This is a genomic window from Primorskyibacter flagellatus (assembly GCF_014638275.1).
Classification (GTDB): domain Bacteria; phylum Pseudomonadota; class Alphaproteobacteria; order Rhodobacterales; family Rhodobacteraceae; genus Pseudooceanicola; species Pseudooceanicola flagellatus_A.
The window spans coordinates 721734-776978 of record NZ_BMFJ01000001.1; the positions used below are offsets into that span (position 1 = coordinate 721734).

Consider the following 55245-nt stretch of genomic DNA (forward strand, 5'->3'; position numbering starts at 1 on the left):
GGCGGGGGTCGCGAGCAGGGCGATGAAGGCGAGGAGGGGCAGGCGGGGCATGGCGAGACCTCTGTTCCGGGGCGACAGGATAGCAGGTTCGGCGGAGGGCGTCAGGGGGCAGAGGCCGGGCGGCCCCCCCTCCCGGACCCTCCCGCGGCCCCCTCCTTAACCCTCCCGCGTCCTCCTCCCTAACCCTCCCCCCTGACAGGGGAAGGGGATTACGGTGCCTGGGGCGGAGGTGATGTGGGACGATCCCCTCGCCCCGGCCTTCTCCTCCGGGGGGGAAGGGAGCGATGCCTTACTCAGCCGGCGCGGCGGGCGCTGAGGCGTCGCGCAGTTCGCGGGCCAGCCGCTGCTCTTCCTCCACCTTGGGTTTGGAGAAGCGTGCAAGCAGCAGGTAGGCGACCGGTGTCAGGTAGAGCGTGGAGACAGTCGCCAGCCCGAGCCCGCCGACGATGATCCAGCCAAGCGCTTCACGCGCCTCTGCCCCCGCCCCGGCGGAGAAGATGAGGGGCACGCCGCCGAGCACCGTGGAGACCATGGTCATCATCACCGGGCGTAGGCGGATCGTCGACGCATCGAGGATGGCATCGTACAGCGGCAGGCCGCGGTCGCGCAGCTGGTTGGCGAATTCGACGATGAGAATCCCGTTCTTGGCCATGATCCCGACCAGCATGACCAGCCCGATCTGGGAATAGACGTTCAGGGTCAGCCCGGTGACGACCAGTGCTATCGCCGCGCAGGCCAGACCGATCGGCACGGTGGCCATGACGACGACGGCGGAGACGAAGCTTTCGAACTGCGCCGACAGGACAAGGAAGACAATCACGATGGCGAAGCCGAAGGTGGTCAGCATCCCGGTGGAGGTCTGGTCCAGTGTAGCGGCCTCGGCCAGCGGGACGATGCGGTTTTCCTCGGAGAGGATTTCCGCGCCGAGCCGTTCGACTTCTTCCATCGCGGAGCCGAGCGACATCTGCGGGGTCAGCCCGGCGGAGATTTCGACGGAGCGGTTCTGGCCCTCCCGGTTCAGTTCGGGCGAGACGGCGCGTTCGGTGAGCGTGACGAAGGTGGACATGGGGATCATCTGGCCGTCGCGGGCGCGCACGAAGACGTTTTCCAAATCCGAAGGATCGTTCACCGGCACGGCGGTCGATACCATCTGGATGTCGTAGCTCTTGTCGTCGATGAACAGTTCCCCGACAGACCGCCCGTCGAGCACGGCGCGCAGGGCATCGCCAAGGCCGGTGATGTCGACGCCAAGGTCGGAAGCGCGGCGGCGGTCGATCTCGATGAAAAGCTGGGGCAGGGTGGTTTCGAATTCCAGCCTCACCTGGCCGAAATCGGGGTTCTCCTGCATCCGGGCGACGAGCGTTTCGGCGACGCCGGTGAGCTGGCCGTAGTTGTTGCCGGTGATCGCGAAGGCGAGACCCCGCCCCGCCCCCCGGATGCCAAGCGAATTGGGCTGGATGGCGAAGGCGCGGATGCCGATGACATTGCGCAGGGCGGCGTTGATGTCGGTGACGATCTCGTCCTGGCTGCGGGTGCGGGCGTCCCATGGGGCAAGCGACATGACCATGAACCCGCGCGAGGTGTTGCCGCCGAAGCCGGTGATGGAGAAGACGCTGCGGATCTCTCCGGACTCGCGCAGGGGGGCGACGGCGTCCTCGATCTCGGCCATCTTGCCGGTGGTGTAGGACAGCGCGACGCCCTGCGGCGCGGTGACGGACAGCAGGGCGACGGCGCGGTCCTCCCTCGGCGTCAGTTCCTGCTTGATGTCCTGGGACATGAGGATCGCGGTAAAGGCGAAGAGCGCGGCGATCAGGACGATGACGAAGGGGGCGGCAAGCGCACCCTTCAGGGTCAGCCGGTAGAAGGCGGCAAGCCGGTTGCCAAGCCAGACGAGGGGGCCGCGCGGATCGCTGTCGGCGGGCTTCGTCAGCAGGCGGGAGGCAAGGACAGGGCAGAGCGTCAGCGCCACGACCGAGGACAGCAGCACCGCCATGGCCAGCGTGAACCCGAATTCGCGGAACAGTCCGCCGACCTGACCGGGCAGGAAGGACAGGGGCACGAAGACGGCGGCCAGCGTCGCGGTGGTGGTGACGACGGCGAAGAAGACCTCCTGCGTGCCAAGCACGGCGGCGGCGCGCGGACCGGCGCCCAGAGTGCGGCGGCGGACAATGTTTTCCAGCACCACGATGGCGTCGTCGACGACCATTCCGGTGGCAAGGACAAGGGCCAGCAGGGTCAGGATGTTGACCGAGAAGCCGACGATGTAGATTGCCGCGATGGAGCCGATCAGGGCCACTGGCATGGTCAGCGCGGGGATCAGCGTGGCGCGGACGTCGCGCAGGAACAGGTAGATGACGGCGATCACGATGGCGACGGCAAGGCCAAGCGTCACCATGACCTCGCGGATCGACCCGTTGATGAACAGCGCGTCGTCGGAGGTGATGAAGATGTCGACGTCCTCCGGCAGCGTCTCGGACAGTTCCGCCACCACGCGGTGCACGTCGCGAGAGATGTCGAGCGTGTTTGACGTCGCCTGCCGGATCACCCCGATGCCGACACCGGTCGCCCCGTTTGCGCGCAGGATGGTTTCGTTGTTCGCCGGGCCGAGCGAGACCTGCGCCACGTCGCCGAGGATCACGTTGTCGGCGATCTGCAGCGCCTCGAACGCCTCTGTCGTCGCGATGGTGGCAGTGGTGCGCACGTTGATCGACTGACGCTCACCCGAGAGGTCGCCGGCGGGCACGTCATAGGCCACGTTGTCGAGCGCGGTGCGCAGGTTGCCGAGGGTCAGGCCGCGCGCGGCGAGTTTCCTCTGGTCGATGTCGACGCGGAAGATGGGCTGGCGGTTGCCATAGACCTGCAGGTCGGCGACGCCGTCGACGGAGATCAGGCGATCCTCGATCCGGTCCTCGACAATCTGGGTCAGGTCCTGAGGGGAGCGGCTGGCGGACGTCACCGCGACCCGGATCACCGGCTGCGCGTTTGCATCGGCCTTGATGATCTGCGGCGTGTCGGCGTCCTCGGGCAACTGGTTGGCGATGCGGGCCATGGCGTCGCGGGCGTCGGTGGCGGCGACGTCGAGATCCACGTCGTCGTTGAACTCCAGCGTCACGCGGGACCGGCCATAGCGCGACTGGGAGGAGATGGAGCGGATGCCGGACACACGGCCGACAGCGCCTTCGACCCGGGCGGTGATCTCCTGGTCGATGGTTTCGGGGGACGCCCCGGCGTAGTTCGTGGTGACGGTGACGACGGGGCGGTCGACATCGGGCAGTTCGCGGATCTCCACCCCCGCGAGCCCGGCGAGCCCGGCGATGACGATGAGGGACGAGATGACGAAAGCCAGGATCGGACGGCGCACGAACAGCCCCGTGCCGCCGCCGGTCGCGCCCGCGGGCAGCGGTTCGGGACCGGCGGGCGCGTCGGGGTCGGGGAGGAGGCGGTTGTCGGCAGGGGCGTCGGCACGGTCGGGGGCCGGCGCGGCGCGCGCGCTGTCGCGGGGACCGAAGACCCGCCCGATCAGACCGCGGCTCATGATTTCTCGGGCCATGTGGCGGCGGCTTCCAGCGCTGCGGTGTCGCCGGCGATCTTGACCTCCGCACCGGGGCGCAGGGTCTGGACCCCTTCGATGATGACCGGCTCACCGGGTTCCACCGCGCCCTCGACCAGCACCGAATCCGCGTTGCGCTGGCGGATCCTGACCGGCACGCGCTGCGCCTTGTCCTCGCGCACCACCCAGACGAACGCCCCGTCCGAGGACCACTGCACCGCCAGCGGATCGACCGCGGGGAAGGGGTCGCCTTCGAAGTTCAGCAGGACGGACATGGCCATGCCGTCGCGCAGCCGGTCGCCCTCGTTCGACAGCCGCCCGAGGATACGCACGGTGCGGGAGTTCCGGTCGACGCGGTTGTCGATGGCGACGACCTCGCCCTCGATCTGTTCGCCGGCGAGGGCGAGCGGTTCGGCGATCAGGGTCATGCCGGGCTTCAGCTTGGCCAGCACCCGTTCGGGCACGCGGAAGTCGATCTGGATTTCGGACCGGTCGGAGATCAGCGCCAGGTCTTCCTGGGCGGAGACCCGGTCGCCGGGTTCGACCTCGAGCAGGCCCATCCAGCCGGAGATCGGGGCGAAGACCTCGCGCTGTTCCAGGTCGAATTCGGCCTGGCGGACGGCCAGTTCCGCGGTGCGCAGCTGCAGTTCCGCGTCGCGCAGCGCGACTGCGGAGGCGGTGCCGGACTGGCGCAGGCGGTCCAGCCGGTCCACGCCGTCCTGCGCGTCGGTCAGCATCAGGCGGGCGCGGTCCAGCGCGATGCGTTCGGCCTGATCGTCGAGCCGGAAGATGACCGTGCCTTCCTCGACATAGTCGCCGGAGCGGAAGCCGACTTCGGTGATGCGCCCGCTCGCCTCGGCCCGGACGGTGACGGAGCTGGCGGCGCGGCCGTCGCCGATGGCGGTGACCCGGTCATTCAGCGTGCCGGTGCCCGCGGCGGCCACGACAACCGTGGTCGCCCCGCCGCCGCGGCGCTGTTCGGCGGGTGCTTCGGCGGCCTCGGCGGGGGCGATGCCCAGCTTTTCGTAGACACCCGCGCGTTCCAGCCAGGGCTGTGCCGCGGGCACGTATTCGATCCAGAGCGCCACGGCCCCGCCCAGCACGATCGCGGCCAGAATGATCTGGCTGGCGAAGGATTTCAGAAATCTCAGCCACATGGGCAGGCGGACCCCGCAGGTTGCCACAAGTGAAAACGACGACCGGTAACGACAAGACACCCCGGCCCGCAGGGGACGGAGGTTTGCGACACGCTACCAGCACTCGGCCAAAACGCGCCAGAGACTTTGATGACCTCCGGTCACAAATGCGTAAGCGGTGGCGCACTGCCCATCCGGGTGGCAGGGGGGCAGCGCTGTCGGGGGCGGGCGGGCGCAGGTCGGGATCAGACTGTCGCGGGCGCGGCGTGCGGGGTTAGGGTGGTTCCCAGCCCCCTTCGCCAAGGAATGCCCATGACCACCGACCCGCTTCTCCAGCCTTACACGATCAAGCACCTGACGCTGAAGAACCGGCTTATGATCACCAGCCACGAACCGGCCTATCCCGAGGACGGCATGCCCAAGGACCGCTACCGCGCCTATCACGTCGAACGGGCGCGGGCGGGGGTCGGGCTGACGATGACGGCGGGATCGGCGTCGGTGTCCCGCGACAGCCCGCCGGTGTTCAACAACATCCTTGCCTGGAAGGACGAGGTTGTCGGCTGGATGAAGGCGCTGTCCGACGAATGCCACGATCACGGCTGCGCGGTGATGATCCAGCTGACGCACCTCGGGCGGCGGACGAGGTGGGACAAGGGCGACTGGCTTCCCGTCGTGTCCCCGGGCCATGACCGCGAACCGGCGCACAAGGCCTTTCCCAAGAAGGCGGAGGACTGGGACATCGCCCGCATCATCCGCGACTATGCGGACGCGGCAGAGCGGATGCAGGCGGCGGGGCTGGACGGGATCGAACTGGAATCCTACGGGCACCTGATGGACAGCTTCTGGTCGCCGATGCTGAACGACCTTGACGCGCCCTATGGCGGGGATCTGGACAACCGCATGCGGTTCTCCTTCGACGTGCTCCGCGCGATCCGCGACAGGGTCGGGGACAGCTTCATCGTCGGCATCCGCTACGCGGGGGACGAGATGATGGCAGGCGGGCTGACCAGGGCGGACGGGATGGAGATTTCCCGTCGGCTGCGCGACAGCGGGCTGGTCGATTTCCTGAATGTCGTGCGCGGGCATATCGACACGGACGCGGCGCTGACGGACCTGATCCCCGTGCAGGGCATGGCCTCTGCCCCGCATCTGGATTTCGCGGGGGAGGTGCGGGCGGAGACGCAGTTCCCGACTTTCCATGCCGCGAAGATTCAGGATGTGGCGACGGCGCGTCACGCGATTGCCTCGGGCAAGCTTGACATGGTCGGGATGACCCGCGCCCATATGGCCGACCCGCATATCGTCGCGAAAATCATGCGCGGGGAGGAGGATCGGATCCGGCCCTGTGTCGGGGCGAACTACTGTCTCGACCGGATTTATCAGGGGGGCATGGCGCTTTGCCTGCACAACCCCTCCACCGGGCGGGAGATCGAGCAGCCGCATGACCTGGGCCGGACGGACTGGCCTCAGCGCGTGGTGATCGTCGGTGCCGGTCCGGCGGGGCTGGAGGCCGCGCGCGTGGCGGCCATGCGCGGGCATTCGGTCACGGTGCACGAGGCGGCGGACCGGCCCGGGGGGCAGGTCAGGCTGACCGCGCTGACGCCCCGGCGGGCGGAGATGATGCAGCTGATCCAGTGGCGTGTGGCGGAATGCGAACGGCTTGGCGTGACCTTCCGCTACAACAGCTTCGCCGAGGCCGACACGGTGACGGCAGAGGCACCGGACGTGGTCATCGTCGCCACCGGCGGGCTGCCGCATACCGGGATCGTCACGGAGGGCGCGGACCTGGTCGTGTCGGCCTGGGACATCCTGTCGGGCGACGTGTCGCCGGGGCGGACGGTTCTGATCTACGACGACGCCGGGGACTATGCGGCGCTGCAGGCGGCAGAGAAGATCGCGGCCACCGGCGCGGCGGTCGAGATCGTGACACGGGACCGGGGCTTCGCGTCGGAGGTCATGGCAATGTCGCTGACCCCGTCGCTCCGCGTGCTGCAGAAACATGACGTGACCTTCACGATCACCTGGAAGCTGGGCAGTGTGCGGCGCGACGGCAACGGGCTGACAGCGGTTCTGGACAGCGACTATGGCGCGGAGACGCGGGAGAGGGCGGTCGATCAGGTCGTGGTAAATGCCGGGACGCGGCCCCTGGACGATCTCTATTTCGACCTGCGCCCCGGATCGTCGAACCTGGGTGAGGTCGATTACGAAGCGTTCATCGAAGGGCAGGGGCAGGCGGTGGCCCGCAACCCCGGCGGCACCTACCGGCTTTACCGGATCGGCGACGCGGTGGCGGCGCGCAACACACATGCGGCGATCTATGACGCGCTGCGGCTGGCGCGCACGATCTGAGGGCGACGTGACCCGCTTTGACAGGGTGTGACTTCTGAGGTCCCGGCGACCTTCGGCGGGACCGGGTGCTTGCGTCGCAGCCTCAGCCCATGAAAGTGTTTGGCACGAGCGCGGCGGCCAGCATGTTGAGGTTTTCGCGCAGCGCCTGCCTGGACGACGGCCCGCCCAGGCCGACGCGCAGATATTCGCCGGGCGTCCCGCGCACGGTAAAGGCGTCCGAGGGCATCAGCCCGATCGACCGCCGCGCCATTCGTGCCAGCACATCCGCGCGGGTGCGCCCCTCGGGCAGCCGGAGCCAGAGGTTGAAGGCGTTTTCGGCCGAGCGGTAGCTGTGCCCCGCCAGCACCTCTGCGGCAATGGCCTGCCGGGCCGCGGTCTCGGACCGGATGAACCTGCGGATCCCGTCGGCGGTGCCGTCCTCGATCCACTGCGTCGTCAGCGCCATGGACAGGGGGGACGGCATGACCGACAGCGCGCGGATCGCCTGCGACAGGTGATGGGCGCAGCGCGGCGTCGGGGCGATGGTGTAGGCCAGCCGAAGGCCGGCGCCGATGCATTTGGCCAGCCCGCCGATATGCCATGTCAGGTCCGGCGCGGAGAGCGCGATCGGGGCCGGACCGCGCGCGGGAATGAAGCCGTAGGCATCGTCTTCGATCAGGGTGAGGTCATGGTGGCGGAGCCGTTCCGCGATGGCGAGGCGGCGGTGTTCGGGGATCGTCAGCGTGGTCGGGTTCTGCAGCGTCGGGTTGAGGTAGAGCGCCTTCGGGGCGTGGTCCCTCACGGCTTCGTCCAGCGCGTCGGGCAGGATGCCGCTGTCGTCGCCGGCCAGGCCGACCAGCTTCAGCTGGAGCCGCCCGGCTATGTTGCGGATGCCGGGGTAGGTGATGTCCTCGCACAGGATGGTGTCACCCGGTCGCGCGATGATCGACAGGATCGCCGCCATCGTGGCATGGGCCCCCGGCGTGACCGCGATCCGGTCGAGCGAAGGCACCATCCCCCGCATGCTGAGCCAGATCGACGCCGCCACGCGGTCACGTTCGGAGCCGGTCGAGGTCTGGTAGCGCAGCAGGTCGATCAGGTTGTTGGAGACGTAGCCGAGCCCCTCCTGCATCCGGCGGCGAAGTTCGGGGTCCACGGGTTCGGGCGGCATGTTCATCGCCAGATCCTCCTCGCGCGCGCGGGCGGGATCGGGCGCGGCGCTGACCGAGGTGCTGCGAACAAAGGTGCCGCGGCCGACATGGCTTTCGACGTGGCCGCGGGCCTGGGCTTCCGCATAGCCGCGCGACACGGTGGTGAAGTCTATCTTCAGCCGCTCCGCAAGGCGGCGCTGCGGCGGAAGGCGGTCCCCCGGTTTCAGGCGTCCCGCGCGGATGTCCTCGGCAAGGGCTTCGGCGATGGCGATGTAGCGGGGTTTGCCGCTTTCGATGTCCGTGGGGGTCCAGTCGATCATTGATTGCTCCGTTCTGGCCCGTCCCTACAGAAAACCGCCGAAAGATTGAACCGCATTGTATGGATATTTTGCGAGAATTGATTCGTGTGCTATCCTGGCGACACCGGCAACTCATGCGCCATACCGAATGTGATGCTGTGGAAGGCATGTTTTCTTGCCATCTGCCCAGGCATGAGGCGAAGTTGAATCCGGATTGCACGATTTATTGTATGCATATTGAACTGCTGATTGATTCATACAATTTGCGCTTGGCACAAGATGATCATCCCTCAGCAAGGAGAACATCATGCCCGCAGTCACCCAGGAAGCCCACAAGGACGGCGACTTCTTCGTCAACTACGAGGAAAAGGTCTTTGAAGACGTCAAGGCGGAGGCGGGCGAGAAGGCGCTTGTCACCTTCCACACCGTCGCCTTCGAAGGCTCCATCGGCCTCGTCAACATCCTCAACGCGATCCGTCTGAACCGGAAGGGCTATGAGACCTCGATCCTGCTTTACGGTCCCGGCGTCACGCTCGGCATCCAGCGCGGTTTCCCGACGCTCGGCGACGAGGCTTTCCCGGGGCATCAGAACTTTGCCGTCAACCTGAAGAAATTCATGGGCGAGGGGGGCAAGGTCTTTGCCTGCCGCTTCGCGCTTCAGGCGCTTTACGGACATGGTGAGCCTTCGCTTCTGCCGGGCATCACGCCGATCGCGCCGCAGGACGTGCTGGACTGCATCCTTCTGCACAAGAAGGCCAATGCGGTCATCCTGGATACCTGGACCGTCTGACCCCCGCTGGGGCGCCTTTTGCGCCCTGATGCCGGGCCGGCCTTCCCCTCGGCCGGCCCGGCCCCTTCCGACCGGAGGTTTCCCATGCGAACCGACACGATCCGCGCCGCCGCCGTCCAGATCGCCCCGGACCTGTCCGGCAGGGCGGGAACCATCGAACGGGTGCTGAACGCGATAGCCGAGGCCGCCGGAAAAGGCGCGCAGTTCATCGTCTTCCCCGAGACCTTCGTGCCCTATTACCCTTATTTCTCATTCGTGCTGCCGCCGGTGCAGCAGGGCGCCCCGCATATGGAACTCATGGCGGAGGCCGTCGTCGTGCCGTCGCCCGAAACGCAGGCGGTCGCGGATGCGGCTGCCAAGCGGGGGGTCGTCGTGGTTCTCGGTGTGAACGAACGCGATCACGGGTCGCTTTACAATACGCAGCTGATCTTCGACGCGGACGGTACGCTGGCGCTCAAGCGGCGAAAGATCACGCCTACCTACCACGAGCGCATGGTCTGGGGGATGGGCGACGGCGCGGGGCTGAAGGTCGTGAACACGAAGGTCGGCCGCGTCGGCGCGCTGGCCTGCTGGGAACATTACAACCCGCTTGCCCGCTACGCCCTGATGACCCAGCACGAGGAGATCCATGCCGGCCATTTTCCCGGCTCCCTCGTCGGGCCGATCTTCGGCGAACAGATCGAGGTCACGATGCGGCATCACGCGCTCGAGGCCGGGTGCTTCGTGGTCAACGCCACCGGCTGGCTGACCGAAGAGCAGATCACCCAGATCCATCCCGACCCGGCATTGCAGAAAGGTCTGCACGACGGCTGCATGACCTGCATCATCTCGCCCGAGGGGCGGCATCTGGCGCCTCCACTGACCGAGGGCGAAGGTATCCTGATCGCCGATCTCGACATGCGGCTGATCGCCAAGCGCAAGCGGATGATGGACAGCGTCGGCCATTACGCGCGGCCCGAACTGCTGAGCCTGCTGCACGACACGCGCCCCGCCGTGACCCGCCATGCACGGGACGACGCGCCCTTTCCCGCCGAACAGGAGGACCAGGATGTCTGAACTTGCCCAATCCGATCTGATCAACGAACTGCAGACCCACGGGATGCGCCTTATCGATCCCCGCGCCGGTCAGGAAAGCCGCCGGGGCGGGGCCGGGCCCTCGGACCACAAGGCGATCACCATCGGCGAGACGACGGTGATGATCCCGGTCCACACCGCCCCCAGTTTCGAGAGCCCCTATCTGGTCGAAGCCCCCGACGACACCGGCGCCGCCCGGGTGACCCGTGACGGGGAGGAGGTCGCGCAGGTCCGCTTCCCGACCAAGGCGAAGTTCTATGCGCTGAAGACAGCCGACGGGATCCCCTACAGCCAGATCGCCGCGCTGCATTCGCGCGACGTGCTGGCGACGACGGTGCTGCAGACCTGCATCCGCTACGAGAGCCGCAAGAAGACCTGCCAGTTCTGCGCCATCGGCCAGAGCCTCGCCGCCGGGCGCACCATCGCCCACAAGACACCGGAGATGCTGGCCGAGGTCGCGAAGGCGGCGGTCGAACTGGACGGCGTGAAGCACATGGTCCTGACGACCGGCACGCCCAGGGGGCGCGACCGGGGGGCGCAGGTGATGGTGGACAGTGCGCTTGCGATCAAGGCCGCCGTCGACCTGCCGCTGCAGGGCCAAATCGAACCGCCGGAGGAGGACATCTGGCACCAGCGCATGTTCGACGCCGGGATCGATACCCTGGGGATGCATCTTGAGGCGGTGACGCCGGAAGTGCGCCGGCGGATCATGCCCGGCAAGGCGACGGTTCCGGTCGAGAAGTACCTGTCGAGCTTCGAGGCGGCGGTGAAGGTCTTCGGGCGGGGGCAGGTATCGACCTACATCCTCGCCGGGCTGGGCGACACGCGCGAGGCGATCCTGTCAATGGCCGATACGCTGACCGCCATGGGGGTCTATCCCTTCGTCGTGCCGTTCGTCCCGATCTCGGGCACGCCGCTGGAAAGCCACCCCTCGCCGTCGTCGGAGTTCATGGCCTCCATCCTCCGCCCCCTCGGCCAGATGATCGCGCGCAACGGCATCCTGTCCAAGGACATGAAGGCGGGCTGCGGGAAATGCGGCGCCTGTTCGGCCCTGTCCACCTACGAGAAACTTGCCCCCCTGCCGCAGCGGAGGATCGCATGATCGAGCTTGAGCCACGCGCGTTTCACTGTCCCGGCTACTATATCCGCGCGGCCTCCAAGCGGTTCGAGGCGGACGGCGCGCAGGCGTTGCGGCACCGGACCTTCGTCGAGGAACAGGGGATCTTTCCCGACCACGACCGGGATGGGATCGACCTGATCGCCACCCATCTCGTCGCGTTGTCGACCTATGCGCACGAGGCCGATCAGGTGGTCGGCACGGTGCGTATCCATGAGGATTCCCCGCGCCTGTGGTGGGGATCCCGCCTGGCGGTGGATCGCGACTTCCGGGCTGTCAGCCGGCTTGGGACGGAACTGATCCGGCTGGCCGTCTGTACGGCGAACGCGCGCGGCTGCGACACCTTCCTTGCGCATGTCCAGATGCAGAACGTGCGGCTGTTCGAAAAGCTGCACTGGACCGCGCTGCAGGAGGTCACGATCCACGGCACGCCGCATATGAAAATGCAGGTGGACCTGGCGAAATACCCGCCCTGCGCCGATCCGGTCGCGGGCTGGTATCACCGCACGCAGGGCAGGGCGGGAACATGATGGTGCATCCGGCTCCGTCCACGGTCGCGGCGCTTGCGGATGCGCTGCGCGCGCATCCTTCGATCCGGTCCAAGCTGGGGATCGCGCGGGCCACAGGGGCGCTCGGGCTGACGGCCCGGAGCCCGGGGCGGATCGGCGACGACGCCGCCGCGCTGCCGAACGGTGCGGGCTGGGATCTTGTCGCGGGCGAGGGGTTCATCCCCGCCTTCGTGGCGGACGATCCGTGGTTCGCCGGATGGTGTGCGGTGATGGTGAACCTGTCGGATATCGCAGCCATGGGCGGTCGCGCGACCGCGCTGGTCGATCAGGTCTGGGCGCCGGATGTAGAAACCGCGGCGCCGGTGCTGCAGGGGCTGAAGGATGCCTCTGCGGCCTACGGGGTGCCGCTGGTCGGCGGGCACACCAACCTGGCCGCGCCCGCCATCGGGCTGGCGACTTCGGTCTTCGGCAAGGCGGACGCGCTGATCTCGAGCTTCGACGCGCGCCCCGGCGACGTGCTCATCGTCGCAATGGATCACCGGGGCGCCTATCGCAACTTCGACAATTTCTGCACCGCGCTGGATGCGCCGCATGACCGGCTGCGCGCCGACCTCGACCTGCTGCCCGCGCTGGCAGGCGAGGGACTGGTCGCGGCGGGAAAGGACATCAGCCAGGGCGGCATCGTCGGGACGGCGCTGATGCTGGCGGAGTGTTCCGGCGTGGGGATCGCGATTGACGTCGATGCCGTGTCGCCTCCGCCCGGTGTGGCGGTGGAGCGGTGGCTGCGCAGTTTCCCGAGCTTCGGTTTCCTGCTGGCCGTCGCGCCCGACAAGGCCAACGCCGTCTGCGCCCGCTTCGCCGCGCGCGACATCGACGCCGCCGCCATCGGCCGGATCACTGCGGGCAGCGCCGTGACGCTTACATCGGGTGCGGAAACCGCCCTGTTCTGGGATCACGCGCAGACCCCCTACCTCGGGCTGACCGGAGGCGGCGATGCCTGAAACCTTCTGGACGGTCCGCTGGCCCGACGGGAGCGAGGAACGGCTTTATTCCCCGTCCTCCGTCGTGAGCGAGCTTTTCGAACCGGGCGAAAGCTATGCGCTGCCGGATTTCCTGACGCGGGCCCGTATCGCGATGGAGCGCGCCTCCAACCGGGTCAGGGCCCGCTACGGGCATCCCTGTTCGCTTGCCATGGGCCAGCTTGACCGGATCGAGGCGCGCGTGGCCGGGTTCGACCCGGCGGGCGGCCCCGTCACCTGCCTGAAGATCACCCAATGAGGAGCGCGACGATGAAAGACACCCAGACCCCACATATCCCCGTCGTCATCGTCGGTGGCGGTCAGGCGGGCCTCTCGACCGCCTGGTGCCTGAAGCAGCAGGGCATCGAAAGCATCGTCTTCGAGCGCAACCGCGCCTTCCATTCCTGGCGGGTGAACAGGTGGGACAGCTTTTGCCTGGTCACACCGAACTGGCAGTGCCGCCTGCCGGATTTCCACTACGACCGGGAATACGGCGGGACGGATCCGCATGGCTTCATGCTGCGGGACGAGATCACCGACTACCTCGACGCCTTTCTCGACCGGACCGCGCCGCAGCTGCACGAAGGCGTTGTGGTGACGCGGGTCGCGCCGGTCACGGGCGGCGGCTTCACGGTTGAGACGAGCGTGGGCTCCTGGACCTGCGACCAGGTCGTGATCGCCACCGGCGGCTATGACACGCCGATCGAACCGGACTATGCGCGCCGCCTGTCGCCAGACATTTTCCAGATGCACTCCGTCGACTATCGCAACGTCGACCAGTTCCCCGAGGGAGGCGTGCTGATCGTCGGCACCGGGCAGTCCGGCGTGCAGCTGATGGAGGATTTCATCCGCGCCGGACGCGACGTGCATCTGGCTGTCGGTCCTGCTCCGCGCAGCCCCCGCAATTACCGGGGGCGGGACGCGACGGACTGGCTGTACGATGCGGGTCACTATGCGATCACCATCGACCGGCACCCCGATCCGGTCAAGGCGATGACCCAGACCAACCACTACATGTCGGGCCGCGACGGCGGGAAGGAGATCGACCTCCGCCGGTTCCATGTCGAGGACGGCGTGTCGCTTTACGGGTCGCTCGCGGACATGGACGGAACGACCGTCCGCTTCCTGCCCGACCTCGCGAAGAACCTCGACGATGCGGACCGGTCCTATGTCGGCATCCGCGACCAGATCGACGCCTATATCGCCCGCGAGGGGATCGACGCCCCGACAGAACCGCCGTTCCGGAAGGTCTGGGAGCCGGAGCGGGAGATCACGGAGATCGATCTTGCCGGGGCGGGGATCACATCCGTCCTCTGGGCCATCGGATTCCGGCCCGACTATTCGTGGATCGAGGCGGAGGTTTTCGATACGCGCGGCAAGCCTGTTTTCAGGCGCGGTGTCACGGACCATCCGGGCCTCTACTTCATCGGGCTGGGGTGGCTGAACACCTGGGGGTCGGGACGGTTCCTCGGGATCGAGGAGGACAGCAGGTACCTGGCCGGGTGCATCGCGCAGGCCTGCGCGGACCAGGCGGCGGGGGCCGGGAACATCTGATGTCTCGCGCCGGTCGGGCCGATGGTCCGCGATAGCGGGGTACAGTCAGGTCTTGTGGCACGGGCGCTGCCTTGGTAATCGGTGCCCGGTTTTCCGACGGACCGCCGATCCCCTGGCGACCCCGGTCCGATCCGGAGTCCCGAGGCGCCGCCCCGCGGGCGGAACCGGCGACCTCCGGCCCTGGCAAGCCGTCCGCGCCCCGCGCACAGGCGATATCACAAAGGCACCGCGCTGAGATGACCCGCGTCACGGACCCGAAACACAACGCGAAGCTGGCCGCGCGTCTGTCCGTCGCCCCGATGATGGACTGGACGGACCGGCATTGCCGCTATCTCCACCGGCTGCTCTCCGCCCGCACCCTGCTCTACACGGAGATGGTGACGGCCCCGGCGCTGGTGCGGGGCGGGGCGCTGCATCTGCTCGATTTCTCGGCGGCGGAGCATCCGGTGGCGCTGCAGCTTGGCGGATCGGACCCGGAAGAACTCGCCGCCGCCGCGCGGCTCGGGCAACAGGCGGGTTATGACGAGATCAACCTGAACTGCGGCTGTCCCTCGGACCGCGTGCAGTCCGGGACCTTCGGCGCGGTGCTGATGAAGGACCCGGCCCGGGTGGCGGAGTGCGTGGCCGCCATGCGCGAGGCCGTCGATGTCGAGGTCACCGTCAAGTGCCGGATCGGCGTGGACGACCAGCAGCCGGAGGAGGTCCTGCCCGAATTCCTGTCCCGAGTCGGGGCGGCGGGCTGTTCGCGCTTCATCATCCATGCCCGCAAGGCTTGGCTGCAGGGGCTGAGCCCGAAGGAGAACCGGGACATCCCGCCTCTCGACTACGATCTCGTCATGCGGATGCGGGGGTACTTCGGCGGGCTGCACCTGTCGGTCAACGGCGGGATCGTGTCGCTGGAGCAGGCGGAGCGGTTCCTCGACGCCGGGCTCGACGGCGTGATGGTGGGACGCGCGGCCTATCACGACCCGGCAGGGCTGCTGGCGCAGGCGGACCGTCGGATCTTCGGCGCGGGCGAGGACAGCGATGCGGTGGCGGTGGCGCGGGCGATGCTGCCCTATATCGAGACGCATCTCGCGTCGGGCGGGAAACTGGCGCAGGTCACGCGGCACATGCTGGGGCTGTTCGCGGGCCGCCCCGGCGCGCGGCACTGGCGGCGCATCCTGTCGGAGGGGGCGCATCGCCCCGGTGCGGGCCCCGAGCTGGTGGAACAGGCGCTTGGCGCGGTAACGGAACAGGCGGCCTGAGACGCGGGGGCGAAGTGCCCCGCCGGCGCGCGCCCGCCCCCGATGTCGCATCCTGTGGGTCGGGGAGTCGCTTCCGGTGCGTGCGTGGCGGCAAAATCATGTCATTCCGGGCCTGACCGCCGCATCGCGGAGGCGCAGAACAACATCGGGCCGGCTCCCCGCCGCGCCCGCCAGCAGACCGGAGAGCCCTGTCCATGTCGTCCCATGTCCTGACCGTTTCCTGCCCGACCGGGCGCGGCATCGTCGCCGGTGTCGCCGGCTATCTCGCCGCGCATGGCTGCAACATCACCGCCTCGTCGCAGTTCGACGACCAGGAGACGGGGCAGTTCTTCATGCGGGTCCGCTTCCTGTCGGAGGAAGGCGCGACGCTGGAGGCGCTGGAGCAGGGCTTCGCGGAGGTCGCCGCACCGCTCGACATGACCTTCGCCTTCCACGACGAGGCGGTGAAGATGAAGGTCATCATCATGGTCTCGCGCTTCGGGCACTGCCTGAACGACCTGCTCTACCGCTGGCGCATCGGGGCGCTGCCGATCGAGATCGTGGGCGTGGTATCCAACCATCTCGATTACCAGAAGGTCGTGGTGAACCACGACCTGCCGTTCCACCACGTCAAGGTCACCCCCCAGAACAAGGCGGAGGCCGAAGCGCATCTGCTGGAGATCGTCGAGGAGTCGGGCGCGGATCTGGTGGTGCTCGCGCGGTACATGCAGGTGCTGTCGGACGCGCTGTGCCAGAAGATGTCGGGGCGGATCATCAACATCCACCACTCTTTCCTGCCGTCCTTCAAGGGCGCGAACCCCTACAAGCAGGCCTACCAGCGCGGGGTCAAGCTGATCGGTGCGACGGCGCATTACGTGACCGCCGACCTCGACGAGGGGCCGATCATCGAACAGGACACCGTGCGCGTCACCCATGCGCAGAGCCCCGCGGATTACGTGTCGCTCGGCCGCGACGTGGAAGCCTCCGTGCTGGCCCGGGCGATCCATGCCCATGCCCATCACCGCGTCTTCCTGAACGGCAACAAGACGGTGGTGTTCGAGGCCTCGCCCAACTCCTACGTCAGCGACCGGATGGGGTGAGGGCAGAGGGGGCGCTGCCCCGGTCCTTCGGACTCCCCCCGGGATACTTTTGGCAAGATGAAGCCGGGCGTGTTTCATCTTGCCAAAAGTATCCCGGGGGGAGTCACGCAGGTGACGGGGGGCAGCGCCCCCCTTCGTCGTTTCAGGCCTCGGAGACGGCGGGGCGGGGGCGCAGGACGGCCCAGCAGAGGCTGGCCGCGATCACGCCGCAGAGCGCGATGGCCAGCAGCATCGGGGTGGCCGTGCCGTCGAAGAACGGGCCCGTGAGGGTGATCATCAGCCCGCCCGCCAGCATCTGCAGCGTACCGCCGAGGGAGGAAGCGAGGCCGGCGATGTCTCCGTGGTCGTCCAGCGCCAGCACCATCGTCGTCGGGATCACCACGCCGAGGAAGGCATTGGCGATCAGCAGGCCCGCGACGATCACCGGGAAGGTGGCCGCCCCCGACAGGGCGATGGCGGCAAGCAGGATTGTGGTGATGGCAAAGCCGCTGACCCCGACGCGGACCACCCGGCCGATGCCGAAACGCTGGCCAAGCGGTGCCGCGACCTGCGAGGAGGAGAAGAAGCCGATCGCGTTCACCGCGAAGGCGATGGAGAAGCCGGTCGGGGTCAGGCCGAACTGCTGCGTATAGACGAAACTGGCCGAGGCGATGAAGACGAAGAAGCTGGCCATGCCGAAGCCGCCGACGAAGGTGAGCGCCATGAACACCGGGTCGGACAGCAGCCGCCGCGCCGCAGAGAGCATCTGCGACAGGCTCGGCTTGCGGCGGTTCTCCGGGGCCAGGGTTTCCTCCAGCCCGAAGCTCAGCAGTGCGACGGAGAGGACCGCGGCGAGCAGCAGGGCAAAGAAGATGGCGCGCCAGCCGGTGACGGCGATCACGCCGGACCCGGCCAGCGGGGCGAGCATCGGCGAGACCGAGATTACCAGCATGATCATCGCCATGAGTTTCGTCGCCTCGGTTCCCGTGTGGCGGTCACGGATCACCGCGCGCGGCACCACCATAAGCGCCGCGCCGCCCAGGCCCTGCAGAAAGCGCCAGGCGGCGAGCGATCCGATGGTCCCGGCGAAGGCCGCACCAAGCGAGCCGACAGCAAAGATCGCAAGACCCAGGAACAGCGGCGGGCGGCGGCCCATGGCGTCGGCCATGGGGCCATAGAACAGCTGCGCCACGCCGAAGGCGAGGAAATAGGCGGTCAGGGTGGTCTGCACCGCGGCCTCCGCCACGCCGAAGTCGGCGGCGATGGCCGGCAGGGCGGGCAGGTACATGTCGATGGCGAACGGGCCGACGGCCGAGAGCAGGCCCAGAATGAGGGCAAGGCGCAGCATGAAACTCTCCTGAACAGATTGGTTCAGTTCCGTACCGGCTGCGCGACGCAGGGTCAATTCGGCGGAACTGCAAAGGCGGGGGCGCGGATTGTGCGGCGTTGCAGCATTGCTTGCGGGCGGCGGGGAAACCTGCCACCACCGCAGCGGAACATGGGCGGAGGCGCGGATGGCGACGATGGATCTGGGGGCGGTGCTGTGGATGATGGCTCTGGTGGCCGTCATCGGGGCGTTCGGGGGCATTCTGGCCGGGCTGCTCGGCGTCGGGGGTGGCATCGTGCTGGTGCCGGCGTTTTTCTATGCGTTCCAGCACCTTGGCTTTGACGGGGACAAGCTGATGCAGCTGTGCCTCGCGACCTCGCTGGCGACGATCATCGTCACCTCTCTCCGGTCGTTGCAGTCGCACAGCCGCAAGGGGGCGGTGGACTGGGACATCCTGAGGACCTGGGGGCCGGGCATCGCCATCGGGGCGGTGATCGGGGTGCTGGCGGCCTCGTCGCTAAGGACGGTGGCGCTTCAGGCGCTGTTCGGCGGGCTGGCAATGGTGATCGGCCTGTACCTGGCGCTCGGCCGGGCACAGTGGCGCATCGCGGAGGAGATGCCGAAGGGCGTGACGCGGGCCATCCTGTCGCCGCTGGTCGGGTTCCTTTCCGTGCTCATGGGGATCGGCGGGGGCAGCTTCGGAGTGCCGCTGATGACACTTTACGGGCGGCCGATCCACCGTGCGGTGGCGACGGCGGCGGGCTTCGGGGTCATCATCGCCGTGCCCTCGGTCATCGGCTTTCTCTTCGTGCAATTGCCGGAGGGGACACGGCCTCCGTTCACCGTCGGGGCGGTGAACCTGCCGACATTCGCCATCGTGATCGCGATGACGCTGATCACTGCGCCGTACGGGGCGCGGCTGGCGCATGCGACGGATCCGGGGCCGTTGAAGCGGATCTTCGGGGTATTCCTGCTTCTGGTGGCGGCGAACATGATCCGCAAGGCGGTGATCGGGTAACGCAGGCCTGGTCTCTTCGGTCTGCGCGCTGTTTCCGTGCGGGCGCGTCTGGTGTCGGGAAACAGGCGGATTATTGTGCCCCGTCACTTTACAATTCTGCCCGACCGACCGGCACTGTCCCCAAATTCGCAGCAATAATGCGGCGATAACATCCTATGCGTGCATGGAAATACCCCGATACCGCCTAGCTGGTGCCCCGGACCTGCCGCATTCGGGGGCGACTCTGTCTTTGAACACAAAAGCCAGAGGCCGCGTCATGATCGAACTTCTTGTCATCATCGCCATCGCGACGATCGGGGTCGTCTATACCTCTTCCACCGGCGAGGCGGAGAGCAGCGCCATGGCGGAGAAGACCGCCAAGGACGCATTGAACGAGGCTGAAGGGCAGAGCGGGATCGGGATCCTCGGGATCGACGTGGTCGCGCGCAAGATGCGCCGGATGGTCGGACTGCAGGACGGCGCCGTCGGTGCCGACACGCTGGCGGAGTATCGCGGTTCGGACGAGGACGAGGATCAGGGCGGCGAGCCGGTCGCCCTGGCGGGCGAGGACCAGTTCGTCTTTGCCGGGGATCGGGACGCCCGGGCCGGAGACGCGGACGACGACTGGGACGGCGAAGCCTACGCGGAGGATGACGCCGCAGAGGAGGACTGGGACGACGCGGATGCCATCGCGGCAGAGGCGGAGGCCGGAGTTTCCGATGAGGAATGGGCCGAGGATGACCTCGCCGCTGAAGAGTGGGACGAGGACGATCTCGACGACATGGACGACCCGGACATGGGCGAGTGGGCCGAGGCCGACATGGACGACGCCGACGCGACCGACCGCGACGATGACTGGGCCGCTGCAGAGTTCGACGAGGGCGAATGGGCCGAGGGCGATGACGACCTCATGGCCGGGGACCTCGACGAGGACGTGGCACCCGAAGTGGCGGCGCGTCCGGCCATGGACACGGAATTCGCGCCGCTGGTGGACGAATTCGACCCCGAGCAGGATCAGCTTGTGATCGGCTACCGCCCCGGAGAGGCAGGCAACGGCCGGATCGGGATCATCGAGGATCCGCTGCGCCCCGGCTCCGCTGCCGTGACGCTCGGCGGGCGCTGCGTGGCGGTCGTGCTTGACGGGTTCGGCCGGGTCCGCGCGCATCACATCGAACTGGTCTGCGAAGAGGACGACGCGGACCTCGCGGCCTGAGCCTGTCCCGGGCCCGGGTCCGGCGACTACTCCGACGACCCGTCAGACTTGCGGCGGCCGAGCCTTGCAGCCCGGCCGCCGCGTCTTTGCGTCAGCAGGGGCTTGCGGTCGGGCAGTTGCGCCATGATCTCGCGCCGTTCTTCCGGCGACATGCGGCCCCAGGCGGCGATTTCCCCGATGGAGCGGAGACAGCCTGTGCAGAGCCTGGCCTCGGGGTGAATCAGGCAGATCTTCACACAGGGGCTTTCGGGTTCGCTGCGCGACCAGAGGGTGCCGTCGTCTTCCATCATTCCCCCCTTATGTGGCGCAGCCGGTCCAGCGCGCCCTGCAGGATATAGGCGGCGGCAACATGGTCGATGACCTCCGCCCGGCGGCGGCGGGAGGTGTCGGCCTCCAGCAGCGCGCGTTCCGCCGCCACGGTTGACAGGCGTTCGTCCCAGAAGGTGATCGCAAGGCCTTCGAAGGCGGGCAGGCGGGCGAGGTTGCGGGCGAAGGCGCGGGTGGACTGGCAGCGCGGCCCCTCCGTGCCGTCCATGTTGCGCGGCAGGCCCAGCACCAGCCCCGCGATGGTGCGGGCCGAGACGATGGCGGCCAGCGACTCCGCGTCCTGGGTGAACTTCTTGCGGCGGATGGTTTCCAGCGGCGTGGCGACCGACAGTAAGGTATCCGACACCGCAACGCCCACGGTCTTGTCGCCGAAGTCGAGCCCCGCGACGGCGCGCATCGGCGGCAGGGCGGCGGCAAAGTCCTCGATGGTCTCGTGGATCATTCGGTGGTGCTTTCGCTCGTCGGGGCCTCGGGCAGGCTGTCGGCCGCCGCGGCGATCTCGGCCAGCGCTTCGGGGGATGCGGCAAAGACCTGCCGCGCCTCTGTCGCGATGGCGCGGGCGCGGGCGGTGTCGCCGAGCACGCCGTAGGCGCGGATCAGGCGGGCCCATTCGGCGGGGCTGCCGCCCTGCTGCGCCAGCCGGTCCGACAGGCGCGAGACCATGCCGCGGATCATTTCCTGCCGGTCCGCCTCGCTCAGCTCCCCGGCGTTGGCGATGTCCTCCGCCGTGGGACCGGAGAGCGTGTCGGCGGGTGCCGGCTGGTCATAGGCGACGCCGGCCAGCGCCGCGGCCTCGTCGATCTGCGCGCGGATCGGCGGGATCCACGGCGCATCCTCCGGCCCGGCGCGCAGCAGCTGGTCCCAGAGCCGGAAGGCCACGTCGGGGCGATCGTTCTGGCGCATCATCAGCCCCATGTAATACCGCGCGGGGGCATTTTCAGGGTCGCGGGCGAGGGCGGCACGCAGGGCGTTTTCCGCCCCCGGGGACACGTAGCCCCCGGCGGCGAGGATCAGCATGTCGGCGTAGGTCAGGTAATCCTCTGCATCGGCCTCGGCTCCGCGCAGTTCCAGCACGCGTTCCTGCGCGGCATAGGCGGCGCGGTAATTGCCAAGCGCGGCCTCGTTGCGGGCCAGCAGGCGCTGCCCCTGCAGGTCGTCCGGGCGTTCCGCCACAGCATCCCGCAGGCGCTGGATCAGGACCTCGAAATCGGCGGGCGGAATTTCCTGCGGTTTCAGCAGGTCGGGGGGCACGGCGGCCTCTGCGGTCGGCTGGTCGGGGCGGGTGTCGCGGCGTTCCTTGGCGGCGGCAAGGCGGTCGTTCAGGGACAGGTCGCCGTAGCCGGGCGCGCCGAGATTGGCGTAAAGCGCGAGGGGCAGGGCGGTCAGCACCGCAACCAGCACAACGACAAGGGCGGGACGGAAGCGCGCGGGCTCCTCGGATGCGGCGGCGGCAGCGGCACGGTCATCGGCGGCGATCAGCCGGCGGGCGATTTCGGCGCGAAGCCGCCCGGCCTCATCCTCGGGGATGGCGCCCCTTGCCAGGTCGCGGTCGACCTCGTCAAGCTGGCGGCGGTAGATGCCGGCGTCCTGCGCGGCGTCCTCGACCTCCCCGGAGCCGCGGCGGGCGCGCACCACTGCCAGGCCGATCGTCAGGGCAACGGCCAGCGACATCAGGGCGGGGATGATCCAGTCGATCACGGTTCGGGGATCCTTCGGGCCAGTGTCCTTCGGGCAGCGCGACAGGCGCGGTCCGCCCCGGTCTAGCGGGGTGCGCCGCCCTGAAAAAGGGCAAAAGCCCGTGAGCGGCGCTTTGTCCGGGCCCCTGCCGGGGGGGCGATTGCGGCGCTTGTCGGGATCGGGCGAGAAAACGACGCATTGCGGCGTTGGCGCGGGCCGTGAATTGATATGGCTCAGCCTCAGCAGCCGCCCAACCGACAGGGAGTCGCCCTCATGAAACGCTATTCCGCCTTTGCCCTGGCCCGCGAAGCCCTGCGTGACCACACGGGATGGAAACGCGCTTGGGAAAAGGCGACGCCCAAGCCGCATTACGACGTCATCATCGTCGGCGCGGGCGGGCACGGGCTGGCGACGGCCTACTACCTGGGCAAGAACCACGGCATCACCAATGTCGCGGTGATCGAGAAGGGCTGGCTTGGCGGCGGCAACACGGGGCGGAACACGACGATCATCCGGTCGAACTACCTGCAGGACCCGTCTGCCGCGATCTACGAGAAGGCGCGCAGCCTTTACGAGACGCTGAGCCAGGACCTGAACTACAACGTCATGTTCTCGCCCCGTGGCGTAATGATGCTGGCGCAGACCGAACATGAGGTCCGCGGCTACCGGCGCACGGCGCAGGCCAATGCCCTGCAGGGCGTGGCGACCGAATTCATTTCTCCGCAGCGCGTTCAGGAACTGGTGCCGATCATCGACATCTCCGGCCCCCGCTATCCGGTGCTCGGCGCGCTGTGGCAGCCGCGGGGCGGTACGGCGCGGCACGACGCGGTGGCCTGGGGCTATGCGCGGGCCTGTTCCGCCATGGGCATGGACATCATCCAGCAGTGCGAAGTCACGGCGGTAAGGTCGGAAAATGGTAAGGTCACGGGGGTAGAGACCACCAAGGGCGCGATAACCTGTTCGAAGTTGGGCATCGTCGTTGCCGGCCATTCCGGCGTGATGGCGGAAAAGGCGGGCTTCCGGCTGCCGATTGAATCGGTGGCGTTGCAGGCGCTGGTGTCGGAGCCGATCAAGCCCTGCATGGATGTGGTCGTGATGGCGAACACCGTGCACGGCTACATGTCGCAGTCCGACAAGGGCGAGATGGTGATCGGTGGTGGCGCGGACGGGTACAACAACTACACGCAGCGCGGCTCCTTCCACCACATCGAGGAAACGGTGCGGGCGCTGGTCGAAACCTTTCCGATGATCTCCCGGCTCAAGATGCTGCGGCAGTGGGGCGGGATCGTGGACATGACCGGGGACCGGTCGCCGATCATCTCGAAGACGCCGGTCGAGGGCTGTTTCATCAACTGTGGTTGGGGAACGGGCGGGTTCAAGGCGATCCCTGGCTCGGGCTGGGCGATGGCGGACATGATGGCGAAGGGCACGCCGGGGCCGCTGTGTGCGGAGTTCGGGCTGGACCGGTTCCGTCAGGGCCGGTTCGTCGACGAAAGCGTCGCCGCAGGCGTCGCGCACTGAGGCACGGCGATGGCGGCGCTTTCCCTTCGGTCCTTATTGGGCGGCGATCTTCCGGGCCATGGCCTGAGCGTGGATCGTGCTCTGCGCGGCTTCGATGTCGGCCAGCGCTGCGGCGGCGGCGTTGACCGGGGCGTCGTAGGCCTCTGCCAGGGCGGCGACCAGCGCGGCGGGATCGTCCCCGCTTGGCAGATAGGCCGATGCGAAACCGACCGGACCCTGGCGGATGGCCTGGGCGAACCCACGGTCATAGGGCAGCTGGTCAAGGATGGAACTGTCGGCGAACCCGAAGTAGAGCGGCCGGTCGCGGCCCTGCGGCGACATGCCAAGCAGGACATAGAGGCCGGGGCGATCGGGCAGCGCGCTGACGTCGGGATGAACGACAAAGGCGATCTGCTTTCCCTGAAGGCCGGAGCCGGTGGTCATCAGAAGTTTCTCGGTCATGCTCGTGCCTCTTGCATCGCTTCGATTGTCGAGGGTCTTGCATTAAACGTACCACAAGATGTGGTAGTCCCGTTAGCGGAACCGTACCGGGGGAAGGATTTCCGGACCTCCGTGCCCGATTCAGTGGCAAAACACATTTCAACCGCCAATTGTTCCCTTTACAAATGTGAACAATTGGTGACTGCGCGGGCCTTCGCTCGGGTCGTCGGGAACATTTTTGCGGCTTTGCCTGTTTCATCAGCAAGTGAAACGGAAACGGAGCCTCAATCATGGCCGATCAACATTACGAATACCGCTCGACCGAGACCCGCACCAGCGGCGGGGCCATCGCCTTCATCGTCGGCGGTCTTGTCGTCGCCGTCGCAGCCATCGCCTATTTCATCTTTGGCGGCGATCTCGCCACGTCCGGCGTCTCTTCCGACCCTGCGGCAATCGAAATCAACAACTCCGCAGGCAGCTCTGCAGGCGCCGATTCGACCGATGGCGGCGCGGCAGCCACGGCGGACACCGCCAATGACACGGCGGGCGCCGCAGCCACGGCAGACACGGGTTCTGCCGACGCAACTGCCGGGGCAACCGCTTCGGAATGACCTGACCCTCCGGTACGGCATTGCCCGGTCGCGCGCCCTGTGCCGCGGCCGGGTTTTCCATGTCCGCCAGATACTTCCGGCGACATTTCCGGCAACGATCCGCGCATTGACGCCTGCAATGGCGTTCTTGCAGCACCGCGCATCCGTCGGCGGGAACAATGCCCGCCGCGCAACCGTTGCCCCCTCACTGCCTGGGAAGACGGCATATTCCGTTCTTTCCCTTGTCCCTTACCTGTCAACTGGGCCGGATGCTTCGTGCGTCCGGCCTTTTTTCGTGCCCGCATATCGCGCGGCAAAGGAGGCCCCATGCTGATCCTCACCTGTCCCTGCTGCGGCGTCACCGCCGAAGAGACGGAGTTCCACGGCGGCGGCGAAGCGCATCTCACGCGCGAAGGGCCGGGGTCTGACGACGCGGCGCTCGAGGGCTACCTTTTCCACCGCGAAAACCCGCGCGGGGTGCATTTCGAACGCTGGCGGCATGTCTACGGTTGCGGCAAGTGGTTCCACGCGGCCCGCGACACCGCCACGCTGGAATGGTTCGGCTTCTATCCTGCGCAGACATCCGAACCGCCCGAGGCGCTGCTCGAACAGATCCGCCAGAAGCGCCCCGGCTGGCGCTGGCGCGACTTCGCATGACCCCGACCTCTCTGATCCTGACGCCTCCCGTTTCCGAAAGGCCCCGCACATGAGCACCCGACTGACCACTGGCGGCCAGCGCATCGACCGCTCCAAGCCGGTCACCTTCACCTTCAACGGCACCACGCTGAAGGGGTACGAGGGCGATACGCTCGCCTCCGCCCTGCTGGCCAACGACCGGATGATGATGGGGCGGAGCTTCAAGTATCACCGCCCGCGCGGCGTCGTCGCCAGCGGGACCGAAGAACCGAACGCACTGCTTGGCATCGGGTCGGGCGGGCGGTTCGAACCGAACCAGCGCGCCACCATGCAGGAGGTGTTCGAGGGGCTGGAGGCGCAGTCGCAGAACCACTGGCCGAGCCTCGCGTTCGATATCGGCGAGGTCAACGCGAAGCTGTCGCGTTTTCTGCCCGCCGGGTTCTATTACAAGACGTTCCTCTGGCCGCGCGCCTTCTGGAAACATGTCTACGAACCGTTCATCCGCCAGTCCGCGGGCCTCGGCAAGGCGCCGAAGGACCGGGATGCGGACACCTATGAGCATTACTACCACTTCACCGACGTCCTCGTGATCGGCGGCGGCCTTGCCGGCCTGACAGCGGCGCTTGCGGCGGCAAAAGGCGGGGCGAAGGTCACCGTGATGGAGCAGGAGGCCCACTGGGGCGGCCGCGCGCCGGTCGATGACGGCGCGGCCGAGGAGGTGGCGGCGCTGGTGGCGGAGCTTGAGGGGATGGAGACCGTCACCCTCCGCCTGCGCTGCATGGGCGCGGGGGTTTACGACCACGGCTATGTGTTGGGCTACGAACGGCTGACCGACCATCTCGCGGTCAAGTCCGGGCCGCGTCACCGCCTTTGGCGGATCCGGGCGGGGCAGGTGGTCACGGCCACGGGCGCAATCGAACGCCCGCTGTCCTTTGCCGGAAACGACGTGCCCGGCGTCATGCTGGCCTCCGCCGTGCGGGACTATGTGGCCCACTTCGGAATCTCGGTTGGTGACCGCACCGTGGTGGTGACGAACAACGACGATGCCTATCTCACCGCGCTGGCGCTGGTCGGGGCGGGGCTGTCAGTGCCCGCGATCCTCGACGCGCGGCAGGGTGGCGGCGGGGCGCTGGCGGATCAGGCCAAGGCCAAGGGCATCCGCGTGCTGAACGGTCACGGTATCGCCAAGGTGCAGGGCCGCAAGCGGGTGACCGGGGTCGCGATCTGCAAGCAGGTCGGAGAGGGCGCGGTGATCGAGGAAATCGCCTGCGACGCGGTCGCCATGTCCGGCGGCTGGTCCCCGGTCGTGCACCTCTGGTCCCATTGTGGCGGCAAGCTGATATGGGACGACGCGCAGGCCATGTTCCGCCCCGATCCGAACCGCCCGCCGACCGGCGCGGACGGCACGGGCTTCGTGAGCGTCGCCGGGGCCGCCAACGGCTTGCTCGACCTTTCCGACGCGCTGCCGGATGCGGCGCAGACCGGGGCCATGGCGGCCTCATTCGTCACCGGCAAGGCGTCGGGCGACATCGCCCTGACCGACCGCAAGCCGCGCGGCGACAGGCCGATCGAACCGGTCTGGCTGATGCCGGCCTCGGCCAAGCGGGCGCTGCGGGCGAAGTCCTGGCTCGACTACCAGAACGACGTGAAGGTGACGGACGTGCAACTGGCCGCGCAGGAGGGGTTCGAGTCGGTCGAACATGCCAAGCGGTACACGACGCTCGGCATGGCGACGGATCAGGGAAAACTCTCCAACATCAACGGGTTGGCGATCCTGTCGGGCGCATTGGATACTCCGATCCCGCAGGTCGGCACGACCACCTTCCGCCCGCCGTTCACGCCGATTTCCATGGGCGCCATCGCAGGGCCTGCACGGGCGGAGGTGTTCCAGCCGCTGCGCCGCTCCCCCATCCACGCGTGGCACGAGGCCCATGGCGCGGACTTCGAACCGGTCGGTCAGTGGCGGCGTCCCTATACCTACCTGCGATCCGGCGAAGACCGGCACACGGCCGTCGCGCGCGAGATCAACCAGACGCGCAATGCGCTTGGCCTGCTCGACGCCTCGACCCTCGGCAAGCTGATCGTGAAGGGGCCGGATGCGGGCAGGTTCATGGACATGCTCTACACCAACATGATGTCCACGCTTAAGCCGGGGTTCTGCCGCTACGGCCTGATGTGTTCCGAAAACGGGTTCCTGATGGACGACGGCGTGGTGGCAAGGTGGGACGAGGACACGTTCCTCTGCCACACGACCACCGGCGGGGCCGACCGGATCCACGCGCATATGGAGGAATGGCTCCAGACCGAATGGTGGGACTGGAAGGTCTGGGTCGTGAACGCGACCGAGCAATATGCCCAGATCGCCGTGGTCGGCCCGCAGGCGCGGAGCGTTCTGGAAAAGCTCGGTGCGACGGACATCGGGAACGAGGCCTTCCCCTTCATGACCTTCCAGGATCATACGCTGGCCGGGATCAGGGCACGGGTCTACCGCATCTCCTTCTCGGGCGAGCTGTCCTACGAGATCGCCGTGCCCGCCTCTCAGGGCCTCGCCCTGTGGGAGGCGCTGATGCAGGCCGGGGCCGAACATGACGTCATGCCCTACGGGACCGAGGGGCTGCATGTCATGCGGGCCGAGAAGGGCTTCATCATGATTGGCGACGAAACCGACGGAACGGTCATTCCGCAGGACCTTGGCCTTGGATGGGCGATTTCCAAGAAGAAGACCGACTACATCGGCAAGCGGGCGCAGGAACGGTCTGACATGACCCGGCCGGACCGCTGGAAACTGGTCGGCCTGGAAACGCTCGACGGGTCGGTGCTGCCGGACGGGGCCTATGCGCTGGCGGACGGTCACAACGCCAACGGACAGCGCAATGTGCAGGGGCGCGTGACCTCGACCTACCATTCCCCGACGCTTGGCCGGGGGATCGCCATGGGGCTGGTGCTGAACGGGCCGGAACGCATGGGCGAAACGGTGCAGTTCAACAAGGTCGACGGCAGCTCCGTCGCCGCGCGCATCGTCAATCCGGTCTTCTACGACAAGGAGAACACCAAGAATGTCTGATCCCGTCTCCGCCCTCGCGGGCAAGGTCTCAGAAGGCCCGGTCCGGATCGAGGACCTCGCACCACGCGCCATGATCACCGTGCGCGGCAAGCTGTCGGACACCGCCATCACCGAAGCGCTTGCCTCTGTCTCGGGCCTCGCCATGCCCGGCCAGCGCGGGATCGCGGCAGAGGGCGAAAAGCGTCTCGCCTGGATGGGGCCGGATGAGGCGCTGCTGATCCTGCCGCGCGCAGGGCTCGACGCGGCGCTGTCGGGGCTGACCGAAAAGCTCGGTTCCGCGCATGCGCTGGTTGCCGACATGTCCGACGCCCGCGCCCTGTTCCGCCTGACCGGAGAGGACGCGGCCCTGCGCGACACGATCGCCAAGGTCGCGCCGGTCGACATGATGCGCTTCCCGACCGGAGAGATCCGCCGCACCCGGCTCGCCCAGATCGCGGGCGCCTTCTGGATGCCGCAGGAGGGTACGGTGGAGCTGGTCTGCTTCCGCTCCGTCGCGCAGTATGCGTTCGACCTGCTCAGTCAGGCCGCGGTCGGTCCGCGGGTGTTCTAAGCTCCTCCTGCCCGCAGGGGCCGGGTCCAGTTCTTTATGGTTCGGCGCTCTGCCGTCGTAGTCCAAGCACGGTCAAATTACCCCCGGCGGCAACGCCGGGCAGTGCTGCCTTCGGTGAAGACCTGTTGCCCGCGATATGGCAGGCAGAACGTTCGGTTTGGGGTGACGTGCTTCGCATCAGCCCCCGCGACCCGCCGCCGCTGCGGGGTGACGGCGGAGGGTCTCGACAAAGGCGCTCAGCGCCGGGCTCTTCTGTTTCCGGTGACGGTAATAAAGGTGATAGCCGGGCCAGACCGGGCAATAGGGCGTCAGGCAACGCACCAGCCGCCCCGCTTCCAGATGATCCCGGACCAGCGGCTCCAGCACCCAGGCCAGTCCGGCCCCGGCCAGTGCAGCCGCAACCAGCGTATCGCCGTCGTCGACCACGAGTCCGTTCCGGTGCGACAGGCTTACCGGCCGTGTCCCCTGCACGAACTGCCAGCGAAAGACCGTGTCGGCGCTGGCCAGCCGGTAGCCGATGCAGTCGTGGCGGGCGAGGTCCTGCAACGTCTCGGGCAGGCCGTGGCGGTCGGCGTAGTCCGGCGCGGCGACCACGGCGATCGGCATGTCCGGGCCGATGCGCAGTGCGGTCACGTCCTGCGCGAGGTGCAGGCCAAGGCGGACGCCCGCGTCCTGCCCGGTGCCGACAAGGTCCTCGAACCCCTCCTGCACGCGCACGGCGACCTCGACCTCCGGGTAGGCGCGGCGGAAATCGATCAGCGCGGGCAGGAGGATATGCTCCGCCGGGTAGCGCAGGGAGGTGATGCGCAGCGGGCCGGAGGGGCGGTCTCGGCTGTCACGCAGGTCGCTCAGCGCCGTCTCCAGATCGTCCAGCGCGGGGGTCATGCGCGCGATCAGGCGCTTCCCAGCTTCTGTCGGGCGTAGGCTGCGGGTGGAGCGGAGGAGCAGCGGCTGACCGAGGCGCGCCTCAAGCCCGGCGATGGCCTGGCTGACGGCGGGCTGGGACCGGCCAAGGGCCTGCGCGGCGCGGGTAAAGCTGCCGTGGTCGGCCACCGCGCGCAGCACCAGCAGGTCGGCAAGATCGCGGGCGTCCATTCATTGTCCTGACTTATGGGTTTTATATCATCCATAAGCCTACTGCGGGTCAGTCCGCCATGCCATCTCCTTTTCACAAGGACACGAAAGGAGAAAACCATGAAACGTCCGATCCTGACTTTTGCCGCTGCCGGAATGCTCTCGGCAGGCTCCGCGCTCGCCGATGCGGATCATGTCGTGCTGGTGCACGGCATGCTTATGGATGGCTCTGCCTGGAAGCCGGTGTACGAACAGCTCGTCGCGCAGGGCGTCGACGTACATGTTGCGCAGCTGCCCCTTACGGGGGTGGAGGACGACCTCGCCGCCACGAAGCGGTTGCTCGACAGCCTTCCCGGAACGAGCGTGCTTGTCGGCCATTCCTACGGCGGCCTGCTGGTGACGGAGCTTGGTGCCCGCCGGTCCGTGCGCGGCCTCGTCTATGTCGCCGGATTCGCGCCTGCACCGGGTGAGAGCCTCGGCGCGCTCAACGCGCAGTATCCGGCGGCGCTGGCAGCGGATGCCAGCGTGGCCTCGGCTGACGGGTTCGTCACGCTCAGGCCCGATCCCTTCATTGCCGATGTCGCAACCGGCCTGCCGGAGACGCAGGCACGGTTCCTTGCGGCGTCGCAGGTGGCGACCTCGGGCAGCGTCTTCGGCTACGAGGTGCGCAGCGCCGGCTGGCAGGAGCGGCCCAGCCATGCGATCGTCGCAACCCGGGACCGCACCGTGTCGCCGGAGCTGGAGCGGTTCATGTACGACCGGGCCGGGTCCAGGGTGACGGAGATCGAGGCCGGGCACCTTGTGCTGCTCAGCCATCCGGAGGAGGTGGCGGAGGTCATCCTGTCCGCCGTGCGCGACGCGGACTGAGCCTACTTCCAGCGGTGATAGGTCAGGGCCAGTGTCAGTGCCCGGCCCAGATCCGGGTCCCCCTCGCGATTGTCGAGGGGGACAAGCACCGCCCGGTCGCCGCGCAGGGACAGGGCGGGCAGTCGGGTGCGGAAGGTGTCGGCCAGCGCGGTGCGGCAGTTGACGAAGACCGCCGCGTGACCGGGTGCATCCCTGAGCTGGCCAAGGCGGATGGTGCTGCCGCTGCCTGTCGCCTCCGTCAAATAGGCCGGTTCCCCCCATTTCAGCGTCTCGGTCAGTGGGCCCGCACCGGCGTCCGCTGCTGCGGCGAAGATCTTCGCGCGGACCTCCTCCAGCCGGTGTCTCACCGGCGCGGGGAAGGTGTCGAAGACCTCCCGCTCCAGCGGGGGCATGACCGGGGGTGCGTTGTCGGAGGTCTCGGGCATCGCGGGCGGCTCCTGTGGTGTTCCTCTACCGCGCCTGTCTGGCGCGCAGGCGTCGGCCAAATCCCCCGGTTCCGCGCCGCATTGCACATCGCGGATGCGCCGATGCGCGGGGCGAGGGTTGACGTTCCCCCCGGAAAGATAACATCTAAGGGCAACATTCCCCATGGAAAAGGAGCCGCATCATGGCCTTCGAACTTCCCGATCTTCCCTATGCCCACGACGCGCTTGCCGACCTCGGCATGTCCAAGGAAACGCTGGAATATCATCACGATATCCACCACAAGGCCTATGTCGACAACGGCAACAAGGCAATTGCCGGGACCGAGTGGGAAGGCAAGTCCGTCGAAGAGATCATCAAGGGCACCTACGACCCCAAGGCCGTCGCCCAGAACGGCATCTTCAACAACGCCTCGCAGTTCTGGAACCACAACCAGTTCTGGGAGATGATGGGCCCCGGCGAGTCCAAGATGCCCGGAGAGCTTGAGAAAGCCCTGACCGAGGCTTTCGGCTCCGTCGACAAGTTCAAGGAAGAATTCTCCGCCGCCGGTGCGGGCCAGTTCGGTTCGGGCTGGTGCTGGCTGGTCAAGGACGGCGACGCGCTGAAGGTCACCAAGACCGAGAACGGCGTGAACCCGCTCTGCTTCGGCCAGACCGCGCTGCTTGGCTGCGACGTGTGGGAACATTCCTACTACATCGACTTCCGCAACAAGCGCCCGGCCTACCTGTCGAACTTCCTCGACAAGCTGGTGAACTGGGAAAACGTCGCCTCGCGGATGTGATCCGGGCGGCCACTGGTCAAACGAAAACCCGCCGGAGCACTCCGGCGGGTTTTTTCGTCTAGGTGGAGGCCGGACCGGTAGCGCGGCCCCACGTCTCCGGCACGCCTCACAACGGCCAGTTCTCCACCCGCTGGCTCTTCTTCGCCAGCAGTGCAAACACGGGCGACATCCAGCCGACCATGCGGCCCGAAAACGCCGGGCGGCCGGTTTCGGCGAGGGTCCGCAGGTTGGTGGCGATGAAGCGCTGCGCGCCCAGCATCTCCTTCTCCAGCCGTCCGCCGGCGGGGGCGTTTTCGATGATCAGGTCGAACTGCGTGCCGCCCTCCGTCTCCGTCAGCCGGTAGGTGACCGTGGCGGGACCTTCGTCGATGTGGGTCATGCGGAAGGTGTGGGAATAAAGGTGCGGGGGGTCGAAGGCCAGTACCTCTCCGACTACCATGGCGATCCGGCGGTTCGGGTGCAGCATCCGCATCCGCGCGCCGGGTTTCAGCCCGTCCTTCGTGTCGCAGACCGCGCCGAAGAAGAACGGCAGCGCGGTGTCGGTGGCGACGAGGATCGACCAGACGGTTTCCACCGGGGCCTTGATGAAGGTGCGGTTGCGGTGCACGGCGGGTGCGTTGGCGGGCAGGGGGGTGGTCAGGGAGTCAGACATCATTCTTCGGGTCCTTCCTACGGGCATGGGCCGCTTCGGCCAGGGATTTGAGGGTGAGGGTCTGCTCGGCCCAGGTGGCTGCATAGCTGTCGATCCAGCGCTTGTGGATGGCGTGGATCGGTGCCGCGTTGAGGTACAGCCTGCGGCTGCGTCCGTCCTTTTCGCTGATGACCAGACCCGCGGCGGTCAGCACCGCGAGGTGGTTCATCACCGTGATCCGGCTGGTGTCGAACCGGGACGCCAGATCCCCGACGCTCAGCCCCGGCCGGTCGCGGAGGATGTCGAGCATCCGCCTGCGGCTGGCATGGGCGAGGGCGGCAAACACCGCATCCGTTTCGCTGTCGTCGGTATCTGGTTCATATGTAGTCATGTAACTACATTGCTACATAAAGTCAGACCTGTCAATACATAAAGTCAGACCCGTCAACCGGCACATGCGCGCCCGCATCACCACAAGGCGGGAACCCCGCCCATGGCTGTCCCGTTGATCCTTCAGACACCATAATGGAGGACCAGAGCCATGGCAGAGCGCCACAGATCACAGGACCAGCGCCGGGAGACGGAGGAGGTGCTGGGGGACAAGCCGGAAGACCTCGACGCGCCCGATCAGGGCGGGGCGAAGGGCGGCAACCTTCAGCGCAAGGTCGGCTCGCGCGATGAGCGCAAACGGCTGGACGAGACCTCCGCGGGGGCGACGCGCCCGCTCGGTCAGGACAAGAACGACAGCGGCGACAAGGAGAAGGTGTGATGAGCCGGGATGACTCGATTTCCGTTCCCTACGATGCCTGGGTGCTCATCGCGGACGGCGAAAAGGCCCTTTTCCTGAAGAACCTCACCGATGAGCAGGACCCGCATCTCGAGGTCGTGCGCAAGGAGGAGCAGGAGAACCCCAAGGACATCGACCAGTCCGCCAACCGGCCGGGCCGCATGCCTGACAACGGGCCGGGCCAGCGGTCGGCAATGGATGATACGGACTGGCACCAGCTGGCCAAGGAGCGGTTCGCGGATGATCTGGCCGATCTGCTTTACCGGCAGGCGCACCGGCACAGGTTCGAGAAGATCGTGCTTGTGGCGCCGCCCAAGACGCTCGGCGAGCTGCGACAGAAGCTGCACAAGGAGGTGGCGGACAAGGTGATCGGCGAGATCCCGAAGACGCTCACCAATCACCCGCTGGACGAAATCGAGGCGGCGCTGAAATCAGAGCCAGCCTGACGACATTTGCGGGCACCCTTTTCCGCATTCGGAGAGGGTGCCCGGATTTTTGTCTGAGGGATTCCGTGAAGAATTCCTCAGCGGGCCCGGGTGGAGCGGTAAGCTGGCTCTGCGACACACGCTGTTCCGAAGCTGCTTTCCCGTCCGAAGCGTCAGAAATCGTGGCCCGCGAATCGCCCATTCCGGCGGCGACGCTTCGACTGTTACGATGTACCCATCAACCCGAAAGCGGCATCATCCCGTCGCAAACTGACCGGCGTTTCGGGTAAACTGGGACAATTCCTCCGGTGTTCCGAATTCCGCTTGACGCTGGGCAATCCGGTTGCGTCAGATCACGGCGTTTCAACCCTCCGGAAATTTTCCAGATGAAAGCCTTCATTCGCGCCACCCTCGCGGCCCTTTCGCTGGCCGTGTCCATAGCTCCCGCAACCGCCGCGACCGTTACCCTGACCAGCGTCGACAATGGCTGGATCGACCACACCGGCAGCCTTGATACCGTCGTCGCGACAAACTCCAGCATCCTCGCCGGGGTCAGCATCGCCCAGAACCGCCGGTTCGCGAACTGGGTGCTGTTCGATCTGGACCAGATCACCGGGACCTCCGTGACCGCGGCCACTCTGATCTACCGCGGCGGCAACGGGGAGGTCATCAAGAACGGGAACTTCACACTCAACTTCTACCTCGCCGCGGTCCGGCCCGACACCGCGACCAAGCTGGCGACGCGGACCGGCGGCATCGATGTCTACAACGACGTGAATTTCGAAAATGCCGCGGCCGGGGCCGGGACCTATACCGACCGGCCCTTCGGCCTTGCCGCGGAAATCACCGACCCCGTGCAGACTCCGATGCCCGAGATCTCGATCACGCTGAACAGCCTCGGGCGTTTCGACATCACGCAGACCATGACCGGAACGGACCGCTACTTCGCCTTCGGCGGGTCGGTCTTTGCCACGGCCAGCGGCACCTACGGGCTCTGGTCCTCGTCCGGCGGGCTGGGCGCGGCGACGCTGATCCTCGAAGGGCCGGACCTGGCCTATGCCGTGACGACGGGCGCCGTGCCGCTGCCGGCCAGCCTGCCGCTGCTATTGGCGGGGGTCGGCGGGCTGGCCGTCCTGCGCCGCCGCCGCGCGTAGCCTCAGCCGGCGAGCGCCTGCATCGCCGCCTCCGGGTCCGGCACGGCCGTCACCAGACCCTTCAGCGACGGGGCGGCGAAGCCCTGCGCGATGACGTGGTCGATCAGCGCCAGCAGCGGGTCCCAGAAGCCGTTGCGGTTCAGCAGAACGATCGGTTTGTCGTGCAGACCAAGCTGCGCCCAGGTCAGGACCTCGAAGAATTCGTCCAGGGACCCGGCGCCGCCGGGCAGGACCACCACCGCGTCGCAGTTCATGAACATGACCTTCTTGCGTTCGTGCATGTTCTCCGTGACCACGAACCGGCTCAGGTCGCGCTTGCCGACCTCTGCGTTCAGCAGGTGCACGGGGATGACGCCGAAGGTGTCCCCTCCGGCGGCCTGCGCGGCGCGCGCGACCTCTCCCATCAGCCCGACGTCTCCGGCGCCGTAGACCAGGCGCCAGCCCTGTGCCGCAAGGGCGCGGCCCATGGTGGCGGCGTCGGCGGCATGGGCGGGATCGGTGCCGGGGCGCGATCCGCAGAAGACGCAGACGGACCGGGCGGGGGTGGGCTGTTGCATGGGGGATACCTTCCGGAACCAGTGACTCAGGCGTTTTGACCCGTCTTAGCCTTGTTGATATATGTGCTCAACCGCGCAGGCCGGAGGGGCGGCCCGCGCGCAGGGAAGGGCACGGGATTGGCAGGATCGGTATCGGGCGGCACGCAGGGGCTGGCCATCGGCGCGGTGGTGACAGTGGCGGTTGTCGCGGTCGGGGCCTGGCTGGCGGGGGTCTTCGATCCCGCCGCGGGCATCCCGAAAATCGACACATCCGAAATCAGTGCGGGAACTTCGACTGGCGAAGCCACCGGAGACACGACGGCGGCTGAGCCGCTGGCGGCCGGGAACGCGTCGGAGCAGGACAGCGCGGCTGTAACGGAAGCGCCCGCAAACGAGGCGCCTGTAACCGAAGCGCCCGAAACCGAAACGCCCGCGCCCGACGCCCCGCGGTTCGACATCGTGCGGGCCGAAGGCGACGGCTCCGTTCTGGTGGCAGGGGTGGCCGCCCCGGGCGCGCGGATACAGGTGCTGGTCGACGGTGTTCCGGCCGGAGAGGAAACGGCGGGGCCGGACGGCAAGTTCGTCGCCTTCCTCGATCTGGCCGAGAGCGCCGCGCCGCGCGTTCTGTCGCTGCTGTCCGGAGAGGCCGGGGCAGAGGTCGCCTCGGCCGCAGAGGTGATCCTCGGGCCGACGGTGGCTGCGGAGGGGTCGGCGCAGGGCGCATCCGGCGAACAGGTCGCGACAGTCGCGCCGGGCGGGGACGTCACCGTGCCGGGTGGTGGCGGGACCACGGTCGGTGCCGACAGCGTTGAAAACGGGTCGGCGGAGACAGCGGCTGCCGGAAGCGATCCCGCGCCATCTGCGGCGGGGGTGGAAGGTGCGGCCGGGACAGCGGCGGACACCCGGAGCGGGGCCGGTGCAACCGTAAGCGCTGACAGTGCGCGGGACAAAGCGACAGGTTCGGCAGCAGCCTTGGCGGCGAACAGCGCGTCGGAGTCGGAGGGTGCCGTTCCGGGATCGGAAGCGTCGGGCCCCGGCACCACGGTTTCGGCGGACAATGCGACGTCGCAGGGGAATGGCGACGGGTCAAGCGGGACAGGCGCGGGCCTCGCCGGTGCAGGCGGGGCGGCTTCGGGCGATGGCGTCACGGGGACCGGCGCTGCGGCCACGACGGGCTCTGGCGTGGTCTTCGCTGGCGAGAGCGGAACCGGCGCAGGCGCTTCGGGGACGGTGGACACAAATACGACAGCCCCGGGCGGCACCACGACGGCGGGATCGGCGACAGCCGTGGCAGGCGCGGACACCAGTGGCACGGACGCGCCGTTGTCCGCCGGTACGGGCACGTCGGTAGCGGCGAACGGAAGCGCTGATGTTGCGGGCACGGGCGGGACCGAAAACGCCGCCGCCAGCGCCGGAACCGCGGGGGCGGGCGCGACCGACACCGTCAGCGCCGCGCAGACCGGTACCGCCGGCACCACCACGGCAAGCAGTGCGACACCCGGCACCACCGGCACCGACTCCGCCGCCGCCGGGTCGGCGCCCGCGACCGGACCCACAGTCACCGTCTCTTCCGACACCACTCCGCCAGCATCCGGCACAAGCGCACCAGCGACGCCGGACCAGGCCTCCGGCGTAACCGCGCCGGCATCCCCTCCGGCTCCGACCGTGCTGCTGTCCGACAGCCAGGGCGTGCGCGTGCTTCAGGGGCCGGGCGGACGGACGGAGGACGTCGCCATCGACGCCATCACCTATTCCGGCAGCGGCGCGGTGCGGCTGGCCGGGCGCGGGGCGGAGGGCGGGTTCGTGCGGCTCTACCTCGACGACAAGGCGGTCGGCCTGTCCGAGATCGGCGCCGACGGTGCCTGGGATGCCGAACTTGCCGACGTGGCGAGCGGCGTCTACCGGCTGCGGGTCGACGAGGTGGCGGCGGACGGATCGGTGACCTCACGCGTGGAAACGCCTTTCAAGCGCGAGGCCCCCGAGGTCGTCGCCGGGGCCACGACAACCGCACTGGCGGGATCGGTGACGGTGCAGCCGGGCTCCACACTCTGGGCCATCGCGCGGGACCGCTATGGCGAGGGTCTGCTCTACGTCCGAGTGTTCGAGGCGAACCGGGATCTCATCCGCGACCCCGACCTGATCTATCCGGGCCAGGTCTTCGCCCTGCCGGACCGGGAGTAACCGGAGCCGTCAGCGGCGATCCGGCGGGGTGTCGCGCAGGCGTTCACTCTGTGCGCGCATCTGCGTTTCACTCCATCGGCTCAACTTCCGCTTTTGCGACGCCGGATCGTGGCCGAGCCCGAGCCCGAGGCCCCGGTAGTCCTCCCGTGGCCGTATCGGCCGAGGCGTCAGGTTGCCGCCGCAGGTGGCGCAGACGTCCCTTAGCACCTCGGTCGCGCAGGCGGCGCAATAGGTGCATTCGTAACTGCAGATGCGGGCGTCGGGGCTGTCCGGGGGCAGGTCGCGGTCGCACCATTCGCAGTTTGGCCTAAGTTCCAGCATCGTCCTCTCCGTGATGTCGGGGCCTTTGCTAGCACCCGGGCGATCTGGCATGAATGTCAATATGCCCACTGATTCCGCCAATCCCTCGCGCCGCGTGGTCTTCGTCCAGTTCGACGGGGCCAAGCTCCTGGATACCGCCGGGCCGCTTCAGGTCTTTACCGATGCGCGGACTCCGGAGGGGCGGGCCGCCTATGACTGCGCACTGGTGTCTCTGTCGGGCGGAGCGATGGCGACGGATACGGGGGTTGCGCTGCCGACCGGACGGCTGGACGCGGCCATGGCGGGGGTGGTCGACACGCTGATCGTATCGGGTGGACGGCGGGCTTTCGACGCGATGCGCGACACCGCTTTGCTGGCGGCGCTTGCCGGCGCGCGGGGCAGGGTGCGGCGCCTGGGTTCCGTCTGCCTCGGCGCGTTCATTCTGGCGGAAGGCGGAGTCCTGGACGGGGCGCGGGCGACGACGCACTGGGAGGCCTGCGACCGGCTGGCGGCGGAGTATCCCGAGATCACGGTGGAGCGGGATGCGATCTATGTCGCCGACGGGCCCCTCTGGACATCTGCCGGCGTGAGCGCGGGGATCGACATGGCGCTGGCGATGGTCGAGGCGGATCTCGGCCGGGCAGAGGCGTTGCGGCTGGCCCGCGCGCTTGTCCTCTACCTGCGACGGCCGGGCGGGCAGGATCAGTTCAGCGCACCGCTGCAGGCGCAGGTGGCCGCCGGCGACGGTCGCTTCGACAGGATGATCGCGGCCCTGCGGGCGGACCCGGCGCGCGATCTCTCGGTTGCGGCGATGGCGGCGATGGCGGGGATGAGCGAACGGACCTTCGCCCGGCAGTTCCGTGCGGTCACCGGCACGGCTCCGGCCCGGTTCGTCGAGCGGCTGCGGGTCGAGGCCGCCTGTGTCGCGCTGGCGGAAACCTCCCTGCCGGTCAAGTCGGTCGCCGCCCGGGCCGGTTTCGGCGGAGAGGAACAGATGCGCCGCGCCTTCCGCCGCCAGCGGGGGATCGCCCCGTCGGAATATCGCGCAAGGTTTGCTGCGGGCGGCGGCCAGGCGCGGGAAAGTGGCCGAGGCGCGGAGGCACAGGCGCTGTGCTGATGTGTACGTGAGACGTGCTGGCCGGGCTTGTCTGCCCGTCAGGTTCCTGTTTGCCTTTTTGAACGGTGATTGGCGGGGGGCTGCCGCAACGGGACATAGCGATGGTCCCGGTTGGAGGGAGCATTTTCTGGGGCCTGGGGCTGCCTTGTGTCGGTGTGAAAGACGCCAGCGTTGACGGAAGCCGGATTCTTGCGCATTCGGACCGGGGGGCGTGATGCGGAGGCTCAGGTCGCTTCCGGTGGCGGGAGATCCTCGGGTCGAGCCCGAGGATGACGAGGCGCCGAAACCGGAAATAGAGCGCGTCACCTGAACAAGGAACGCGGTGACTCCCGCTCCCCCACGGGGGAGAGGGCTGGGGGGAGGGGGGCGCGCGGACCGGACATGTGAGGGGGCGCGCGGACCGGACATGCGAAGGGGTACGCGGACCTGCCAAGTGTCATGCAGGCCCGCGCACCGCCGCATCGACCGGCACGTCGCATAGCCCCTGCAAAAGACGCACTACCCCGGCAGCGTTACGACCACCGCGCCGCGCTCCGTTGCCACGACCGTATGCTCGTACTGGACCACCGGGGCCGAGGGGGCGGCAAAAAGGGTCCAGCCGTCCTCTCCCTGATCGGCCCAGAGACCGCCGGTGGACAGGAACGGCTCCACGGTCATCACCAGCCCGCGGTCGATGCGGCGGCGGTCGCGGGAGGGCCAGGTGGCGATCTCCTCGGGGTATTCGTGCAGGGCGCGACCGATGCCGTGGCTGGCGAGGTTGCGGATCAGGGTGTAGCCGCGCTTGTCGGCAAAGGCCCCGACGGCCCGCCCGATCCCGGCAAGCGGCCGCCCGGCGCGGACCTGCGCGATGCCGACCTGCCGCGCCTTGCGCCCGTCCCGGCACAGCCGGTCCAGCGTCGGGCGCAGGGGGCCGCAGCCAAAGCTCGCGCCGGTGTCGGCAAAGACCCCGTCCCGGCTGGCCGAGACGTCGATGTTCACCAGGTCGCCGGCACGGATGGTGCGGGGGCCGGGGATGCCATGGGCGATCTCCTCGTTCACCGAAATGCAGGTGGCGCCGGGAAAGCCGTAGGTCGACCGCGGGGCAGAAACCGCGTCCTCCCGCTCCAGCAACGCGGCGCCGATGGAGTCGAGTTCGGCCGTGGTGATGCCAGGTTCGATGGCGTCGGCCATGGACTGCAGCGTGTTGGCGACGATGCGGCCGATGGCCTTCAGCGCGTCGAGGTCGTCTTCCTGTGTGATGGTCATCGGGGGGCCTCGGGCAGGGTCAGGGGCGTCGGTCAGGTTTCAGCAGGCAGGTCTCAGCAGGCGGCTCTCAGCAGGCGGGGGCATGGGCGCGGCACATCTCGCCCACGGTCCGGTCGCCGGCGCAGCAGTCGTTCAGCAGGTAGTGGATCAGCCCGCCGATCTGCCGCCGCCGGGCCGAATAGATCACTCGCCGCCCGTCGCGGCGCGCGGTGATCAGCCCGGCCTGTTCCAGCGCGGCGAGATGGAAGGACAGGCGCGACGCGGCGCAGTCCACGCGCGCCCCGATCTCCCCCGCCGCCATGCCGTCCTGTCCGCAGGGGACGAGCAGACGCACGATCTGCAACCGGGTCTCGTGGGCCAGCGCGGAGAGCGCGCCGAGGGCTTGTGTCTCGTCCATTGTTCAATTACTCATGAATCGTTGAACTGATACCCTTCTACGCCAGCCGGACCGGTCCCGCAAGACATCCGCGCAAGCCAATTGAAAGACCCGCCAACCCGATGAGCCGCCGTCACGCCACACTCACCACCACCGAAATGCCCCGGAACGGAATGACCATCGTACGGCGGGTGATGCCCTATCTCTGGCCCTCGGACGCGCCTTGGGTGCGGCACCGGGTGGCATGGTCGCTGCTGATCCTGCTGGCGGCCAAGCTGATCGCGGTCGGCACGCCGTTCTTCTACAAGGCGGCGGTGGATGCGCTGGCGGGCGAGGGGGAGTCCGCCGCCTGGATGCTGTCGCTCGGGGCCATCTCGCTCACCGTGGTCTACGGCATGGCGCGGCTGATGTCGGTCGGCTTCCAGCAACTGCGCGACGTCGTCTTCGCCCGCGTCGGACAGCGGGCCCTGCGTCAGGTTGCTTACGAGACCTTCGCCCACATGCACCGCCTGTCGATGCGCTATCACATCACCCGCAAGACCGGCGGCCTGTCCCGGATCATCGAACGCGGGGTGAAGGGGGTCGATTTCCTGCTGCGGTTCCTGCTGTTCTCCATCGGGCCGCTGGTGCTGGAACTGCTGCTGGTCGCGGTGGTGCTCTGGTGGGTCTTCGACATCTGGTATCTCGTCGTCGTGGCGGGGGTCATCTGGGCCTATGTCGCCTTCACCTTCCGCGTCACCGAATGGCGCGTGAAGCAGCGCAAGGAGATGAACGACCAGGACACCGACGCCAACCAGAAGGCGATCGACTCGCTGCTGAACTTCGAGACGGTGAAGTATTTCGGGGCGGAGGGGCGCGAGGCCGCGCGCTATGACCGGGCGATGGCGAAATACGAGGTCGCGGCGCTCAAGACCCAGTATTCTCTGGCCTTTCTCAACTTCGGCCAGTCCCTGCTGATCACCGGCGGGCTGGTGGCGGTGATGGTGATGGCGGCCTATGGCGTGCAGTCGGGCGCGCTGACCGTGGGCGATTTCGTCATGGTCAACGCCTACATGATCCAGATCACCATGCCGCTGAACTTCCTCGGCACCGTTTACCGGGAAATCCGGCAGGCGCTGGTGGACATGGGGGAAATGTTCGACCTGCTGGAACAGCCTGCGGAGATCACCGACAAGCCGGGCGCGACGGACCTCGCCGTATCGGGCGGGGCGGTGGAGCTCGACGACGTGACCTTCGGCTATGACGCGGAGCGGGGCATCCTCAAGGGCGTGTCGCTGCGGGTGGAGCCGGGGACTAGGGTGGCCATCGTCGGACCCTCCGGGTCGGGCAAGTCCACCATCGGGCGGCTGCTGTTCCGGTTCTACGACGTGACCGGCGGGGCGATCCGGATTGACGGGCAGGACCTGCGCGACGTCACGCAGGACTCGCTGCACGCACAGATCGGCGTGGTACCGCAGGACACGGTGCTGTTCAACGACACGGTCGGCTACAACATTGCCTATGGCCGCGACGGTGCCACTCAGGCGGAGATCGAGGCGGCAGCGAAGGCGGCGCAGATCCACGACTTCATCGTCTCGCTGCCCGAAGGATACGACACGAAGGTGGGCGAGAGGGGGCTGAAGCTGTCGGGCGGGGAAAAGCAGCGGGTCGGCATCGCGCGCACCCTGCTCAAGAACCCGCCGATCCTGCTGCTGGACGAGGCGACCTCCGCGCTGGATACGGAGACGGAGCGCGGCATCCAGGACGCGCTGGCCCTGGCCGGAGAGGGGCGCACCGTTCTGGTCATCGCACACCGCCTGTCGACCATCGCCGACGCCGACCGGATCGTGGTGCTGGAGGGTGGGGAGATCGTGGAGCAGGGCACGCACGCGGAACTCCTCCTCAGCCGCGGCCGCTACGCCGGGCTCTGGGCGCGGCAGGAGGCGGAGGCGGCGTGAGGTCGCCCCGGTCGGAGAGAGGCGCGACTGTGGCTGCGAGGGACCCACGGCCGGGTCCGGGGACGACGCTGTTCCGACGGGACGGGAACGGCGACATTCCGGCAAGGCGGCATCCCCCGACGCTCCCGCCCCCGCCGGACCCGGCGCGCAGCCCCTTGCCAAACGCCGGAATTTCGGCTTGGAATCCGACGCAACGACGCCATATCGGGACGGGGGGAACGACGGGGTGAAACCGTTTGCCCTTCCTGTCGCTTGTGATATAGGCGGCGCAACCCGGCCGGTTCGCGATGTCGTGATCCGGTCACTCGCACCTTGCGGGATCAAGCCGCCCCGTCGCGGGCACCACAGCACGACCCCGGACTTGCAAGGGATGGGGCAGGGCAGAACCGGGTCTTCGGACCCAAGAGATATGAGGGGAAATCCCATGAGCGATGTCGCAGAGCGCGTGAAGAAGATCGTTGTCGAGCATCTGGGCGTGGAAGAGGACAAGGTGACCGAGAACGCCTCGTTCATCGACGACCTGGGCGCGGACAGCCTCGACACCGTCGAACTGGTCATGGCCTTCGAAGAAGAATTCGGCATCGAGATCCCCGATGACGCCGCCGAGAACATCCAGACCTTCGGCGATGCGGTGAAGTTCATCTCCGAAGCCGCCTGATCCGGGCCGCCTCGTGAGCGATACAGACCCCCCGTGCCCCTGGCGCGGGGGGTTTTTCGTTGCCCGGCGGTGCGCGGCTGGTCGTGGCGGAGCCTCCGGCGGGGATATTTGCAAAACCAAAGAAGGGGGCGCACATGAGCGATGACACCTACCTGCTGAAGGCCGCCGACATCGCGGCGATGGAGGGGCTGGCGAAGACCCATTTCCTCAACCCCAATGCGCAGCGCGTGAACAAGTCGCTTGGCGACGCGACCGGGCTGACGGGGATCGGCGTCCACCTGATCGAGGTGCAGCCGGGCCACGAGACGACGGAGCTGCACAAGCACCACATGGAAGACGAATGCGTCTACGTGCTCGAGGGTGAGGCGACCGCCGTGATCGGCGAGGAGGCGCATGTCGTGGGCCCGGGCGATTTCATCGGCTACCGCCGGGGCGGGCTGGCGCATACGATCCGCAATACCGGCAGCGGGGTGTTCCGGTGCCTCGTCGCCGGGCAGCGGCTGGCGCAGGACGTGGGCGATTACCCGCGGCTCGGCAAGCGGCTCTACCGCAACGCGGGCATGGCCTGGGATGTGGTGGATCACGACGCGATCGTCCATCCGGGCGGCAGCGCCGGGAAGAAGTAGCGGTCCGTCCCCTCGGGGGCTTGCCTTCCCCTGCGCCCCGGTCTTCTCTGGCGCAAACAGGAGGGACGGGCATGGCAAAAACGCTCGAAGAGCTGCACGCGCTTTACGGCAACGACAAGGGCACGGCGTTCCACGACCCGCGCCTCAAGGCGGTGGCGGACGGCCAGTTCGGCGAGGGTGGGCGGCGCGCCTGGCCCTTCGCCGGGGTGTCGACGCTGCTCGACGCGCCTTACCGGCCCGATCTCGCCGAGGCGGTGGCGAAGGGTGCGGCGGTCTCCGGTATCGATGTGGCGCTGATCGGGGTGCCCATGGACCTTGGCGTGACCAACCGCGCGGGCGCCCGGCGTGGCCCGAAGGCGGTGCGGGAGATCGAGCGGATCGGCCCCTGGAACCGCGTGCTGGACGTTGCGCCGCTGCAGGTCAGACGCTTCGCGGACCTCGGCGGCGTGCCGATGCGATCGCGCTATGACCTGACCTCCTGCCACGAGGATATCGAGGACTACTTCACCAAAGTGGTGCAGGCGGGACTGTTTCCGCTGGCGGTCGGCGGGGATCACTCAATCTCCCGCCCCGTGCTGGCGGCTCTGGCGAAAAAGCATGGACCCGTGGGCATGGTGCATATCGACGCCCATGCGGATACCTCCGGTGTCTACGAGGGCGCGAAGTTCCACCATGGCGGGCCGTTCCGGCAGGCGGTGCTCGAAGGCTCGCTCGACCCGACCCGCACGATCCAGATCGGCATCCGGGGCGGCGGGGATTACCTGTGGGAATTCTCCTACGCCTCCGGCATGACGGTGATCCATGCGGAGGAGGTGGCGGAGATGGGCGTGCCCGCCGTCGTCGCGAGGGCGCTGGAGGTGATCGGCGCCGGGCCGACCTACATCAGCTTCGACGTCGACAGCCTCGATCCGGCTTATGCGCCCGGCACCGGCACGCCGGAGGTCGGCGGGCTGGAACCGCGCGAGGCCATGGCGATCCTGCGCGGGCTCAAGGGGTTGAACATGGTGGGCGGGGACGTGGTGGAGGTCGCACCCTCCTACGATCCGACGTCTAACACCGCGCAGGCGGGGGCGCAGATCCTGTTCGAACTGGCCTGCCTCGCCGTGCTGGCGCCGGAGTAACGCTCCGGCCCGCGCCGTCCGACCGGTTTCCCCAAGGGAAACGCTCTGTCTCCTGTGACGCCCTTTCGCGTCATGTCTCCGTCCCCATCTTGGTCATCAGACCAGGGAGAGACCATGGACGGAAGCGCCCCCTTCGCCCCCGAAGCGTCACGCCGGGATATTGCCGCCCGCCAGCCCGACCCGCAGGACTGGCATCCGCTCGCCGATCCGCGCAGCGTCACGCTGTTCCGGCAACTGCTGGCCACTGCCATCGGGTATCACGAAGCGACCGGCCGCCACCTCTCGGTCTATGGCGATCTGGGAGAGCTCTATGCCGAGATCGCCATCGGCCTGCGGCTCAACCGGAATTACGCCAAGGGGGCGGACGGACGGCTGGGCAACGACTTCGTGGAGGTGAAGACGCTCTCTCCCATGACCCGCCGGGGCTGGGTCAACGTGAATTTCGACGGCAACTTCAACCGGCTGCTGATCGTCCGCATCTGTCCCGACTTCCGGTTCGCGCACCGCCTGATCGATCGCAGGACGCTTGGCAGGCGGCAGGGCGTGGGCCGGGTGAGCTGGCCCGGCTGAGAACGGGGGAGGGGCGCAGTCCAACCGTTGATTGCAGTGCCCCCTATGCGCGACGGGGCGGCCGGGTGCGACATCGCTCATCCTCAAAGGTAAGTGCTTTTGACCGAGGGGGAAGGGGGCCCAGTCTAACCGTTGTTTGCAGTGCCCCCGTCGCGAAACGCGGCGGCCAGGCGCGAGATCGCTACCTTATCCGAGAGACGTGCAAATAACGGAGGTGGATGGGGGCGCTGCCCCCGTCCTTCGGACTCCCCCGGAGTATTTCCGGCAAGATGAAGGTGTCATCTCTTTGGTTTTGAAAATATCCCGGGTGGTCCGGAGGGCAGCGCCCTCCGGTCCCGGCCGCTCTGCCATGCGCAGATGTATGCTTTTGAAAGCCCCCGCCCCCTTGCCCCGAGTTGAGAGGGCAGGGTAAGAGCGTACGACGGAAGAATAAGAGGGTGGTTCTCATGCGTCGTGTCGTTGTCACAGGGCTTGGACTGGTCACTCCGCTGGCCTGCGGAGTCGAGGAAACCTGGTCGCGGATCCTGGACGGGAAGTCCGGGGCCGGGCCGATCACGCGGTTCAACCCGGAACGGGTGACGACGAAATACGCCATGCAGGTTCCGCTTGGCGACGGCACGGACGGGACCTTCAACTCCGACGACTGGATGGAACCGAAGGAACGGCGCAAGGTCGACGACTTCATCCTCTACGGCGTCGCGGCTGCCGTGCAGGCGGTCAAGGACGCGGGATGGGAGCCGGAGGACGAGGAAAGCCGCCTGCGCACCGGCGTCATGATCGGGTCGGGCATCGGCGGGCTGCAGTCCATCGAACAGACGACGCTGATGATGGCCGAGAAGGGGCCGCGCCGCGTGTCGCCCTTCTTCATCCCCGGCGCTCTCATCAACCTGATCTCGGGCCAGGTGCAGATCCGCTTCGGCTTCAAGGGGCCGAACCACGCGGTCGTGACCGCCTGTTCCACCGGCGCCCATGCCATCGGCGACGCGGCGCGGCTGATCCAGTGGGGCGATGCGGACGTGATGGTCGCGGGCGGGGCCGAAGCCGCGATCTGCGAAATCGGCATCGCGGGGTTCAACGCCTGCAAGGCGCTGTCGACCAAGTTCTCCGACGATCCGACGAAGGCGTCCCGCCCCTATGACACGGACCGCGACGGGTTCGTCATGGGCGAAGGCGCGGGGGTTGTCGTGCTCGAAGACTACGATCACGCCGTGGCGCGTGGCGCGAAGATCTACGGCGAATACCTCGGCTACGGCCTCTCGGGCGACGCCTACCACATCACCGCGCCGGACGAGACGATGGACGGCGGGTTCCGGTCAATGAAGGCGGCGATCGAACGTGCCGGGCTGACCCCGGCGGATATCGACTACATCAACGCGCACGGCACCTCCACAATGGCGGACACGCTGGAACTGGGCGCGGTCGAACGGCTCATGGGGAACGCGGCGGCGAAGGCGACGATGTCCTCGACCAAGTCGATGACCGGGCACCTGCTTGGCGCGGCGGGGGCGATCGAGGCGATCTTCTCCATCCTCGCGATCCGCGACCAGGTGGCCCCTCCGACGATCAACCTCGACACCCCCGAGGTGACGCCGAAGCTGAGCCTCGCGCCGAACAAGGCCGAACCGCGCGAGATCAACGTGGCGCTGTCCAACTCCTTCGGGTTCGGCGGCACCAACGCGTCGATCATCTTCGGGAAGGCACGCTGATCCATGTGGCGCTCCATCGCCTCCAACGCGCTCACGCTGATGATCGTGGTGGTCTTCCTGCTCGGCGGGCTCGTGCTCTGGGGGCAGGGGCAGTATACCGACCGCGGCCCGCTGCTGGAGGCGATCTGCGTGCGCGTCCAGCCCGGCGCGCGGCTCTCCGCCGTGAGCGAGGACCTGGTGGAGCGGGGGGCGGTGACCTCCGGCAAGATCCTCAGGATCGGCGCCGACTACACCAAGAAGACCAATCAGCTGAAGGCCGGGTCCTTCCTCGTGCCGCCGCACGCCTCGATGGAGCAGATCGTCGATATCCTCACCCGCGGCGGGGCCAATACCTGCGGGACGGAAATCGTCTACCGCATCGGGGTCAACAGCAGTTCCGTCCAGGTGCGTGAACTCGACCCCGGGACCAACCGCTATGTCCAGAAGGCGGAATTCGACCCCGCCGCCGATGCCCCCGTTCCGGCCGAATTCACCGAGATGCGCGAGCGCGACGACACCCGCTACCGTGTCGCCATGGCCGAGGGCGTGACCTCCTGGCAGGTGGTCGACACCCTGTCCCGCGTCGACGTGCTGGAGGGCGAGGTCGCCACCGTCCCGCCCGAGGGGATGCTGGCGCCGGACAGCTACGAGGTCCGCGTCGGCGATTCCCGCCAGGCGCTGCTCGACCGGATGCAGGCGGCGCAGGAGGCCACGCTCGCCGCCGCCTGGCAGGACCGGGCCGAGGGGCTGCCCTACGACACGCCGGAAGAGGCGCTGGTCATGGCCTCCATCATCGAGAAGGAGACCGGTGTGGCCGAGGAGCGCCCGCAGGTCGCGTCGGTCTTCATCAACCGGCTTGAGCAGGGCATGAAGCTGCAGACCGACCCGACGGTGATCTACGGCATCACCAACGGTCAGGGCGTGCTGGGCCGCGGGCTGCGCCAGTCCGAGCTGCGCCGCGAGACGCCCTACAACACCTACGTGATCGACGGCCTGCCGCCGACCCCCATTGCCAACCCGGGCCGCGCGTCGATCGAGGCGGCCCTGCGCCCGGCTGCGACGGATTTCATCTTCTTCGTCGCGGACGGGACCGGGGGGCACGCCTTCGCCCGGACGCTGGCGGAGCATAACGAGAACGTGGCGAAGTGGCGCGAGATTGAACGCCAGCGGGGTGAGGCTGCGGGGGGGACGCAGACGGATTGATCCGTCGCGTCTCAGTCCTCCGGCATCGGGCGGACGGGCGGCTGCGTCAGGACCGCCAGTTTGACGACATCCATCTTCCGCCTGCACAACAGCTTGTCCGCCGATGACTTGATCTGGTCGCGCACCGTGTGGATGCTGGTGCCGCGCATTTCGGATATGGATCGTGTCTCGTATCCCTTCACGATCAGGTCGCAGACCGCCAGTTCCGCGTCCGACAGCACCTGGAACGCCCGCAGCCCCTCCGCGCCGATCCTGTCCGGATCGGCCGGGTCCAGAACGGTGACCAGCACCATCGGGTCGCCGGATATGTCAGGGTTCCTGTTGGGCACGACCTGCACCACGTAGGGCAGGCTGCCCGAGCGGCGCCTGAGCGAAACGAATAGCCGGTCCGGCCCCGACAAGGGGGAGGTGGCATCGGTCATCCGCTGCCTCAGGATGGTGGCATCGGCGGAATGCACCGCCCTCAGGTGGCCGTTCGCCTCGGTTAGCCCGTCCTGATCCGCCAGCATCTCGCGCAGCATGCGGTTGGTGCAGACGATCCGGCCGGACGGGGTGCAGAAGGCGGCGCCGAAGTTCAGGTTGTCGAACATGGACATGAGCGCCGCATAGCTCCGGCCCAGAGCGGCAAACAGCCGGTTGGTCTCGATCGCCCGCTGAAGCAGGGGCGTCAGGAACGGGGCCGCCCGGACCACCTTGGCCGAGGCGTATTCGCTTGGCGCCAGATCGTGGCTGACCGCGCAGTCCAGCTGCGGCCCGGAATCGTTCAGCTTGAAGGCGGTCCGCCCGCGCCCGCCCGTTGAGGCCAGAATCTGGTCGCGCCATCTGTTCTCGGGCAAGGGAGCGTCCTCGGGGACACGGAAGAAATCCCGTTCGCCCAGGACGGTTCCGGTGCGCGACGCCGCCAAGGTCACGTAGCCCGGCCGGTCCTCCTCCGGATTGGCGGTGACGAACCTGGTCTTGACCCATTCCCCCGGGTCCCGTCTCAGGACGCTCGACCCGTGGAACCCGAGCGCCTTCTGCGACGCCAGATCGTAGGGAATGACCATGAAGGCCGCGCAGTCCAGTTCGCCGGCGATCCGGTCGCAGACAGAGTCCCAGGTTTCGGGGCGCGCAGAGGCCTCGACGATGGAGGCCGCGATGTCGATTGCGGCGGAGTCCGTTTCAAACCACTTCTGGAACATGACAATTCCTAACACACGGATCACAACGCGTGGGTTTGCGGCGCGAATGCAGATTTCCCGTCAGGGTGAGTATTCAGGTGATTCCAGACAAGAAGTTTCTCGTCATCCCGGATTTGGAGGATGCGGAGGCCTTCGTTGCGCCCGAACCTGTCGGCAGTTCGTTTTGCATGAGGTCATCGATGAAAAACCTGTTTCTGGCCATTTCGTCCGTTGCCGCTTTGTCGGTGTCTCCGGTCGCGGCCGCGACGCTGCTGCACAGCTATGATTTCGAAGGATCCGGCGTCATGGACGGCACCGGCAGCGTGCACGGCACGCTTTTCGGGGGCGCCACGGTGGCCGGAGGCTACCTCGTGCTCGACGGGATCGACGGTTACGCCGAACTGGACGGCGGGATCGTGCCCGACTCCGGCGATTTCTCCGTCGCCATCCGGGCCCGCCAGGACTCCGTCCAGTCGGGATATTTCGAACTGATTTCGGAGCCGGACAATTATTCCGGGATAGGTCAGAATTTTTATATTGGCGGTGGAGAGACAGGCGAATTTCGGCTCGGCGATCAGACGCACCCCGGGATCGGCGTCGATTTCCCGACAGATCTCCTGTTTCACACCTATGTGCTGACGAGTTCGCTTACGGAGGGGACGAAACTCTACCTTGACGGATTGCTCGTCTATTCCGACCTCGACCCCACCTTCTCGCCGATTGGAACAAATACGCGGTTCGGTCGGCAGTATGGCGGAAACCAAGAATACTTCCACGGCGTTATCGACGACATCCGCATCTACAGCGGCGTCCTGACGCCCGAGGAGGCGATGGAGTTCCCCGAACCGCTCCCCACCCCCGCGGTGCCCGTTCCCGCCGGCCTTCCGCTGCTGGTGAGCGCGCTAGGCCTCGCAGCCGGTCTGACACGCCGCAAGCGTTGATCCGCCCCGCGGCAAAGGGGCGTGCCCTCAGGGGTTGGACGACCCGTTCGGGGCCAGGTCCCGGGCGGGTTTCCCTGGGCACCGGCCGCATTGCGCCTCTTGACCGCAGGACCACCGTACGATGGTTAACGGCACCCGATTTGACCGACCGCACGGTTTAACCTATAAGTAACCCTATGCTGGAACAGGCATGCGAACGGCCCCGGAGGTTCTCCTCCGCGGGCCGTTTTGCGTTCCCGGACAGGCGGGCGGGCCAACAAGAAGAACAAGGGCAACAAAAATGACTCTGATCACCAAGGAGCGGCAGACCAGCGAACTGTCTGGTCACATCGAGGAAATCGTTACCGAGCTAAAGCGGCTCAAGTCCTCACTCCTCCTGGTTCACGACCTGGTGGAGACGGACGACCCTGGCGCGGTGAAGGAGGCGCTGCGGCTGTCCTCGGACATCCGGGGATTTCTGAAGAACACCTGGGAACTGGAGGCTAAAATCCATGACGACAAACGACAGGACCTCGGCATCGCCGGGGACATCGGCTTCGACCTCGGCGCGGCGCGCGACGGGATCGGGTGCAAGCTCAACCGGCTGCGGGCCTGCTGCCATGACTGAGGGTGTGGGCACCGGCGCGGTGCCGGGGCAGGAGGGGGGAGGGCCGCGCGCTCTCCCCCCGACCGGGGCTGTGGCGAGCGGGGATGCGGTGCGTTCCGGGGAGGGCGGTCCGGGGGCTGCGGGGGCCGGGATTTCCGGCGGACCCGGGTGCCGGGACGCGGTCGGCGCGACGCCGGGCTCCGCAGCGGTGACGCCGGGGAACGGGGCGGCGATCCCGCCCCCCGGCCCGGCGTCCGGCACGGAGGCCGCCACGCGGTCAGTCACGGGCCCGGACTCGGGCGCAATTCCGGCGGCAAACAGGGGGCTAACCACGGAGGCGACAACGGGCGCGACAACGGTTCCGCCCATAGGGGAAACCGAGGGGGCAGGCGCGGGCGCTACCGACGGAGCAATCGCGGGGCCAACCATGGGGCCAACCAGGGGCCCAATCACAGCGGCAACCACGACAGCGACCGCGGGGCCCACAACGGGGGCGATCGCGCCTCCTCCGGTTCCTGGCTTCGGGGGCGTCCCGATCGCGCGCGCAGGTGGCGCCGAGGTCCCCGTTCCGCTCACCGGCGGGGCTGGCTGGCTGGCATCGCTGGAGCCCGAGGCGCAGGATCTCTTCCTCGACGAACTCAGCGACGGGGAGATGCTGGCGCTGCCCTATCTCTTCGACTTCTGGGCCATGCCGCATCAGCTGCCACCCTCGGGGCGCTGGCGCTCCTGGGTGATCCTCGGCGGGCGGGGTGCGGGCAAGACGCGCGCGGGGTCGGAATGGGTGCGCAGCATGGTCGAAGGCGACCGTCCGCTCGACCCCGGTCGCTGCCGCCGTGTCGCGCTTGTCGGGGAAACCATCGACCAGGTGCGGGAGGTCATGATCTACGGCGATTCCGGGATCCTCGCCTGTTCACCGCCGGACCGGCGCCCGTCCTGGTCCGCCACCCGCAAGCAACTGGAATGGCCGAACGGCGCCGTGGCGCAGGTGTTTTCCGCCCACGAACCCGAAGGGCTGCGCGGCCCGCAGTTCGACGCGGCCTGGGTCGACGAACTCGCCAAATGGCGGAAGGCGCGGGACACCTGGGACATGCTCCAGTTCGCGCTGCGGCTTGGCGATGACCCGCGCGTCTGCGTGACGACCACGCCGCGCAATGTGGGGCTGTTGAAGGACCTGCTCGCCATGCCCTCCACGGTCACCACCCATGCGCCGACCGAGGCCAACCGCGCCAACCTCGCCGACAGTTTCCTTGAGGAGGTGCGGGTACGCTATGCGGGCAGCCGCATGGCCCGGCAGGAACTGGACGGAGAGATGCTGGCGGATGCCGACGGTGCGCTCTGGACCTCCGACATGCTGGAGGGCGGGCGGATCGCGGCCGCGCCCCCGCTCGACCGGGTGGTGGTGGCGGTGGACCCGCCGGTCACGGGGCACGCCGGGTCGGACGAATGCGGGATCGTCGTCGCGGGCGTGTCGATGCGTGGCGGTCCGGGCGACTGGCGGGCCTATGTGCTGGAGGACGCGACGGTGCACGCCGCCAGCCCCGCGCAATGGGCGGAAGCCGCGATTGCCGCGCTGGACCGCCATGGCGGCGAACGGATCGTGGCAGAGGTCAATCAGGGCGGCGACCTCGTGGAGTCCGTCATCCGGCAGGTCGATCCGCTGGTGTCGATGCGCAAGGTGCGTGCGTCGCGCGGGAAGGCGGCGCGGGCGGAACCGGTCGCCGCGCTTTACGAACAGGGTCGGGTGTTCCATCTGCCGGGGCTGGCCTCGCTCGAGGATCAGCTCTGCGCCATGACATCGCGCGGGTACGAGGGGCGGGGATCGCCGGACCGGCTGGATGCGCTCGTCTGGGCCCTGCACGAATTGATGATTGTTCCCGGTGGTTTGCACCGGGAGCCGAGGGTGCGTACGCTCTAGGAAGCACCCGTTAACCTGTTGGTGAGATCTTCCTTCCCGTGACGTCGCAAGGACGCAGAACGAAGGGAGAGACCCATGGGTGTGATCGACTATTTCCGGCGGGACGCGGCTGCGCCCGAGGTCAAGGCCAGTGCCGCCGGGCCGGTCATCTCCTACCACTCCGCCGGGCGTGTGATCTGGTCGCCGCGCGATACGGCGACGCTGACGCGCACCGGCTTTGCGGGCAATCCCGTCGGCTATAGGGCCGTGCGCCTGATTGCCGAGGCCGCCGCCGCGCTGCCGCTGGTCTGTCAGGACGAAAGCGGGCGCTATGACATCCACCCCGTCGCCGACCTGCTGAACCGTCCCAATCCCGCGCAGGGGCGGGCGGAACTGCTGGAGGCGCTTTACGGTCAGCTTGCCCTCACCGGGAACGGCTATCTCGAAGCCGTCGCGGCGAAGGAGGGCGCGCCGGTCGAACTGCATGTCCTGCGGTCGGACCGCATGTCGGTGGTGCCGGGGCCGGATGGCTGGCCGGTGGCCTGGGACTATGCGGTCGGCGGGCGCAAGCACAGGTTTGACGTCTCGCAGGGGCGGTCCCCTGTGCTGCACGTGAAGACCTTCCACCCGCAGGACGACCACTATGGCCTGTCCGCGATGCAGGCGGCGGCGCAGGCGCTGGACGTGCACAATTCGGCCTCCGGCTGGTCCAAGGCGCTGCTGGACAATGCGGCGCGTCCCTCCGGCGCGCTGGTCTATGGCGCGCAGGATGGCGGGTCGATGACGGCGGAGCAGTTCGACCGCCTTTCCAATGAGCTTGAGGCGCATCACATGGGCGCGCGCAATGCCGGGCGGCCGATGCTTCTTGAGGGCGGGCTGGACTGGAAACCCATGGGGTTTTCGCCGTCGGACATGGAATTTCACCGCACCAAGGAAGCCGCCGCGCGCGACATCGCGCTGGCCTTCGGTGTGCCGCCGATGCTGCTCGGGATCCCCGGAGAGGCGACCTATGCCAACTATGCCGAGGCGCATCGCGCGTTCTTCCGGCTGACCGTCCTGCCGCTGGCGACCCGCGTGACCGCGGCAATTTCCGCCTGGCTGCAGGGCTTCACCGGAGACCCCGTGGTGCTGAAACCCGACCTTGACCAGGTGCCGGCGCTGTCGGCGGAACGCGATGCGCAATGGGCGCGGGTGACGGGTGCGGACTTCCTGACGCGGGCGGAGAAACGCCAGCTTCTGGGCCTGCCGGCGGAGCCATCCGATGACTGAGCAGAGCGGGATCAAGCGGTACGGGTTCGAACGGTTCGACTGCGCCCCGGCGCTGCGGCTGGAGGCGCATGAGCAACTGTCGCGGCTGCATATCGAGGGGCTCAAGGACAGCATCTCTCGGCTGGAGGTTGTGATCGAACGGCTGGAACGGCGGTTGTGGCTGACAGTTTACGGAGTCGTTGCGGTGATACTTGCGGAAGGCTTCCAGTCGATCTTAGCCCGCCTGCCTTAATGATGAGTTTATCGCGTTCAATGCGACAGGAAGGAACATCAAGCCATGGAACTTGAACACAAATTTTCCTCTTTCGACGCCGTGGTTTCAGTGACCGACGATCTGGTGATCGAAGGCTATGCCTCGCGGTTCGGCGATGCGGACCAGGGTGGCGATACCGTCCAGCCGGGGGCCTATGCGGCCAGCCTGGCGTCGGGGCGCGGTGTGAAGATGCTCTGGCAGCATGACGTAACTCAACCCATAGGTGTGTGGGACGATCTGCGCGAAGACACGCATGGGTTGTGGGTCAAGGGCCGCCTGCTGGACGGCGTG

Annotated in this window: 55 protein-coding genes (2 of these 55 running past the window's edge); 37 read left to right on the forward strand and 18 right to left on the reverse strand. The window is 67.8% G+C overall.

What is annotated here, in order from left to right; all coding sequences use genetic code 11:
• The 3 genes from IEV87_RS03615 to IEV87_RS03625 all read right to left on the reverse strand — a co-directional run.
• Nucleotides 1–51, reverse strand: partial view of a biosynthetic peptidoglycan transglycosylase gene (locus tag IEV87_RS03615; protein WP_188476307.1) — the start only. It extends 564 nt beyond the left edge of the window; only the first 51 of its 615 coding nucleotides appear in the window; the start codon lies at nt 49–51; the stop codon falls past the left edge of the window.
• Nucleotides 52–289: 238 nt separating this feature from the next.
• Nucleotides 290–3535, reverse strand: coding sequence for an efflux RND transporter permease subunit (locus IEV87_RS03620; RefSeq protein ID WP_188476308.1), 3246 nt, complete (start codon nt 3533–3535; stop codon nt 290–292).
• Nucleotides 3532–4707 (reverse strand): efflux RND transporter periplasmic adaptor subunit, encoded by a 1176-nt coding sequence (locus IEV87_RS03625; protein ID WP_188476309.1) that lies wholly within the window; start codon nt 4705–4707, stop codon nt 3532–3534. The genes IEV87_RS03620 and IEV87_RS03625 overlap by 4 nt, the downstream gene beginning before the upstream one ends.
• A gap of 291 nt (nt 4708–4998) precedes the next feature.
• Here IEV87_RS03625 and IEV87_RS03630 point away from each other — a divergent pair, with 291 nt between their 5' ends.
• Entirely contained in the window at nt 4999–7035 is a 2037-nt protein-coding gene (locus tag IEV87_RS03630) for an NADH:flavin oxidoreductase (RefSeq protein WP_188476310.1), read from the forward strand.
• An 82-nt stretch (nt 7036–7117) separates the two neighbouring features.
• On the opposite strand, the gene IEV87_RS03635 is transcribed toward IEV87_RS03630, so the two are convergent.
• The gene (locus IEV87_RS03635; RefSeq protein ID WP_188476311.1) at nt 7118–8485 is read right to left on the reverse strand and encodes an aminotransferase-like domain-containing protein; all 1368 of its coding nucleotides are present in this window, start codon (nt 8483–8485) and stop codon (nt 7118–7120) included.
• Between the two features lie 286 nt (nt 8486–8771).
• On the opposite strand from IEV87_RS03635, the gene IEV87_RS03640 reads away from it, so the two are divergent.
• The 9 genes from IEV87_RS03640 (at nt 8772) to purU (ending at nt 16853) form a co-directional block, all read left to right on the forward strand.
• Nucleotides 8772–9254 (forward strand): MSMEG_0572/Sll0783 family nitrogen starvation response protein, encoded by a 483-nt coding sequence (locus tag IEV87_RS03640; protein WP_188476312.1) that lies wholly within the window; start codon nt 8772–8774, stop codon nt 9252–9254.
• 84 nt (nt 9255–9338) lie between these two features.
• Complete coding sequence (locus tag IEV87_RS03645) at nt 9339–10310, forward strand: Nit6803 family nitrilase (protein WP_188476313.1); 972 nt, start codon at nt 9339–9341, stop codon at nt 10308–10310.
• Nucleotides 10303–11430 (forward strand): MSMEG_0568 family radical SAM protein, encoded by a 1128-nt coding sequence (locus IEV87_RS03650; protein WP_188476314.1) that lies wholly within the window; start codon nt 10303–10305, stop codon nt 11428–11430. Before IEV87_RS03645 ends, IEV87_RS03650 begins: the two co-directional genes overlap by 8 nt.
• Nucleotides 11427–11975 carry an MSMEG_0567/Sll0786 family nitrogen starvation N-acetyltransferase gene (locus IEV87_RS03655; protein ID WP_188476315.1) on the forward strand — a complete coding sequence of 183 codons (549 nt, stop codon included), beginning with the start codon at nt 11427–11429 and terminating at the stop codon, nt 11973–11975. Before IEV87_RS03650 ends, IEV87_RS03655 begins: the two co-directional genes overlap by 4 nt.
• Entirely contained in the window at nt 11972–12955 is a 984-nt protein-coding gene (locus tag IEV87_RS03660) for a sll0787 family AIR synthase-like protein (RefSeq protein ID WP_229737418.1), read from the forward strand. The genes IEV87_RS03655 and IEV87_RS03660 overlap by 4 nt, the downstream gene beginning before the upstream one ends.
• The gene (locus IEV87_RS03665) at nt 12948–13232 is read left to right on the forward strand and encodes an MSMEG_0570 family nitrogen starvation response protein (protein WP_188476316.1); all 285 of its coding nucleotides are present in this window, start codon (nt 12948–12950) and stop codon (nt 13230–13232) included. The genes IEV87_RS03660 and IEV87_RS03665 overlap by 8 nt, the downstream gene beginning before the upstream one ends.
• A gap of 11 nt (nt 13233–13243) precedes the next feature.
• Nucleotides 13244–14527, forward strand: coding sequence for an MSMEG_0569 family flavin-dependent oxidoreductase (locus IEV87_RS03670; protein ID WP_188476317.1), 1284 nt, complete (start codon nt 13244–13246; stop codon nt 14525–14527).
• Between the two features lie 236 nt (nt 14528–14763).
• Nucleotides 14764–15774, forward strand: coding sequence for a tRNA dihydrouridine(20/20a) synthase DusA (gene dusA / locus IEV87_RS03675; protein ID WP_188476318.1), 1011 nt, complete (start codon nt 14764–14766; stop codon nt 15772–15774).
• Between the two features lie 194 nt (nt 15775–15968).
• Complete coding sequence (purU, locus tag IEV87_RS03680) at nt 15969–16853, forward strand: formyltetrahydrofolate deformylase (protein WP_188476319.1); 885 nt, start codon at nt 15969–15971, stop codon at nt 16851–16853.
• A gap of 142 nt (nt 16854–16995) precedes the next feature.
• On the opposite strand, the gene IEV87_RS03685 is transcribed toward purU, so the two are convergent.
• Nucleotides 16996–18180: a multidrug effflux MFS transporter gene (locus IEV87_RS03685; protein ID WP_188476320.1), complete on the reverse strand. Its 1185-nt coding sequence runs from the start codon at nt 18178–18180 to the stop codon at nt 16996–16998.
• A gap of 166 nt (nt 18181–18346) precedes the next feature.
• On the opposite strand from IEV87_RS03685, the gene IEV87_RS03690 reads away from it, so the two are divergent.
• Both IEV87_RS03690 and IEV87_RS03695 read left to right on the forward strand, forming a co-directional pair.
• On the forward strand, nt 18347–19177 hold the full coding sequence (locus IEV87_RS03690; RefSeq protein ID WP_373284024.1) for a sulfite exporter TauE/SafE family protein: 831 nt from the start codon (nt 18347–18349) through the stop codon (nt 19175–19177).
• Between the two features lie 256 nt (nt 19178–19433).
• Nucleotides 19434–20369 carry a hypothetical protein gene (locus IEV87_RS03695; RefSeq protein ID WP_188476321.1) on the forward strand — a complete coding sequence of 312 codons (936 nt, stop codon included), beginning with the start codon at nt 19434–19436 and terminating at the stop codon, nt 20367–20369.
• 26 nt (nt 20370–20395) lie between these two features.
• Here the strand turns inward: IEV87_RS03695 and IEV87_RS03700 are convergent, their stop codons facing one another.
• The 3 genes from IEV87_RS03700 to ccmI are packed head-to-tail and all read right to left on the reverse strand — an operon-like array spanning nt 20396 to nt 22394.
• On the reverse strand, nt 20396–20656 hold the full coding sequence (locus IEV87_RS03700) for a DUF1289 domain-containing protein (RefSeq protein WP_188476322.1): 261 nt from the start codon (nt 20654–20656) through the stop codon (nt 20396–20398).
• The gene (gene ruvX / locus IEV87_RS03705; RefSeq protein ID WP_188476323.1) at nt 20656–21138 is read right to left on the reverse strand and encodes a Holliday junction resolvase RuvX; all 483 of its coding nucleotides are present in this window, start codon (nt 21136–21138) and stop codon (nt 20656–20658) included. Before ruvX ends, IEV87_RS03700 begins: the two co-directional genes overlap by 1 nt.
• A complete protein-coding gene (gene ccmI / locus IEV87_RS03710) occupies nt 21135–22394 on the reverse strand; it encodes a c-type cytochrome biogenesis protein CcmI (protein ID WP_188476324.1) in 1260 nt (419 codons plus the stop codon). The genes ruvX and ccmI overlap by 4 nt, the downstream gene beginning before the upstream one ends.
• A gap of 252 nt (nt 22395–22646) precedes the next feature.
• On the opposite strand from ccmI, the gene IEV87_RS03715 reads away from it, so the two are divergent.
• Nucleotides 22647–23894, forward strand: coding sequence for a sarcosine oxidase subunit beta family protein (locus IEV87_RS03715; RefSeq protein ID WP_188476325.1), 1248 nt, complete (start codon nt 22647–22649; stop codon nt 23892–23894).
• Nucleotides 23895–23927: 33 nt separating this feature from the next.
• Here the strand turns inward: IEV87_RS03715 and IEV87_RS03720 are convergent, their stop codons facing one another.
• The gene (locus IEV87_RS03720; protein ID WP_188476326.1) at nt 23928–24335 is read right to left on the reverse strand and encodes a hypothetical protein; all 408 of its coding nucleotides are present in this window, start codon (nt 24333–24335) and stop codon (nt 23928–23930) included.
• A gap of 269 nt (nt 24336–24604) precedes the next feature.
• On the opposite strand from IEV87_RS03720, the gene IEV87_RS03725 reads away from it, so the two are divergent.
• The 4 genes from IEV87_RS03725 (at nt 24605) to IEV87_RS03740 (ending at nt 29154) form a co-directional block, all read left to right on the forward strand.
• Nucleotides 24605–24925, forward strand: coding sequence for a hypothetical protein (locus IEV87_RS03725; protein WP_188476327.1), 321 nt, complete (start codon nt 24605–24607; stop codon nt 24923–24925).
• 306 nt (nt 24926–25231) lie between these two features.
• On the forward strand, nt 25232–25561 hold the full coding sequence (locus IEV87_RS03730) for a sarcosine oxidase subunit delta (RefSeq protein WP_188476328.1): 330 nt from the start codon (nt 25232–25234) through the stop codon (nt 25559–25561).
• A 49-nt stretch (nt 25562–25610) separates the two neighbouring features.
• Nucleotides 25611–28604, forward strand: a complete 2994-nt coding sequence (locus IEV87_RS03735) for a sarcosine oxidase subunit alpha family protein (protein ID WP_188476329.1) — start codon at nt 25611–25613, stop codon at nt 28602–28604.
• A complete protein-coding gene (locus IEV87_RS03740) occupies nt 28597–29154 on the forward strand; it encodes a sarcosine oxidase subunit gamma (protein ID WP_188476330.1) in 558 nt (185 codons plus the stop codon). The genes IEV87_RS03735 and IEV87_RS03740 overlap by 8 nt, the downstream gene beginning before the upstream one ends.
• Nucleotides 29155–29331: 177 nt before the next feature.
• Here the strand turns inward: IEV87_RS03740 and IEV87_RS03745 are convergent, their stop codons facing one another.
• Nucleotides 29332–30249, reverse strand: coding sequence for a LysR family transcriptional regulator (locus IEV87_RS03745; RefSeq protein WP_188476331.1), 918 nt, complete (start codon nt 30247–30249; stop codon nt 29332–29334).
• A 99-nt stretch (nt 30250–30348) separates the two neighbouring features.
• On the opposite strand from IEV87_RS03745, the gene IEV87_RS03750 reads away from it, so the two are divergent.
• A complete protein-coding gene (locus IEV87_RS03750; protein WP_188476332.1) occupies nt 30349–31095 on the forward strand; it encodes an alpha/beta fold hydrolase in 747 nt (248 codons plus the stop codon).
• 2 nt (nt 31096–31097) lie between these two features.
• Here the strand turns inward: IEV87_RS03750 and IEV87_RS03755 are convergent, their stop codons facing one another.
• On the reverse strand, nt 31098–31520 hold the full coding sequence (locus IEV87_RS03755; RefSeq protein ID WP_229737419.1) for a DUF1801 domain-containing protein: 423 nt from the start codon (nt 31518–31520) through the stop codon (nt 31098–31100).
• Between the two features lie 182 nt (nt 31521–31702).
• On the opposite strand from IEV87_RS03755, the gene IEV87_RS03760 reads away from it, so the two are divergent.
• Complete coding sequence (locus IEV87_RS03760) at nt 31703–32299, forward strand: superoxide dismutase (RefSeq protein WP_188476333.1); 597 nt, start codon at nt 31703–31705, stop codon at nt 32297–32299.
• Between the two features lie 106 nt (nt 32300–32405).
• Here IEV87_RS03760 and IEV87_RS03765 read toward each other — a convergent pair whose 3' ends face one another.
• Nucleotides 32406–32954, reverse strand: coding sequence for an SRPBCC domain-containing protein (locus tag IEV87_RS03765; RefSeq protein WP_188476334.1), 549 nt, complete (start codon nt 32952–32954; stop codon nt 32406–32408).
• The gene (locus IEV87_RS03770; protein WP_188476335.1) at nt 32944–33321 is read right to left on the reverse strand and encodes an ArsR/SmtB family transcription factor; all 378 of its coding nucleotides are present in this window, start codon (nt 33319–33321) and stop codon (nt 32944–32946) included. Before IEV87_RS03770 ends, IEV87_RS03765 begins: the two co-directional genes overlap by 11 nt.
• Before the next feature lie 150 nt (nt 33322–33471).
• Between IEV87_RS03770 and IEV87_RS03775 the strand changes: the two genes are divergently transcribed.
• From IEV87_RS03775 to IEV87_RS03785, 3 genes are all read left to right on the forward strand, one after another.
• Nucleotides 33472–33699, forward strand: coding sequence for a hypothetical protein (locus tag IEV87_RS03775; protein WP_188476336.1), 228 nt, complete (start codon nt 33472–33474; stop codon nt 33697–33699).
• Nucleotides 33699–34163, forward strand: a complete 465-nt coding sequence (locus tag IEV87_RS03780; protein WP_188476337.1) for a host attachment family protein — start codon at nt 33699–33701, stop codon at nt 34161–34163. The genes IEV87_RS03775 and IEV87_RS03780 overlap by 1 nt, the downstream gene beginning before the upstream one ends.
• A gap of 365 nt (nt 34164–34528) precedes the next feature.
• Nucleotides 34529–35296, forward strand: coding sequence for a VPLPA-CTERM sorting domain-containing protein (locus tag IEV87_RS03785; protein WP_188476338.1), 768 nt, complete (start codon nt 34529–34531; stop codon nt 35294–35296).
• A 2-nt stretch (nt 35297–35298) separates the two neighbouring features.
• On the opposite strand, the gene IEV87_RS03790 is transcribed toward IEV87_RS03785, so the two are convergent.
• The gene (locus IEV87_RS03790; RefSeq protein WP_188476339.1) at nt 35299–35853 is read right to left on the reverse strand and encodes an LOG family protein; all 555 of its coding nucleotides are present in this window, start codon (nt 35851–35853) and stop codon (nt 35299–35301) included.
• 117 nt (nt 35854–35970) lie between these two features.
• Here IEV87_RS03790 and IEV87_RS22755 point away from each other — a divergent pair, with 117 nt between their 5' ends.
• Nucleotides 35971–38013, forward strand: a complete 2043-nt coding sequence (locus IEV87_RS22755) for a LysM peptidoglycan-binding domain-containing protein (RefSeq protein WP_229737420.1) — start codon at nt 35971–35973, stop codon at nt 38011–38013.
• 9 nt (nt 38014–38022) lie between these two features.
• Here the strand turns inward: IEV87_RS22755 and IEV87_RS03800 are convergent, their stop codons facing one another.
• Nucleotides 38023–38334: a DUF1272 domain-containing protein gene (locus IEV87_RS03800; RefSeq protein ID WP_188476340.1), complete on the reverse strand. Its 312-nt coding sequence runs from the start codon at nt 38332–38334 to the stop codon at nt 38023–38025.
• Nucleotides 38335–38395: 61 nt separating this feature from the next.
• On the opposite strand from IEV87_RS03800, the gene IEV87_RS03805 reads away from it, so the two are divergent.
• Nucleotides 38396–39430, forward strand: coding sequence for a GlxA family transcriptional regulator (locus IEV87_RS03805; RefSeq protein WP_188476341.1), 1035 nt, complete (start codon nt 38396–38398; stop codon nt 39428–39430).
• A 498-nt stretch (nt 39431–39928) separates the two neighbouring features.
• Here IEV87_RS03805 and map read toward each other — a convergent pair whose 3' ends face one another.
• Both map and IEV87_RS03815 read right to left on the reverse strand, forming a co-directional pair.
• A complete protein-coding gene (gene map / locus IEV87_RS03810; protein ID WP_188476342.1) occupies nt 39929–40675 on the reverse strand; it encodes a type I methionyl aminopeptidase in 747 nt (248 codons plus the stop codon).
• 67 nt (nt 40676–40742) lie between these two features.
• On the reverse strand, nt 40743–41072 hold the full coding sequence (locus IEV87_RS03815; protein WP_188476343.1) for an ArsR/SmtB family transcription factor: 330 nt from the start codon (nt 41070–41072) through the stop codon (nt 40743–40745).
• 101 nt (nt 41073–41173) lie between these two features.
• On the opposite strand from IEV87_RS03815, the gene IEV87_RS03820 reads away from it, so the two are divergent.
• The 7 genes from IEV87_RS03820 (at nt 41174) to mltG (ending at nt 48851) form a co-directional block, all read left to right on the forward strand.
• Nucleotides 41174–42988 (forward strand): ABCB family ABC transporter ATP-binding protein/permease, encoded by a 1815-nt coding sequence (locus IEV87_RS03820; RefSeq protein WP_188476344.1) that lies wholly within the window; start codon nt 41174–41176, stop codon nt 42986–42988.
• A 424-nt stretch (nt 42989–43412) separates the two neighbouring features.
• Nucleotides 43413–43646 (forward strand): acyl carrier protein, encoded by a 234-nt coding sequence (locus tag IEV87_RS03825; RefSeq protein ID WP_119398206.1) that lies wholly within the window; start codon nt 43413–43415, stop codon nt 43644–43646.
• Between the two features lie 134 nt (nt 43647–43780).
• Complete coding sequence (locus IEV87_RS03830) at nt 43781–44272, forward strand: cupin domain-containing protein (protein WP_188476345.1); 492 nt, start codon at nt 43781–43783, stop codon at nt 44270–44272.
• A gap of 71 nt (nt 44273–44343) precedes the next feature.
• Nucleotides 44344–45393 (forward strand): agmatinase, encoded by a 1050-nt coding sequence (speB, locus tag IEV87_RS03835; protein ID WP_188476346.1) that lies wholly within the window; start codon nt 44344–44346, stop codon nt 45391–45393.
• Between the two features lie 114 nt (nt 45394–45507).
• Nucleotides 45508–45963, forward strand: a complete 456-nt coding sequence (locus IEV87_RS03840; protein WP_188476347.1) for a hypothetical protein — start codon at nt 45508–45510, stop codon at nt 45961–45963.
• 446 nt (nt 45964–46409) lie between these two features.
• The gene (gene fabF, locus IEV87_RS03845) at nt 46410–47669 is read left to right on the forward strand and encodes a beta-ketoacyl-ACP synthase II (RefSeq protein WP_188476348.1); all 1260 of its coding nucleotides are present in this window, start codon (nt 46410–46412) and stop codon (nt 47667–47669) included.
• A 3-nt stretch (nt 47670–47672) separates the two neighbouring features.
• Nucleotides 47673–48851, forward strand: a complete 1179-nt coding sequence (gene mltG, locus IEV87_RS03850; RefSeq protein ID WP_188476349.1) for an endolytic transglycosylase MltG — start codon at nt 47673–47675, stop codon at nt 48849–48851.
• 11 nt (nt 48852–48862) lie between these two features.
• Here the strand turns inward: mltG and IEV87_RS03855 are convergent, their stop codons facing one another.
• Nucleotides 48863–50032, reverse strand: coding sequence for a helix-turn-helix transcriptional regulator (locus tag IEV87_RS03855; RefSeq protein ID WP_188476350.1), 1170 nt, complete (start codon nt 50030–50032; stop codon nt 48863–48865).
• A gap of 29 nt (nt 50033–50061) precedes the next feature.
• Between IEV87_RS03855 and IEV87_RS03860 the strand changes: the two genes are divergently transcribed.
• The 6 genes from IEV87_RS03860 to IEV87_RS03885 form a co-directional block, all read left to right on the forward strand.
• Nucleotides 50062–50952: a LamG-like jellyroll fold domain-containing protein gene (locus IEV87_RS03860; protein ID WP_188476351.1), complete on the forward strand. Its 891-nt coding sequence runs from the start codon at nt 50062–50064 to the stop codon at nt 50950–50952.
• A gap of 280 nt (nt 50953–51232) precedes the next feature.
• Entirely contained in the window at nt 51233–51559 is a 327-nt protein-coding gene (locus tag IEV87_RS03865; protein WP_188476352.1) for a hypothetical protein, read from the forward strand.
• Nucleotides 51560–51965: 406 nt separating this feature from the next.
• On the forward strand, nt 51966–53453 hold the full coding sequence (locus IEV87_RS03870) for a DNA-packaging protein (protein WP_444544309.1): 1488 nt from the start codon (nt 51966–51968) through the stop codon (nt 53451–53453).
• Between the two features lie 75 nt (nt 53454–53528).
• A complete protein-coding gene (locus tag IEV87_RS03875; RefSeq protein ID WP_188476353.1) occupies nt 53529–54701 on the forward strand; it encodes a phage portal protein in 1173 nt (390 codons plus the stop codon).
• Nucleotides 54694–54933, forward strand: a complete 240-nt coding sequence (locus tag IEV87_RS03880; RefSeq protein WP_188476354.1) for a GTA head formation protein, RCAP_rcc01685 family — start codon at nt 54694–54696, stop codon at nt 54931–54933. The genes IEV87_RS03875 and IEV87_RS03880 overlap by 8 nt, the downstream gene beginning before the upstream one ends.
• A 45-nt stretch (nt 54934–54978) precedes the next feature.
• Nucleotides 54979–55245: the 5' end (the start) of an HK97 family phage prohead protease gene (locus IEV87_RS03885; protein WP_188476355.1), read on the forward strand. Its footprint extends 291 nt past the window's final position; only the first 267 of its 558 coding nucleotides appear in the window; the start codon lies at nt 54979–54981; its stop codon lies off the right edge, out of view.

Bases quoted from the DNA above. Each gene is read 5' to 3' on its own strand.
- IEV87_RS03620 (WP_188476308.1), bottom strand. From the start codon at position 3,535: ATGAGCCGCGGTCTGATCGGGCGGGTCTTCGGTCCCCGCGACAGCGCG.
- IEV87_RS03625 (WP_188476309.1), bottom strand. From the start codon at position 4,707: ATGTGGCTGAGATTTCTGAAATCCTTCGCCAGCCAGATCATTCTGGCC.
- IEV87_RS03630 (WP_188476310.1), top strand. From the start codon at position 4,999: ATGACCACCGACCCGCTTCTCCAGCCTTACACGATCAAGCACCTGACG.
- IEV87_RS03635 (WP_188476311.1), bottom strand. From the start codon at position 8,485: ATGATCGACTGGACCCCCACGGACATCGAAAGCGGCAAACCCCGCTAC.
- IEV87_RS03640 (WP_188476312.1), top strand. From the start codon at position 8,772: ATGCCCGCAGTCACCCAGGAAGCCCACAAGGACGGCGACTTCTTCGTC.
- IEV87_RS03645 (WP_188476313.1), top strand. From the start codon at position 9,339: ATGCGAACCGACACGATCCGCGCCGCCGCCGTCCAGATCGCCCCGGAC.
- IEV87_RS03650 (WP_188476314.1), top strand. From the start codon at position 10,303: ATGTCTGAACTTGCCCAATCCGATCTGATCAACGAACTGCAGACCCAC.
- IEV87_RS03655 (WP_188476315.1), top strand. From the start codon at position 11,427: ATGATCGAGCTTGAGCCACGCGCGTTTCACTGTCCCGGCTACTATATC.
- IEV87_RS03660 (WP_229737418.1), top strand. From the start codon at position 11,972: ATGATGGTGCATCCGGCTCCGTCCACGGTCGCGGCGCTTGCGGATGCG.
- IEV87_RS03665 (WP_188476316.1), top strand. From the start codon at position 12,948: ATGCCTGAAACCTTCTGGACGGTCCGCTGGCCCGACGGGAGCGAGGAA.
- IEV87_RS03670 (WP_188476317.1), top strand. From the start codon at position 13,244: ATGAAAGACACCCAGACCCCACATATCCCCGTCGTCATCGTCGGTGGC.
- dusA (WP_188476318.1), top strand. From the start codon at position 14,764: ATGACCCGCGTCACGGACCCGAAACACAACGCGAAGCTGGCCGCGCGT.
- purU (WP_188476319.1), top strand. From the start codon at position 15,969: ATGTCGTCCCATGTCCTGACCGTTTCCTGCCCGACCGGGCGCGGCATC.
- IEV87_RS03685 (WP_188476320.1), bottom strand. From the start codon at position 18,180: ATGCTGCGCCTTGCCCTCATTCTGGGCCTGCTCTCGGCCGTCGGCCCG.
- IEV87_RS03690 (WP_373284024.1), top strand. From the start codon at position 18,347: ATGGCGACGATGGATCTGGGGGCGGTGCTGTGGATGATGGCTCTGGTG.
- IEV87_RS03695 (WP_188476321.1), top strand. From the start codon at position 19,434: ATGATCGAACTTCTTGTCATCATCGCCATCGCGACGATCGGGGTCGTC.
- IEV87_RS03700 (WP_188476322.1), bottom strand. From the start codon at position 20,656: ATGGAAGACGACGGCACCCTCTGGTCGCGCAGCGAACCCGAAAGCCCC.
- ruvX (WP_188476323.1), bottom strand. From the start codon at position 21,138: ATGATCCACGAGACCATCGAGGACTTTGCCGCCGCCCTGCCGCCGATG.
- IEV87_RS03715 (WP_188476325.1), top strand. From the start codon at position 22,647: ATGAAACGCTATTCCGCCTTTGCCCTGGCCCGCGAAGCCCTGCGTGAC.
- IEV87_RS03720 (WP_188476326.1), bottom strand. From the start codon at position 24,335: ATGACCGAGAAACTTCTGATGACCACCGGCTCCGGCCTTCAGGGAAAG.
- IEV87_RS03725 (WP_188476327.1), top strand. From the start codon at position 24,605: ATGGCCGATCAACATTACGAATACCGCTCGACCGAGACCCGCACCAGC.
- IEV87_RS03730 (WP_188476328.1), top strand. From the start codon at position 25,232: ATGCTGATCCTCACCTGTCCCTGCTGCGGCGTCACCGCCGAAGAGACG.
- IEV87_RS03735 (WP_188476329.1), top strand. From the start codon at position 25,611: ATGAGCACCCGACTGACCACTGGCGGCCAGCGCATCGACCGCTCCAAG.
- IEV87_RS03740 (WP_188476330.1), top strand. From the start codon at position 28,597: ATGTCTGATCCCGTCTCCGCCCTCGCGGGCAAGGTCTCAGAAGGCCCG.
- IEV87_RS03745 (WP_188476331.1), bottom strand. From the start codon at position 30,249: ATGGACGCCCGCGATCTTGCCGACCTGCTGGTGCTGCGCGCGGTGGCC.
- IEV87_RS03750 (WP_188476332.1), top strand. From the start codon at position 30,349: ATGAAACGTCCGATCCTGACTTTTGCCGCTGCCGGAATGCTCTCGGCA.
- IEV87_RS03755 (WP_229737419.1), bottom strand. From the start codon at position 31,520: ATGCCCGAGACCTCCGACAACGCACCCCCGGTCATGCCCCCGCTGGAG.
- IEV87_RS03760 (WP_188476333.1), top strand. From the start codon at position 31,703: ATGGCCTTCGAACTTCCCGATCTTCCCTATGCCCACGACGCGCTTGCC.
- IEV87_RS03765 (WP_188476334.1), bottom strand. From the start codon at position 32,954: ATGATGTCTGACTCCCTGACCACCCCCCTGCCCGCCAACGCACCCGCC.
- IEV87_RS03770 (WP_188476335.1), bottom strand. From the start codon at position 33,321: ATGACTACATATGAACCAGATACCGACGACAGCGAAACGGATGCGGTG.
- IEV87_RS03775 (WP_188476336.1), top strand. From the start codon at position 33,472: ATGGCAGAGCGCCACAGATCACAGGACCAGCGCCGGGAGACGGAGGAG.
- IEV87_RS03780 (WP_188476337.1), top strand. From the start codon at position 33,699: ATGAGCCGGGATGACTCGATTTCCGTTCCCTACGATGCCTGGGTGCTC.
- IEV87_RS03785 (WP_188476338.1), top strand. From the start codon at position 34,529: ATGAAAGCCTTCATTCGCGCCACCCTCGCGGCCCTTTCGCTGGCCGTG.
- IEV87_RS03790 (WP_188476339.1), bottom strand. From the start codon at position 35,853: ATGCAACAGCCCACCCCCGCCCGGTCCGTCTGCGTCTTCTGCGGATCG.
- IEV87_RS03800 (WP_188476340.1), bottom strand. From the start codon at position 38,334: ATGCTGGAACTTAGGCCAAACTGCGAATGGTGCGACCGCGACCTGCCC.
- IEV87_RS03805 (WP_188476341.1), top strand. From the start codon at position 38,396: ATGCCCACTGATTCCGCCAATCCCTCGCGCCGCGTGGTCTTCGTCCAG.
- map (WP_188476342.1), bottom strand. From the start codon at position 40,675: ATGACCATCACACAGGAAGACGACCTCGACGCGCTGAAGGCCATCGGC.
- IEV87_RS03815 (WP_188476343.1), bottom strand. From the start codon at position 41,072: ATGGACGAGACACAAGCCCTCGGCGCGCTCTCCGCGCTGGCCCACGAG.
- IEV87_RS03820 (WP_188476344.1), top strand. From the start codon at position 41,174: ATGAGCCGCCGTCACGCCACACTCACCACCACCGAAATGCCCCGGAAC.
- IEV87_RS03825 (WP_119398206.1), top strand. From the start codon at position 43,413: ATGAGCGATGTCGCAGAGCGCGTGAAGAAGATCGTTGTCGAGCATCTG.
- IEV87_RS03830 (WP_188476345.1), top strand. From the start codon at position 43,781: ATGAGCGATGACACCTACCTGCTGAAGGCCGCCGACATCGCGGCGATG.
- speB (WP_188476346.1), top strand. From the start codon at position 44,344: ATGGCAAAAACGCTCGAAGAGCTGCACGCGCTTTACGGCAACGACAAG.
- IEV87_RS03840 (WP_188476347.1), top strand. From the start codon at position 45,508: ATGGACGGAAGCGCCCCCTTCGCCCCCGAAGCGTCACGCCGGGATATT.
- fabF (WP_188476348.1), top strand. From the start codon at position 46,410: ATGCGTCGTGTCGTTGTCACAGGGCTTGGACTGGTCACTCCGCTGGCC.
- mltG (WP_188476349.1), top strand. From the start codon at position 47,673: ATGTGGCGCTCCATCGCCTCCAACGCGCTCACGCTGATGATCGTGGTG.
- IEV87_RS03855 (WP_188476350.1), bottom strand. From the start codon at position 50,032: ATGTTCCAGAAGTGGTTTGAAACGGACTCCGCCGCAATCGACATCGCG.
- IEV87_RS03865 (WP_188476352.1), top strand. From the start codon at position 51,233: ATGACTCTGATCACCAAGGAGCGGCAGACCAGCGAACTGTCTGGTCAC.
- IEV87_RS03870 (WP_444544309.1), top strand. From the start codon at position 51,966: ATGGGGCCAACCAGGGGCCCAATCACAGCGGCAACCACGACAGCGACC.
- IEV87_RS03875 (WP_188476353.1), top strand. From the start codon at position 53,529: ATGGGTGTGATCGACTATTTCCGGCGGGACGCGGCTGCGCCCGAGGTC.
- IEV87_RS03880 (WP_188476354.1), top strand. From the start codon at position 54,694: ATGACTGAGCAGAGCGGGATCAAGCGGTACGGGTTCGAACGGTTCGAC.